Genomic DNA, 53,808 nt, shown 5'->3' on the forward strand with positions numbered 1-53,808 from the left:
CGAAGAGGCGTTCCCGGACGCGGCGGTCGCGGCGCAATTCGCGGACCCGCGGGCGCTCGTCGTGCCGGAGGCGCGGGCGGCGATTCCGCCGGAGGTGCTGACGAGCGCGACGACGGCGCTGGCCGGCTCGATCTCGTTCCTGTTCTGGATTTCGATTCTCATTCCGCTCGTCGGTTTGATCTTCGTCTTTATGCTCGGCAAGGCGAGGATGGAAATTCCGGCGAAGGGGCAGGGCGAGGAATCGCCGGCGCCGGTGCCGGTCGGACATTGATGATGTAGATGCGCAGGGGCCCCGACGACGCTTTCCGCGCGCAGAACGGGCGAACGGAGGGGGGACAGACATACAAGCCGGACAAGGGCTGTTGTCGTATGCTATGGGTGTAAACCATCACCTGAAGGAGCGTGGGATTCATGGCATACCGAAACAACTGCTACGGTTGCCCTCCGGTTAGCCCGACGATGACGGCGCCGGCGCAGCAAGTCGTTCAGAACGTCTATCATCCGACGGTGGTGCCGGTCGTGCACCCGGTCAACATCGTGAAGAAGCATCATTGCGTCCCGGTGTATCAACACTGCACGGTCGTGACGGTCACGGACGAAATGGCGAACGTCAGCAACTACAAAAGCAGAAAAAATCGCCGCCGCGCGCGCTCGAAGTAACGGGCGGCGTCTGTCGAAGGGAACGCCTGCGGGCGTTCTTTTTTTTGCAATAAGGGAGACACGTCCCGATCAATGCCGTATACAAAATATCGAGTGAGCAATACATAGTAACGTGTAATATGTACTTTGAAGGGAGGGAAATGAATGCTGCGAGAATTCAATCTTGTAATGGATTACATCGAAACCCGTCTAACGGAGGGAATTTCTGGAAAGGATATATCGAAAATCGTTGGATTATCTGATTATCATTTTAAAAGAATGTTTTCGTATATGGCCGGAATGTCTTTGAACGAGTATATCAAAAATAGGAGATTATCGGTTGCGAACGTCGAATTAATAAACGGAGCGAAAGTGACGGATATCGCGTATAAATATGGCTATCAATCTATGGATGGGTTTTCAAGAGCCTTTCGGGAATGGAGCGGTTTTCTACCTTCGGAAGTAACGAAAAACAAAATTCAGAAATCATTTCCCAAATTTACATTCTTTATAGATGTAAGAGGAGGAGTATCTATGGAATTCAAAATCGAAAAGAAAGAGAAGTTTAATATCGTAGGCGTATCGAAAAGAGTACCGATTCAATTCGAAGGCGAAAATAATGCGATCATCGAACTAGCCCGATCCATTACGGAACAACAACGGAATAGAATGCATCGATTGGCTGATTTATATCCTCATCAAGTCTTGAATGTATCTTATGATTTTGATGATGGTTTCTTGGAAGAGAAGGGTCACTTAACGCATATGATCGGTTTCGCGACTACAAAAGAAAATCCATTCGACGATTTAGAGCAAATTTCTATTGAAGAAAGCCTATGGGCCATTTTCCCTAATCAAGGACCATTCCCTGCTACGCTTCAAGAAACTACCGCAAAAATTTATACCGAATGGTTGCCTTCTTCGGATTATGAAGCAGCGGATTTACCTGGGTTTTCTTTCACAAAGTACAACGGAACATCGGAAAACGTATACAGCGAAATTTGGATGCCGGTAAAGGAAAGAAGGCAGCGATAAACTTGAATGAATGAACGAATGAAGACCAGTCGGAAGAAGTCGACTGGTCTTATTGAATTTATGAATTGAGGGACGAGCCGTCTGTGTTATGATGGGGCTAATCCAAGGAGGAAGGTGGCTTCGGATAATGTGGAAAGCGCTAGGGTGGTTGGTTTCGGTCGCGATCGCGGCCGCCGCCGGCATGCTCGTCGCGTTCGCGCTCGCCTTCGCGCTGGCGGCGGCATTGCTGCATGTCGCGTTCTACGTCGCGATCGGCTTCATCGTCATCGGATTGCTCGCGTTGGGGCGAGGAAGCGGCGGCGGGTATCGGATGTCGCTCGAGGACGCGGGCGCCCCGGAGGAGGCGGCGCACGACGCCGCCGAGCTGGAGAGGGAGATGCATACGATCCGTACCGAGGGAGCCCTCGAGTCCGTTCGGCGTTACCGGACCGCGCGGCTGTCGTTCGCGTCGTCGACGTGGATCGGCGCCGGCGCGGCGCTGCTGCTCGCATGCGTGTTGTTCGGTACATAAGTAGAGGAAGCAATATAATTATTGGAACGAAACGTAAAGGATGCGAAACATGAACCGACTAAAGCAAATCGAATTCGTATTCCCGGCGGCAACCGAAGAGGAGCGGCGATGGAACCGGACGTTCCGCAGCGTGATGGCGGGGTCGGCGGCTTCGCCGAACGAAGCGGTGTTTCTGCCGAAGCCGGAGGGGGCCCTGCCGACGACGGCGTTCCGCGAAGGCGGTTATGTCGCGCCGGCGATCGCGTTGGACGTCGAAGCGACGATCGACCTGCGCGTCGGCGCCGTCGCGCTCGCCGACCGGCGGACGCTCGAAGCGAGAGGATCGGCGATGCCCGCATCGTCGGCGTCGATTTCGACGCCGGCAGGGCTGCCTATCGAGGCGCTGCAGCGTCTATTGTCCGGCCGCGTCGTCGCCGTCGATCATACCGGTTTCAACGTGCCGACGTCTTCAATCGCGCGGGAGGCGTGGGATCGGCTGCTCCGGACGCTTGCGTCCGCGGCGAATTTGTACCGGTACCCGGGCGAAGATTGGCCGTTCCTCTTCCCGTCGACGTCGGACGAGTTCGCCGGAGAGATCGCTTCGTTCGACGCGTATCGCACGGCGAAATTCGAGCTCGTCTACGATGGCTGGACGAAGCTCCCGCTGCTGCAATTCGCGCTCTCGACGACGCTGACGCGCGAGGAGGCGGAGGCCGCGCTCCCGGGGCCGCACGGGTTCGGCATTCCCGGCTTGGACGGCATCTTCCGGTCGGCGTTCGTCGATTCCCCTTGGCGCGACGCGGTCGCGATCCGCTTCGACCTGTATTACGCGAGGAGCGACGCCGCGTTGACCGACTGGGAAACCGGCGAATGGCTCGTCCGCGAAGGCGGGCGCATTCGGGCGGCGGACGCGACGGAGGTATGAGGGACAACGACGAATAACGCTATCCATTACGCTTGCGCCAAGCGTAGGGATAGCGTTTTTTTTGGCATTGGCGAGGGTGAACTGCAATGGCGCAGGCATTCTCGGCAATCGAGCGGCGAATCGGCCGAACCCTGCGATATTACTGGTAATCGCGCTCTACACGATATATCTGCGCTAAATAGCTGCGCTTTTGCAAGTTGGGAGCCGGTTGCCATGGAGATGGGCGCCTATTACCTGCGCTTTTGCAGGAGGAGGCGCAGCCTCAGGTTTGCTTCCCCTTGAAATGTACTACGGCGCTGTACAGCATCTTATTGTGTAGCGGATGGAACGTGGTCGTGTGCGAGATCGCATGCACGTCCAACAGCAGGGCGCGGTTGTTTTCGATCTGCTCCGCGATTTTCTTCTCTAACGTCAACAAGTCGTACGCCTCGAAAAACTCGATCTTCGATTCGATTCTTTCCAACATGAATCCCATACGATGCGAACCCCTCCGAGCGAAATCTATCAAGCTTAAGTATACCATAGCGCGGGCAGCAATAAATATTTTCGGAAATGGGTTCAAAAGAAAACAAAGGCGTGTTAGTATAAAACAAACACATTCAAAAACAAAACAACATATTCGGAGGTACTCAGACATGCCGCAAAACTTATGGCAACAAAGCGAAGCCCAGCAGCTCAAACCGGGTCTCGACGAACTCGTGTATCGTTCTAACCTGCTCGGCACGGACCGCTCGGTCGCGAACTGGGGCGGCGGCAACACGTCGATGAAGACGGTCGTACAGGATTTCCGCGGCCGCGACGTCGAAGTCATGTACGTGAAAGGGAGCGGCTCGGACCTCGGGACGATGCAAGCGAAGCACTTCACCGGACTGCGGCTTGACGACATTCGTCCGCTGGAAGGGCGCGACGGGATGACGGACGAGGAGATGGTCGCATACCTCGCGCACACGATGATCGACGCGAAGCATCCGCGGGCGTCGATCGAGACGCTGCTGCACGCGTTCCTGCCGTTCAAGCATGTCGACCACACGCATCCGGACGCGATCATCTCGCTCTGCTGCGCGGACAACGGCCGGCAAATCGCGGAAGAAATCTACGGCAACCGATTCGTATGGGTTCCGTACGTGCGCCCGGGCTTCACGCTGTCGAAGATGATCGCCGAGGGCGTCCGGGGCAACCCGAACGCGGAGCTTGTGCTTATGGAGAAACACGGCCTCGTCACGTGGGGCGAAACATCCGAAGAGAGCTATCATAAAACCTTGCAAATTATCGGCGAAGCGGAAGCGTACATCGAAGCGCGCGTGAACGCCGATACGCTGTACGGCGGCAAGAAGTACGACGCCCTGCCGGAGGCGGAGCGCAAGAGCGTGCTCGCCCGCATCATGCCGATCGTGCGCGGCGCCGTCAGCGCGGAGCGCAAGATGCTGCTCACGTACGACGACGCGGACGACGTGCTGACGTTCGTCGGCAGCCGCGACGCGGCGTCGCTGTCCCAGGTCGGCGCGGCTTGCCCGGACCACCTCGTGCACACGAAGATGACGCCTTGCTTCATCGAATGGGATCCGGCGACGAACGACGTCGACGCGCTCATCGAGAAGGTGAAAGCCGGCATCGCGGCGTACCAAGCGGAATACGCGGCGTACTTCGAGCGTAACAAGAACGAAGGCGACAAGATGTCGGAGACGTCCCCGCGCGTCATCCTCATCCCGGGCGTCGGCATGATCAACACGGGCAAGAGCTGGGCGATGGCGCAAATCAGCGGCGCGCTGTACCACAGAGCGATCGCGGTCATGCGCGGCGCGACGGCGCTCGGCAACTTCGTGTCCTTAAGCGAAAACGAATCGTTCAACGTCGAGTACTGGCCCCTCGAGCTGTATAAGCTGACGCTCGCTCCGCCGGAAGCGGAGTTCAGCCGCAAGGTCGCCTACATCACGGGCGGCGCGGGCGGCATCGGCAGCGAGTCGGCTCGCCGCCTCGTGTCCGAGGGCGCGCACGTCGTGTTAGCCGACTTGAACCTCGAGGGCGCGCAGAAGGTCGCCGACGAGATCAACGCGAAGTACGGCGAGCATCGCGCGATCGCGGTGAAGGTGGACGTGACGAACGAAGAGCTGGTGGCGGCGTCCTACGACTTCACGGCGCTGAATTACGGCGGCGTGGACATTATCGTCAACAACGCCGGCCTCGCGACGTCGAGCCCGTTCGACCAGACGTCGCTGAAGGAATGGAACCTGAACATGAACGTGCTGGGCACGGGGTACTTCCTCGTGGCGCGCGAAGCGTTCAAGCTCATGAAGGCGCAGGCGATCGGCGGCTCGATGGTGTTCATCGGCTCGAAGAACTCGGTCTACGCCGGCAAGAACGCGAGCGCGTACAGCGCGGCGAAGGCGCTCGAAGCGCATCTGGCGCGCTGCATCGCGGCGGAAGGCGGCGAATTCGGCATCCGCGTGAACACGATTCTTCCGGATGCGATTCTGCAAGGCTCGGCGATCTGGAACTCGAACTGGCGCAACGAGCGGGCGGCGGCGTACGGCATCGAGCCGGACCAGCTCGAAGAGTACTACCGCAAGCGCACGACGCTGCTCGTGAACATCTTCCCGAGAGACATCGCCGAAGGCGTTGCGTTCTTCGCATCCTCGAAGTCGGAGAAGACGACGGGCTGCATGCTGACGATCGACGGCGGCGTGCCGGCGGCGTTCACGCGATAATCCAATCCTAAGGAGGGTATCATCTATGTCCATCCAACCATCCATCGAAAAGGGGTACGCCGCGGCGAAAGAGCTGTACGCGGCGCACGGCATCGATACGGACCAAGTGTTGAAGCGATTGGCCGACGTCAAGATCTCCATGCACTGCTGGCAAGGCGACGACGTGCGCGGCTTCTTGTTTCAAGATCAGGAGCTGTCCGGAGGCATTCAGGCGACCGGCAACTACCCGGGCGCGGCGCGCACGCCGGCGGAGCTGCGGTCGGATCTGGAGAAGGCGTATTCGCTCATCCCGGGCAAGCATAAGCTGAACCTCCACGCGATCTACGCCGACACGAACGAGAAGGTGGATCTCGATCAGCTCGAGCCGAAGCATTTCGCGTCGTGGGTCGAGTGGGCGAAGGCGAACGGCCTCGGCCTCGACTTCAACCCGACGTGCTTCTCGCATCCGAAGTCGGAAGACGGCTTCACGCTGAGCCATCCGGACCCGGCGATCCGGCAGTTCTGGATCGACCATTGCAAGGCGTCCCGGAAGATCGGCGCATACTTCGGCGAGCAGCTCGGACAGACGTGCGTCACGAACGTCTGGGTGCCGGACGGTTACAAGGACGTTCCGGCGGATCGGATGGCTCCGCGCCAGCGGCTAAAGGCGGCGCTCGACGAGGTGTTCGCGGAGCCGCTGAACCCGGCGCATAACTTAGACGCGGTCGAGAGCAAGCTGTTCGGCATCGGCTCCGAGGCGTACGTCGTCGGCTCGCACGAGTTCTACATGGGCTACGGCCTGCAAAACAACAAGCTGATTTGTCTCGATGCGGGCCACTTCCACCCGACGGAGACGATCTCGAACAAGCTGAGCTCGCTCGCGTTGTTCGCGGACGGCATTCTGCTGCACGTCAGCCGCCCGATGCGGTGGGACAGCGACCATGTCGTCACGATGGACGACGAGCTGCTGGACATCGCGCGGGAGCTGGTGCGCGGCGATCTGCTCGGCAAGACGCACATCGGTCTCGACTTCTTCGATGCGTCGATCAACCGCGTCGCGGCGTGGGTCATCGGCACGCGCAACACGATCAAGGCGGTGCTGCGGGCGATGCTCGAGCCGATCGAAGCGCTGAAAGCCGCCGAGCTCGAAGGCGACTACACGACGCGCCTGGCGCTGACGGAAGAGTTCAAGTCGTACCCGTTCGGCGCGGTGTGGGACTACTACTGCGCGACGCAGGGCGTTCCGGTGCGCGAAGCGTGGCTCGCGGAAGTAAAGAGATACGAGGCGGACGTGCTGTCTGCGCGCGGGCAAGAGGCGCTGTCGAAGGCGTAACTTACGGGACGTGAAGGTTCGCGGGGGAGGATTGACCTGAGCATGAGCGTATTGGCATTCGATCTCGGCGCGAGCAGCGGACGCGCGGTCGTCGGGCGGCTGACGGAGGGCCGCCTCGTCGTCGAGGAGGTTCACCGGTTCCCGAACGACCCGGTCGAGGTTGGCGGAAGGTTGTATTGGGACATCCTGCGGTTGTATCATGAAATCAAGCAAGGCATCGTGAAGGCGCGGCAGCAGGGGATCGACGTGCGCAGCATCGGCATCGATTCGTGGGCCGTCGACTTCGGGCTGATCGGCGCGAACGGGGAGTTGATCGCGAATCCGTACCATTACCGCGACCGTCATACCGACGGCGTCATGGACGAGGTGTTCGCGAAGCTGGGCAAAGCGTCGATCTACGCGAAGACGGGGCTGCAGTTCCTGCAATTCAATACGATGTATCAGCTCGCGGCGCTCGCGAAGGCGGATTCTCCGGCTCTCTCGGCAGCCGACAAGCTGCTGATGATCCCGGATTTGCTCCGATATTTCCTTACGGGCATTATGAAAGGCGAGTACACGAACGCGTCGACGACGCAGCTGCTCGGCGCCGTCGACCGCGCGTGGGACGAGGAACTCGTCGCGGGCGTCGGCGTCCGCCGGTCGCTGCTGCCGGACGTCGTGCAGCCGGGGACGGTCGTCGGCCCGCTCGCGCCGCGCGTGCAGGAGGAGCTGCTCGTCGGGCCGATCCCGGTCGTGGCGGTCGCCGAGCACGACACCGCCTCGGCGGTCGTCGCCGTGCCGGCGCTCGAAGCGGACTTCGCGTACCTCTCCTGCGGCACATGGTCGCTGCTCGGCACGGAGCTCGACGAGCCGGTGTTGACGGAGCGGGCGCTGGCGTGGAACTTCACGAACGAAGGCGGTTACGGCGGGACGTATCGGCTGCTGAAGAACATCATGGGCCTGTGGCTCGTGCAGGAGTGCAAGCGCGCATGGGATAAGGCGGGCGGCTCGCGGTCGTTCGCCGAGCTGGCGGAGCGCGCGGCGGAAGCGAAGGCGCATGTCTCGTACATCGACCCGGACGACGATCGATTCCTGAGCCCGGCCGACATGCCGGCGGAAATTCGCGCCTATTGCCGCGAGACGGGGCAACCCGTGCCGGCCACGGAAGCGGAGACGATCCGCTGCGTGCTGGAGAGCCTCGCGCTGAAATACCGTTATGTGCTGGAACGGACGGAGGCGCTGGCCGGGAAGACGTTCGGCGGCCTCCACATCGTCGGCGGCGGCATTCAGAACGAGCTGCTGTGCCGCCTGACGGCCGATGCGATTCGCCGCCCCGTCTGGGCGGGGCCGGCCGAAGGGAGCGCCATCGGCAACGTCCTCGTGCAGCTCATCGCCGCGGGCGACATCTCGTCGCTCGCCGAGGGGCGCCGCATCGTGCGCGATTCGTTCGGCGTCGCGACGTACGAGCCGACCGACGGAGAGCGGTGGTCGGCGGAGTACGAACGTTTCCTCGACATTACGAAATTAAGAGCTTAAGAAAGGGGGTCCGCTAGATGCTGGTTGCGGAACGGCTGCAACGGATCGTCGATCTCGTCAACGAACGGAAGAGCATACGCGTATCCGAGCTGAGCGAGCTGTGCGACGTCACCGAAGAGACGATCCGCCGCGATCTGGATAAGCTCGAAGCGGAGGGCAAGCTCGCCCGTACGCACGGCGGCGCGATCAGCCTCGCGGAAACCCGAACGGAAGTGCCGTATTACGAACGGGAGATCGTCCGCAGCGAAGAGAAGCGGCGCATCGCGGAGGAAGCGGTCAAGCTGATCCGGCCGAAGGACCGGATTTTGCTCGACGCGAGCTCGACGGCCTGGTACATGGCGAGGCTCATCCCCGACATGCCGCTCACCGTCCTGACGAACTCGATCAAGGCGGCGGTGGAGCTCGCGGGCAAGGAGAAGATCCAGGTCATCTCCACCGGGGGCATTCTGTCGCCGGGATCGCTCTCCTACGTCGGACCGCTCGCGGAACGCGCCTTGGAGTTATATCACGTCGATCGATTGTTCCTCTCGTGCAAGGGCGCCCGGCTCGACCGAGGGCTCAGCGAGTCGAACGAGCTGCAAGCGCTCGTGAAGCAGCGAATGATCGCGGCGGCCGACGAGGTCGTGCTGCTCGCCGATCATTCGAAGTTCGAGGTGCAGGCGTTCACGCACGTCGCCGGCTGGGACCGCGTGACGCGCGTCGTGACGGATGCGGGCACCGCGGCCGGCGACGTCGCCCGCTTACGCGAGATGGGCATCGACGTCACGCAATTGACGGCTTCGTCGTCGTAAAGTCACCGCATTCGCCGAAACGGCGGGTGCGGTTTTTTCATGCGATAAGCGCCGGGATGAATCGGAACATAGGGTGACAATCGACGGGGTTCAGGATAATATTGGGAAAAAGGGCTGCGGAGGTTGAGAGGATGAAGCTTCAGCGAACGGGGGCGTTGTTCCTGGCGACGGCAGCCCTATGGCTGACGTTGCAAGGCTGCGAACGGAACGAGGGCGGGCCGCCCGACGGGGCGGCTTCGGAGGAGCGGTCTCCGTTCCCGGCTCCTTCCGAGATCAACTCGATTCGAGTCGCGAACGAGGCGGACGGCGCCTTGATTGCAGCGATCGATAACGCGTTCATCGCCGGGAGGCTGGCAGAAGGCCTTAGAGAAGCGAAGCCGTCGTACATCGACGATCCGGAGCCGTTCGGGCGGACGTATCGGGTGGATCTGAACGGTAAGGACAAAGCGGGGCAGCCGTTTACGTACACGTTTACGTTGAACGACATGACCGAAACGGATGCGCTGCGAGACGCCGGGAAGGTGTACATCACCGGGGAGGACGGGACGACGAAAGCGTGGACGGTGCCGAGCGGGTGGATTCGCGCCTTGTTCGGGTATGACGCGGCGGCAGATCCGCTGCTGTACATTACGACCGTCGACGCAAGCGCCAGCGTCGTCGTGCAAGCGAACCGGCGCATTCGAACGGCGTCCGCGACCGCGGCCGTCGCAGACACGCTGCAGGTCGCCGGCTTGAAACCGGGAGCGAAGGCGCCCGGGTATAGGATTCATTGGTCGGACCCGCAGCGGTTCGTCGTTCGATTCGATGCGCTGCCGGAGGGCGTATCCGTGCGGTTTCGCTTGGACGGCTTAGCGTCGGCGGACGGCGAGACGTTCGCGGTCGCGGAGCAGCCGGAGCGGAACGCCGCCGTGCTGAGCGGCGCCGACGCATGGAGCGGCGTAGGCTGGGCGGGCGCGGACGGGCGAATCGAGCGGACGCGCGAGGTCGGCGAAGCGGTCATGCTCGGACCGATCGGCGGAGACGCGGGCGATTTCGTCGCAGCCTACGGTGCGGACGGGACGGTGACGTTGATCGAACTGGAAACCGGAGCAGCGCGAATTCTTCCGGACATCGCATGGCCGGAGCCCGGAACGCCGTTCGGCAACGACTACGGCTCCGCCGTGATGTTTTCCGATCGGCTGCACGGCAGTATCCTCTACGCGGTACACGGGAACCGAACGCTGTATCGGGTCGAGATCGACACGGGCGAAGCGGCGAAGCTGTACGAGTCGGATCGGCCGGTGAAGTCGATCGCGACCTCTCCCGACGGACGGCGCGTCGCCTTGCTCGTCAACTTGGAAGATTCGCTGACGGCCGAAGGCGACCTATACGTGCTGAACGAAGCCGGCGAGCGCGTGACGATCGTACAGAAGGCGACATTCGGCGGACATAGCGACGGCTTCCTGTTTCCGATACCGATCCGATGGGTCGACGATCGAACGGTATCGGTCGGGCGGTACGACGCTGACCGCGGGGCGACGGCGCGGATCGATGCGGAAGACGGTTCGATTCGGATCGTTCCCGGCGCGGCGCTGCCGGAGCGGGCGCAACGTCTCTTAGACGAGCAGGTCGGTTGGCCGACGGAGGCGTTTCGCGTGCTGCCGCACCCGGACGGAGCGCGATACGCGGTGCAGACGGCCGAAGGGAGCTGGCTCGTCGACGAGGCTTCGGCACGCGCGATCTGGCTCGGACCGGGTACGACGCTGCAGTGGGCGGACGACGATCGGATCGCGGTGTGGGAGCAGCCGGCGTCGTCGAACGTTCGGCCGTACCCTCTCGGCTGACGGGTCTTCGGCAGCTCCGCCTCCCCGGGGATAAAGTTAATAAAGTTATATGGAAGTTGATACCTTCTTCTGTCTCCCCTTTGAGAAATCGCTTACAATTCGATTGTAGAAGTCATTAACTCATTGGGGGGCTAGCTACAATGGCAAGAACCTTTTCGAAATCGTTCGCATGTCTACTGGCTTTGACGCTCACAATTACCGCGTGTTCCGGCGGCGGCTCGTCCGGCGGTTCGTCGAACGGCCCGGCGGAGACGCCGCCCGCGGCGGAGAAGCCCGCCGAGGGAGGGGGCGCCTCGGCTCCGGCGGAAAGCGAAGGCTTGCCCGCGAAATTCGATCCGCCCGTCACGTTGACCGTCGTTCGCGGCGTCGGCTCCGACGTGAAGTTCAAGGACGGCGAGTCGATCGAGGACAACGTGCATACCCGGTGGGCGAAAGAGAAGCTCGGCATCGAAATTAAATATTTGTGGACCGTCGTCGATACGAACGACGCGTTCAAGACGAAGGTACGCTTGGCGCTGTCCGCCAACCAGCAATTCCCGGACGTGCTGCCCAACCGTCTGTCCTCCGACGTCATCAACGACTTGATCGATTCCGGCAAGTTCATGGAAGTCGGCGACGCGTTCGAGAAATACGCCTCCCAGACGTGGAAGGACGCGATGAACGAAGACCCGACCGTCTGGTATCCGCATACGCGGGACGGCAAAAAATACGGCATTCCGATTTTGGATTACGCGTACAACGGAGACCCGGTTCTCTTCATCCGCGAGGATTGGCTGAAGAAGCTGAATCTGGAAGCGCCGAAGACGCTCGACGACTTGGAGAAGGTGTTGGACGCGTTCACGAACGGAGACCCGGACGGCAACGGCGCGAAGGATACGTTCGGCCTCACGATCGGCTTCAAGAACTGGCTCAATACGTGGATGGCGGACGCCGGCTGGGTGTTCGGCGCGTACGGCACGATGCCGAACCAGTGGAATAAAGACGGCCAAGGCGGCATCGAGTACGGCTCCGTCAACCCGGCGATGAAGGACGGTCTCGGACGAATCAAGAGCTGGATGGAAAAGGGCTACATCTCCAAAGAATCGGCGCTGTGGGACGAAGTGAAAGCGACGGAGGCGTTCACGGCCGGCAAGGCGGGCATCGTCGCGGGGCCGCACTGGATGCCGTATTGGCCGCTCGAGGACGTGAAGAAGAACGTGCCGGGCGCCGAATACAAGGCGTATCCGATCCCGACCGGACCGGACGGCAAGGCGGGGCGCCACGGCACGACGAACGCCAACGGCGTCGTGCTGCTCAACAAAGACATCGGCGAGGAGCAGTTGAAGGCGTTCTTCGTGTACCAGAACTACCTGTTCGACAACTACGCGAACCCGACCGCGGGGAGCGAGCATGAATTAGGCCTGCACCAAGGCTACGATTGGGATATCGTGGACGGCAAGCCGACCGTATTGACCGAAGGCCAAGGCGGCTTCGCAAGCAACAAGTACACGCTCACCTTCGACGGCGCGCGCATTCCTTCGCTGTCGCTGACGACGCTCGCGAAGATCGCCCGCGGCGAGGAGGCGGTGACGCCGTACGAGAAGCTGCAGAAGGAGATGGCGCCGGCGACGGTGCTGGAAGCGGCTAAGATCGTAATGGATCAGAAGGATATCGTCATGCCGAGCATGTTCACCGGCACGCCGACCCCGACGATGTCCAGCAAGCGCGAATTCCTGGAGAAGCTGGAGAAGGAGACGTTCTCCAAAATCATCTACGGCGAAGTCCCGTTGGAGGAGTTCGATAAGTTCGTCCAGGATTACTTGAAAAACGGCGGCGAACAAATCAAGCAAGAGGCCAACGAGTGGTATAAGTCGGTAGGCGGAAACTAATCCTTAAGCACCTAAGAAGGCCCGGCCGACGCTGTCGGCCGGGTTTTGTTCTACGCTCGCGGAAGGGGAGATGGCGATGGGTTGGAATCCGAAAGACTGATACGTTCGCAGCGAGGGAGCCGACATCGCGTGGGAGGGCGCGGCGCTGCGGGTTACGACCGAGCCGGGCGGGGGACACGCGTACTTTCGCGTGGACGCGTCGGACGAGGACGCGCTTCGGGAGGCCCGCTTTCTCGTGATGGACGTCTATCACGAGAAGGACGAGGTGCTAGGCGTAGCGCTCCAGTTTTTCAGAGACGGCGAGGCGCGGGGCGAACGTTCGCTGGCCGCGTTGATGGGCGCGCTGCCGGGCGTGCGGACGCGCCTCGCGTTCCCCCTTGCGGCGCTCGACTCGGAGCGGGTATTTCTGCCGAGAACGCCGGGACGGCTGAAGACCGTTATTTTCGGCGAGGGACTGCGGCAGCGGGACATTCGCTCGTTCGCGATCGGAACGCCGGAATCGCTGGACGGCTGGCGGTTCGAGCTGGAGAACGTGCATTTCGCGGCGGAGGAACCGGACTATCCGGTGCCGCCGACGCCGATCGTCGACGAGCTCGGTCAATATAAGCGTAAGACGTGGCCCGGCAAGACGAGCTCGCGCCAGGAGATGATCCGAGCGCTGAGGGAGGAGTACGATGCGGGGGGAGCGGCGGCGATGCCGAACCGGTCGACATACGGGGGAAGCGCCGAGCGTCGATACGAGGCTACCGGCTACTTCCGCACGGAGCGGGACGGCGCGCGCTGGTGGCTCGTCGATCCGGACGGATACGCGTTCTTCAGCCTCGGAATGGACTGCGTACAGCCGGGAGAGGCGGGGAAGGTCGACGGCATCGAAGCGTTGTTCGACAGTCTGCCTCCCGGGAGCGGAACCTTCAAGGACGCCTGGCGGACCGGAGAGGACGGCGGACCGCTGCATCGCGGACGGTACTTCAACTTCGCGGTCGCGAACTTGATCCATGCGTTCGGGGACGATTGGTTTCCGCGGTGGGCGGAGCTCACGGCCCGGCGGCTGAAGCGGTGGGGCTTCAATACGGTCGGCAATTGGTCGAATCCGGTGTTTATTGAAAGCCAGGACATCCCGTACGTCTACCCGCTCCAAGATTTCCCGGCGACGGAACGGACGGTGTTCCGGGATTTCCCGGACGTGTTCAGCGACGAATTCCGGGCCGCGTCCGAGACGTTCGCGGAGCAGCTGAAGGCGTTCGCGGGGGACCGGCGCCTCATCGGGTACTTCCTGCGCAACGAGCCGCTCTGGGCGTTCGCCGACGGGGTGAATCTGGCGGAGAAGCTGTTGGAGAAGGACGAAGGGTTCGAGAGCAAGCGGGAGCTGATCCGGTTCTTACAGGAGCGGTACGCCGAAGACGTGGACGGCTTCAACGCGGCTTGGGCGTCGAGCTTCGCGTCGTTCGACGCGCTGCTTGCGCCGATCGAGAAGGCGGCGGAGCGGTCGGAGCGGGCGAGGGACGACCTGGAAGCCTTCACGCGGCGCATGATCGAAGCGTATACGGCCATTCCTTCGGAGGCGTGCAAGCGGGTCGATCCGCATCACCTGAACTTGGGGATGCGCTACGCATGGATATCGTCTCCCGCGCTGTACGAAGGCAGTCAGCATTTCGACGTGTTCTCGATCAACTGCTATAAGATGAAGCCGGACGCGGAAGACATTCGCGAGATCGCCGAACGGACGGGGAAGCCGGTTCTGATCGGCGAATTCCACTTCGGCGCGCCGGACGCCGGCCTGTTGGCCACGGGGCTGCGCGGGGTCGCCACGCAAGCGGAGCGGGGGAAGGCGTATCGGTATTATACGGAGCAAGCGGCGGCGCTGCCGGCGTTGGTCGGCGTGCACTACTTCATCTTGAACGATCAAGCGCTGCTCGGGCGGTTCGACGGCGAAAATTTCCAAATCGGGGCGGTCGACGTCTGCCATCGCCCGTACGAGGACTTCATCCAAGGCGTGACCGAAGCGCATGCGCGCATCTACGACGTCGCTTCGGGCGTCGTTCCGCCGTACGAAGAAGAGGCGAAGGAAATTCCGCGCGTCGGCTTCTAGCGGTCGCAGGAATAGGGAACGCGAAAGTTCCCTATATCCGCTGCGAACAGCCGAAAGGGGCGAATAGGGAACATGAAAGTTCCCTATCGGCCGCGGAAACGGGGCGGAACGCCCGATTCGATAGAAATAGAGAAATTTTCTGTTCCCTAATCATCCTGATTCCGGAGATGGGTCACAAATAGGGAAACTTGCCGTTCTCTATTTCGATGCTGCATACGCGTGCTGGCGAGAAAAAATAAAGTTCGGCACAAAGGAAATCTCCGAAATCTACCGAGGTTGTTTATCGCGTCAAGGTTCGCTTCATAATAATTGGCGATCTTGCAATTCTAAAACAGCGGCCCCTGCGCGTTCCCCAAAAGCCTCACTCTCTCCTGAAGGCCTTCTACAACTTCCTTCGGTATTTCCCTGACTTTGATATCTCCCCCCAAGAAAAGCAGCCAATTTGTCATTTCGGCCAATTCGTCTGGACGGTTAACGTGGACGAAAGTCTTTAAAATAGCCGTAGTTTGATAAGGATTCGTATACGAAATGGATATTTTTAATGGATGGTACTTTTTGAACTGGGCAATCGCCTTGGGACCAAGTTCGAGGACCAGGTTGACGGCTTCCTCTTGCTTGCTCAGTTGTTCGGCAATCTTCTTCTTGCTTATTCTCTTTTTCCCGGGATACGGCTTGACATCGGTGAGATAGTCGACGGGTATAATCCGCCTCTTTTCCTCCTCCAGGTCGAAGCCTTCAATTTGCCAAGCGCTTTTTTCGCGATACAGGTGCATGAGATAGATGGTATAAGAATTTATTTCCCTTCCTTCTTCAACGGAAACCACTAAATAGCTGTCCTTCAGAAGGATTTGGATGAGTTGCTCTAACATGGGATGGGGCAGATCCGACAGATCGAGCAGGTCGGGATTGTGGGGGTTGGTACCTTCGAAGAGCAGGGTCCGATTTAACAGAACAAGATCGTCCTGCTGGTTTTCGGAGATGAGGCCGAGCAATTTTTCCGCTAAAGAGTGGCGACTCTTGAGATAAGGGAGTTGCAAATTTCGCGTGGCCATGAAGGCGATAAACAGCGCTTTGATCTCATTGTCGCTAAAGCGGACAGTGGGCAGGACGGAGTTGCTCATCACGAAATACCCCCCGTCCCTCCCGACTTCGGCGACCAGAGGCATTCCCATCGCTTCAATTTCCCGGATATCTCGAATCGCCGTCGAGCGGGAGACGTTAAATTCATGCATGATTTCCGAAATCGTAAAATGGGCGCGGTTGTTGATGTACCGCATGATGACGTTAATCCGTTCTACTTTTTTCATGGGGACCTCTAAACAGTATCATATTTTGACATGATTAATCGTTATTATAAACCTATCAAGTAAAAAAACAATCCATTCAAAAAAGGAGTTGGCAAAATGGCGACGTACATGCTTGAGGAGAAAGACAGCTTTATCGTTGCAGGCATTGGAACGGAACTGAAGAGCGATTACACGGACTACGCCGGCATGAACAAGGAGAAGGAAACGTTTTGGCAAACCGTGAGGCAGGATGGAAGGCTGGATGCATTGAAGGTTGTCGCTGCGAACGACTACATTTTTGCAGTGAACGAATTGGTGAACCGCAAGAGGATGTATTATGCCGGCGTCCTGGCGGGAGCATCGGTAGCGGAAGAATACAGGTCGATTACATTCCCCAAGGGACCATGCCTCGTCATTAAAGGCGAAGGGAAGACGGCGGAAGAAATGAGTAGTACCCTTACCGGCATTGCCTTTGGTCAAGTTTTGCCGGAAGCCGATAGCTTTGCTTATGTCGGCGGGCCCAATGCAACGGTGGAGATGGGGCGGCGAGACGGACTTGTCTATGGCGAAACGTGGATTCCGGTTGTGAAGAAATAAACGAGAATAATGGAGGAATGGAAATGAGTACGATGATCGGTAATGATAAAACAATGAAGGTTGGATCCCGCTCTATGGGAAGGACGGCCGCTTTTTGGACCGTCACCCTTATTCTCGGATTCTCGATTGCTTTAAGCGGTATCGGGCAATTGATGCGATATGGGGGCAATGTCGATTTAGTGACGGAGATTGGTTTTCCGTTATATATCACGACCATTCTCGGCGTCTGGAAATTGCTTGGAGTCATTGCGATCGTAATGCCGGGTTTCCCCCGGCTTAAGGAATGGGCTTACAGCGGGTTGTTTTTTCTAATGACGGGTGCGGCCTTGTCTCATGCGTTCGCTAACGATTACGGCGATGGCGGATTCCATGTGATTCTTCCGCTTTTCTACGCCGCGCTCGGCATCGCCTCCTGGGCGCTGCGTCCGAAAAACCGCAGGCTTTAATAGGTAGACATCTTTTTCCTATCGCACTACTATTAGGTAGGAGCGCCGTGAACGAACAATCGGTTGTATTAAGAACCATTCAAAAGAGGAGTTGGGATGGTGGCAACGTATACGTTTGAAGAAAAAGACAGCTTTATCGTGCTTGGCATTGGGACGGAGCTGAAGAGCGACTATACGGATTATGCAGGCATGAACAAGGAGAAGGAAAACTTTTGGCGGGCCGTGGAGCAGAATGGAACGTTGGACAAGTTAAAGGCTGTCGCTGCGAACGATTATATTTTTGCCGTAAACGAAGCGGTAAATCACAAAATGATGTATTATGCCGGCGTTATGACAGATGCATCGATACCGGAAGAACACAGAGTGATCCAATTCCCCAAGGGACCGTACCTCGTCGTGAAAGGGGAAGGGAAGTCGGCCGATGAGTTGAGCGGTATGCTCACTGGTATCGCCTTTGGTCAAGTTTTGCCGGCAACCGATCATTACGCCTATGTCGGCGGGCCCAATGCAACGGTTGAAATGGGGCACCGGGACGGCCTCGTATATGGTGAAATGTGGATTCCGGTTGTGGAAAAGTAAAAGAGATCAGCAGGAGGAATGAAGATGTCTCATATCGTTGATTTTAAACAAGTGTCTACGGTCGGTTTGGAATCTTCCCCAGTAGCGGAAGCGCTTGCCGGTTTGCGTGCGAATGAAGCCCGTTACTTCATGAACAAATACAAGCACGAGTTTACGGTCGTTCCGGCCGGCGAAAGCCAGGAGACGCTTGATTACGTGAACCGGATTTTGAAAGAAGAACGCGGGATCGCGTTTGCGGCCAGACCTCTGGAAACCGCGCGTTTCCAAGTCGAGAATATCAAATGGGCCTTCGTCTTTTATGAGGACGGTCTGGCGATCAACGTCATGTATACGGTGGATGATCCCAAGAAGCGGGCCGTTGGATTTAAGCTGTCCGAGGGGATGGAAGTACCCAAAGAGTTGGAAGAGAAGAAGTTCAAATTTGCAAGACAAAAATCCAAGCTGGCGGGAACCATTCGAGGCTCGTTCTTCGTTATCAAAGGCGAATATTGATGCGATTGGAAGGCACCCGTTCGGGTGTCTTTTATTTTGCACATCAAAAATACCGTCAGGCGCGATGGCCTGACGGTATTTTTGCGACATTTTCCGAATCGCCTTACTCCTTCACCGCGCCGAGCACGATGCCCTTCACGAAATACCGCTGAAGGAACGGATACACCAACAAAATCGGCAGGGCGCCGATGAAAATTTGAGCGGCCTTCACGGTTCGCTGCGCGATGTTCTCGAGATCTTCCGGCCGCACGTTCACCTTGCTGAAATCCTGCTGCACGATGATCGTCTGCAGGAACGTAGCGAGCGGATACCGGTCGTATTCCGTCATGTACAGCAGCCCGTCGAACCATGAATTCCAATGGAACACCATGTTGAACAGCGACAGCGTGGCGATGGCCGGCAGGGAGATGGGCAGGAAGACGCTGACCATCGTACGGAAGTGGCTTGCGCCGTCGATCAGGGCCGCCTCCTCCAGCTCCTTCGGCACCGTCCGGAAGAAATTCAGCATGAGGATCAGCAGCCATACGTTGATCGCCGTTGGCAGCACGAGCGCCCAGATCGTATTCATCAGGTGCAGCTTCTGAACCAAAATGTAGAGCGGAACCATCCCCCCGCTGAACAACATCGTAAACACGAAAAACCAAGCGTACGCGGTCCGGCCCTTGAACGTATAATCTTCTTTCGAGAGCGGGTACGCGGTCAGGAAAATGAGCGCCATGGAGATGACGGTGCCGAGCGCGGTCCGCTCGACGGCGATCCATAAGGCGCTTAAGAAGTTATTGTTGCCGAGCGTCTTCGCGTAGGCGTCGACGGTGAAGTCGATCGGCCACAGCCCGACGAGATTGGCGCTGGCGGGCGCCTTGCCGCTGAAGGAAACGGCCAAAATATGAACCATCGGCAGGATGCATAACAAGCTCGTGACGCCGAGGAACGTATAATTAAACCACGAGAACAGCCGGTACGATATGGAGATCCGACGCATCGGACATGCCCCCTCTTCGTTAGAATATTTTATAGTTGGCGAATTTGTAAGCGAGACGGTACGAGATGACGATCAGCACCAACGCGACGAAGGATTTGAACAGGCCGACGGCCGTCCCGAAGCTCATCTCGCCGTTCAGAATCGCCATGCGGTACACGAACGTGTCGATAATGTCGCCCTTCGAATAAACGAGCGGATTGTACAGGTTGAAAATTTGGTCGAAGCCCGCGTTCAAGATGTTGCCGAGCGATAATGTGCCGAGCACGATCGTAATCGGTATGAGGGCGGGTATCGTAATGTGCACCGTCTGCTTCCACCGGTTCGCGCCGTCGACTTCCGCGGCTTCATAGAGGGAAGGATTGATGCCGGCGAGCGAAGCGAGGAAGACGATCGTGCCGAAGCCGAATTCCTTCCAGACGTCGCTGAGCACGACCGTGACGCGGAACCAGTCGCCGTTGCCGAGGAAGAAGATCGGCTCGATGCCGACCGCCGTCAGCGCCTTGTTCACCAAGCCGGCTTCGGGAGAGAGCATATCGAGCAAGATCCCGCCGAGGATGACCCAAGACAGGAAGTGCGGCAAATACACGAGCGTCTGCACGGCGCGCTTGAACCCGAGGACGCGGATTTCGTTCAGCAGCAGCGCGAACAGGAACGGAGCGAACAGCTGGAAGACGATCTTCAAGGAAGCGATGATCAGCGTGTTCCAGATGACTTGAATGCTGTCCGGTCGCTCGAACATGTACCGGAAGTGGTCCCAGCCGACCCAAGGAGAACCCGTGAAGCCGAGCCAAGGCTTAAAGTCCTGGAACGCCATGACGATCCCGGCCATCGGCAAGTAGGCGAAGACGATCGTAAAGACGATGCCGGGAACCAGCATCAGATGCAGCGGCCACGTTTTGCGGAAGTTCCAACGCAGCTTGGGGCCTCTCGTTCGAATGTGCATAGCGGTATCGACTCCTCGCGAAGAATGACCGGTCCTTTTTTCCGCGCGAACCGGCGGTTGTATCCTGGATCGGTTACAGTTATATTGTAGAGGGAAACCGCTTTCATTTCGACGTGAAAATGTAAAGACCGATATAACTTTGTTAACCGATTGATCGCGGAAGGGGAGAATGGCCGTGGTTCGAAACCGATTGACCACGTACGCGAAGCTCGTCATCTTGATCTTTGCCTTGTTGGTCCCGATCTCCGTTCTGTACACGTACTCCAACGATACGACGTCGGGGGTCGTGAGGGAGGAAATTTTCGAATCGAATCGGAAGCAGCTCGTCTTCCTCGCCAGCCAAATGGACGAGCGGGCGGAGGAGTTGGCGACGCTGGCCGTGCTGCTCGTGCAGGACAACATCGTCAACGACTTCCAGTACGTGAAAGATTACGGACGGTACACGGAAGTGATTCGAACGCGCACCGACGTCGTCGATCGGCTCATGCTGCAGCTGACCGCCAATAGCTGGATCAAGCAAATTTCCGTATTCGCGCCTCGCGCGGGCGAGCTGGAATCGACCGATCGCGGGCGCATCTTCGACGCGGCCGCGCTCACGACGAACGTCGAGCACGGCTGGCGGTACGACCGCGCCTCCGGAGAGTTCGGTTGGTTCGCGGTCGAGCCGGCGAGCATGTACAACGAACCGCTGAAGGCGAAGCTGGTCACGGAAATTCGGTTCTCCCGAAGCAATATCGAGGAGATGCTCGACAATTACGACGCCGGAGGCTCGCGGAAGCCGTTCCTCTATCGCGCGGGAGACGGCATGATCGCCTTGCGGGAGGACGACCGGGAAATCCGGGAGCGCGTGACCTCCTTGATCGACGAAGGCGGGGGGGCGTTCTTCAATCGGACGCTTACGTACGACGGGAAGGAATTTCTGGCGAGCGCCGTCTATTTGCCGAATCTCGATTGGTACGTAGTGGACTACGTGCCGCTCGAGGAGGTGCTGGCGCCGATCGTCCGCAGCCGGAACCTGTTTTATTCCGTGCTGGTTTCTCTCCTCTTGTTCGGCTTGGTCGCCTCCTTCATCTTATACCGCAACGTGCAGCTGCCGCTTCGCGAGCTGATTCGAAACATGCAGCGGCTCAAGATGGGCGATTTCGGAACGCGGATCGACGACGCGCCGCGCAACGAGTTCCGATTCGTCTTCGAACGGTTCAACAGCATGGCCCGGCAAATCCAGGACTTGGTCGAAAAGGTGTACACCGAGAAGCTGCGCTCTCGGGAAGCGACGTTAAAGCAGCTGCAATCGCAAATCAACCCGCATTTCTTGTACAACTGCTTGTTCTTCATCCAAAATCGAGCGAGGCTCGGCGACGAGCAGGCGGTGGAAGCGATGGCGCTCAACCTCGGCGAATATTACCGGTACACGACCCGTCACGAGAAACAAACCCCTCTGCTCGAGGAAGAGATCCGTCTTCTTGAAAACTATTTGGTCATCCAGCAGCTTCGCTTGAAGCGGATCCGATACGAGATCGACGTTCCGGAGTCGATGCGCAAGCTCTCGATCCCGAGGCTGCTCGTGCAGCCGATCGTCGAAAACGCGATCGTGCACGGTCTCGAGCCGAAGGACGGCGAAGGGCGCATTCGGATTTCGGGGGCGACGGAGGACGGGCGCTGCCGGTTCACGATCGAGGACGACGGCGTCGGGATGACGCCGGAGCGGCTCGCGGAGCTGCGCCGCAAGCTGGACGAACCGCTGCAGGAGGAGACGGGCTGCGGGATGTGGAACGTCAACCAACGGTTGATCTATTTATTCGGCGCCGATTCGGGGCTGACGTTGTCGGCCTCCGAAGGGGGCGGGTGCCGGGTCACGCTGCAATGGCCGGCAGAGCCGTCGTCGTCCGGGGAACACCATCGAGAAGAGAAGGCAGGATGAGAGCGTATGTACCAACTGTTGATCGTGGACGATGAAGAAACGGTCGTGGACGGCCTAGCCGATACGGTCCCTTGGGAGACGATCGGCATCGAAACGGTGCACCGGGCTTATTCCGGACACCAAGCGTTAGAGCTTGTAGACGCCTATGCGATCGATATCGTCATCACCGACATCCGGATGCCGGGCATCTCGGGCGTGGAGTTGATCGGCCGTATCCGGGAGCGGTCTCCGAGGACGAAGACGATCCTGCTCTCCGGTCACTCGGAGTTCGAATACGCGCAAGAAGGGCTCCGCCAGCATGCATCGGATTATTTACTAAAGCCGATTCGCTTCGACGATCTGTTGGCCTCCGTCGCCCGGGCGATCGATCGCATCCGGGAGGAGTGGGAGGACGTCGTCTCGCATCGGAGAGCGTTGGACGCGCTCCGGCAGCATCTCCCGCTGCTCCGGGCGGATTTGCTGAACGAGCTGCTGCAAGGGCGAAGATTCGCGGCGGAGTCGCTGACGGAGAAGCTGCGGATGCTGGAGGTGGAACTGGCCGCCGGGGACGCCGTGTCGCTCTTGCTCGTCCGTCTCGAAGAACCGTTCGCCGGGTCCGATCCCGGCAGCTTGTCCCTGTTCCAGTACGCGATCGTGAATATGGCGGAGGAAATTTTCGCGGGGGAATTCATGCTGTGGGCGGCGAAGGAGCGGCACGATTATTTGGTGTTTCTGGCGAAGGGCGTAGCGCCTTGCGGGCAGCCTGGCGAATCGCTTCGCGAGCGCGAGCGGCTCGAGAACCTGGCGGCGCAGCTGCAGAAAAGCGTGAATTCCTACTTGAAAGGAACGATCTCGATCGTCGCGAGCCCATGGGGCGCGTTCCCGGACGACGTCGCGACGCTGTACGAGTCGTCCGTCGCCGCGCTGCGGCGTCGTCTAGGCGCGGAGAGCGAGCTGTTCGCCACATGGAAGGAGCAGCACGGCGCGGACGAGGGCGTCCATTCGCTGCGGCTGTTGTACGAGCCGCCGCTGCTGCAGCATCTGTTGGAAGCCGGGCGTTGGTCGACGGCGGAGGAGAAGCTGGAGGCGATCTTCGAGGAGCTCGAAGCGCGGTTCTCCGACTCGCTGGAGCATCTGCTCGAGGCCTACTACTCGATCGCCTCCGTCTTATCTTATATCGCCCATAAGAACGGCCGGCGGCTCGAGACCGTCATCGCCCGGGAGTTCGACTTGTTCGCGGAGAGCGGCGGGCTGCGTTCGATCGGGCGGCTGAGGGAGTGGACGCGTACGTCGATCGAGCGGATCCGCGCCGATATGGAACACGAGGTGAAGGAGACGCGCACGTCCGTCGTGCAGCAGGTCCACGAGTACATCGAGCGGCACTTGACGGGGGATGTCTCGCTGCAAGCGATCGCGGGTCACGTCCATCTGCACCCCGTCTATTTGTCCAGGGTGTACAAGCTGGAAACCGGGGAGTCGCTCAGCGACTACTTGTATCGATTCCGCATGAACACGGCGGCGCACTTGTTGAAGGGAACCGACGATAAAATATACGAAATCGCCGAACGTCTCGGGTATGCGCATCCGCCGTATTTCATTAAAGTGTTCAAGAAAGAGTTCGGCATGACGCCGCAGGAGTACCGGGACGGCAAATGACGGAGGTCGGGACGACGGAGCGGCGCGGTTAACGCGAAGGCTCCCCTCGCGGCGACAGGCGAATGTTGCGTACGCCTGCGCCGGAGGGGAGCCTCGTTTCGTTGCGGGTCCGCCCGCTTATTCGGTCATTTCGGATCGACCCGGAGGAGTGCGGACGATCCAAGGCGACAGGCTGTACAGCTCGCCGTCGAGATAAGCTTTGAACTGTACCTGCCGCGCGTCCTGCGGAATGTCCTTCGGCTTGAAGGAGAAGCGATACTCCGCTTGGCCGTTCTCCGCAAGGCCGTACGTCGCGCCGGTCACCGTCTCGGACGCAAGGAGAGCGCCTCCGCCGTGCACCTCGATCGTCACCGATTCGCCGGCCGGCGCGTCCGCGTACAGCGCCCCGTCCGTCTTGCCGCCCGGATTGAACCGGAGGTCGCCGAACCGGTTCGGCATGACGCGCACTCGAACCGGCGCGGTAACGACGGTTCGGCCGTCGAGCGTAACGACGGCATGGACCGACGCCTCGCCTGCGGCTGCGGCGGCGATGCCTTGCGCCGTCGCCGCGACGACGTTCGGATCGCTCGAGACGTACTGTACCGCCGCTCCGCCGAGCGAGGCTTGCCGTCCGTTCGCCAAATTCACGGCGACAGAAGCGTTCGCTTCTTCGCCGACGTACAGCGGACCGGAGGAAGACAGAGCGATGTCCGCCGAGTCGATTTTCACCGGAATCTTAAACAGCTTGGAGCCGTTCATATAATAGATGCTGCCGTCCGAGCCGAGCGTCATCAAGTTGACCGTGCCGTTGATCATCTGTTTCGTCCGGAGATCCGCGGGGTCGACGGCGAACAAGCTTCTTCCGATATTCGTGTAGAGCAGTCCGTCCGGGCCGAAGCGGAGATAGTACGGACGATATTTGCTCGTGTTGAACGGCGACCGCGTCACGATCTTGCTCTTCACGACGTCCAGCGTCTCCGGGTTCATGGCGAACAGCGCGGCGTCGTAGGCGTCCACGGTGCCGTCCGCCTTGTATACGGCGCCGTCCGCGATGCCCCACAGCAGCCCGTCGGGACCGATCGCAAGCTCGCCGATCAAGTTGATCGGGCCCTCGAGACCGGGGATGCGCGGCGTGAACGGCTGGACGGACAGCTGCCTCGACGCGACGTCGAAGACGAACATCTTGGCTTCCGGCTCGGTAGGATCCACGCCGAGGCCGCCGGCCCGGGACGTTCCGCCGTATACTTTCCCGTTGGCGTAAGCCAAGCCGAACAAGCTCTGGTTCGGAACGAGGCCCTGGTACGTCTCGAATTCGATGCGCGGCCGGTCGCCGTCGCCGTCCGCGATCTCGCGGAGAACCGTCAAGGCGCCGCCGAGACGTCCGTACGTCGGGAACGTGCCGATGAACAGCTGGCCGTCGCCGCTCGTCATCGTGAACGGTCGGTCCTGATCCGCTTCGAGATCGGCCGCGAGGCCCGGATTCGCCCAGCCTAGCTCGCTGTATTCCAGCGGCTTCGACATATCCAATCGGTACATCCTCGCTCCGCTGTACGTGCCGAAGTATACCTTGCCGTCGAGGAAGCCGATGCCCTCCGGCTGGTGGAACGCTTGGTTATTATAGATGAACCGTCCGCTGGCCGTGTCGTAGATGCTCATCCCGCGCTGATAGCCGCCGATGAACAAGTAGTCGCCTTGGCCCTCCAGCGCGTTCGCCGCCGCGGGCGAAGGGGGAACCTGCGCGAGATGTTCCTCGTAGGCGTTCGTCGTCGGATCGTAGAGGAACGTCTCTCCGAAGGCCGCCATGCCCGCGAGCACCGTCTTCCCCGCGAAGGCGCCGCTCGACGGCGTCAGCCATGCGTGCGACTTCACGGCGGTATCGTCCGGCAGTTCGGGAATGCCCTCGACCTTCGCGACGGTATCGGAAGCGAGGTTGTAGGCATATAGGTCGCCGTTTTGTTTATAGTACACCAGGTTCGGATCGTATGGGGAAGGCGGAGACACCTTCGTCTGGAAGTCGATCGTTCGTATGTACGCATGGGTCGCTTCGTCGAGGACGTTCAGCTTGAGCCCGGAGTACACCAGCAGCTTGCCGCCGTAGACGTCGACCTCCGACAGCGTGCCGGATTGCCCGGAGATGCCCGGAATGTCGATCTCGGTCACCTCGCCGCTGCGCCGGTCGTAGCGCATGAGGTGAGCGGTCGTGCCGATCCCGACGTACACGTAGTCGTCCGTCACGCCGAGCCCGCGGGCGTATTGCTGGCCTTCCTTCATGACGCCGAGATCGCGGAAGACGCCGGAGGCGATGTCGTATTCGAACACGCGGCCGAGATTCGTGCTGGAATACGTCGCGCCGTACAGCTTCCCGTCGGCGCTCGCCTTCAGATCGAATACTTGCTTGTTGGACGGATTTTGCCCCAACGCTTCGATGCGGCGCTCCCCGGGCGAGTAACGGTACAATTCGCCGTTCGTGCTGAAGTACACGTTGCCGTCCGGCGCCTTCGTCAGTCCCCAGATCGTGTCGGAGCCGGACAACCTCTGCGAAAAGAGGAGTTCTCCCGTAAGCGCATCCACGGTATGAAACGCTACAGGGGTGCCGACCGTCGTCACGTATTGCTCCGCTCGTCCGTCCGGTCCGACGCCGAACGCCGCCGATTGGGACAAGGCGATCTTCACCGCGTCGCCGATTTCGACCGGCTCGTCATAGACGAGCTCCAGCGGATTCTCGACGGTAACTTGCTTATGGTCGAGCTTGACGTCGTCGATATACGCCGAAGTGCCGGTTCCGCTGCCGCCCATGTAGAAGTAGAAGTCCGCATACACGGTGCCCGCGGGCGCCGTGCCTTCGATCGTCATCGTCTGCCAGCCGTTGTTCGAGGAGAGGATGCTGACGAGCTGCGTTTCGCTCCCGAGGACCGGGGCGTTGGTGCCGCCTTTAAATCGCAAGTACCCGCGCACGCTCTTCGCCGCGACGTACACCTTCGCCGTCAACCGGTACGTCTCTCCCGGCTGAACCGGGACGTTAGCGCTGTAGACGCCGATCTGGTTCGTCGCGTTGTCGTCGACGATCTTCAAGCTGTTCGCGCCGGAATACGACTTGTCCTGTGCGATCGTCGCGCTGACGCCCGCCGAGGTCGGCGAAGCGACGACCCGCCAACCGGTCGGCGCCGTCGGCGAGCTTTCGAAATCCCCGTTGACGACCGGCAGCGGGACGTATTCGACGATTTCGTCCGCCAAGGCGGCGGGGGCGAGGGACGGAACGGCGAGCGCGGCGCTAAGCAGCAAAGCGAGGGGGCGTTTCCTGTTCATCATGATCTTCCTCCTTGTTCGTTGGTAAGACAGTGCACATCCCGTAGACTCGTCCTAGAATGCTTACAAGGCGATATCTAGGCTACATAGTTTCAGGCTACAGGGGGACGGCTAGGTTGTCAATCGGAGAAACGGTCGAATCTCGTCTATTTATAGTCTAGAAATCGCCTATCGTTTCGTTCGGACGACATGCTATAATAATCCGAAACGAACGGATACGAAGGAAGGTAGGGGACGCCATGGCCAGGCCGAGCCGAAGCGAATTTACGGCCCGCATCCGCGCGCTCGCGGATCGGGTGCGCGAGGACATCGCCTCCGGCGCGCTGCAGCCGGGAGACTTCTTGCCCTCCGAGGTGGAGCTGGGAGGTACATTCGGGCTGAGCAAGGAATCGGTCCGGAAGGCGCTGGACGCGCTGGTGGAAGAGGGCTTGATCGTGAAAATGAAACGCGTCGGCAATCGAGTCGTCCGGCCGCCCGAGCGAAAGCCGGATCGCGTCGTCGCCGCGGCGGGCGAGGAGCGGACGACGCTTCGCTTCGCCTATTACCCGTCGCTGGAGACGGAAGCGCGGATCGCGTCGTCGATCGCCACCTTCGAGCGGGCGTACCCGTCCGTCGCGGTGCGGGCGATTCCGACGCCGTTCCCCGCCGAGTATGCTGAGCACGGCATCGCGGACGTCATCGCGCTGACGAATTGGGACGCGCTCAAGTGGAAGGAGCGGGATCCGTCGTTCGCGAGGCTCGGGGCCGCGCCGCGGACGGAAGCCGCGCACGCGTCGTTGTTCGCTCCGTTCCTGCGCGCGGACGGACGGGCGGCGGCCGCGCCGTTCGTCTATTCGCCGATCGTGCTTTGCTACAACCGCGAGCATCTCGCCGCTTGCTCGCTGGAGGAGCCTCAGCCGGACTGGACGTGGTACACGCTGCTGAAGGCCGCCCGCGTCTTGGGCGGCGAGCTCGGCGTCACGGGGTTCGCCTCCCATATGCAGTCCGTGAACCGATGGACGGTGTTCCTGCTGCAGAACGGTTTCCGCTTCCAAGAAGGGGAAGGGGCGCGAGCGGCGGACCACCCCGCGCTGTGGGACAGTCTGCGGGTCGCGCGCGAGCTCGTCCATCAGCAGGAGGGCGGGCGCCGGTTCTGGACGGAGAACGACGCGGACGCGGAGCGATGGTTCCAGGAGGGACGGGTCTCGATGATCATGACCTCTTACTTCGGGCTGAACCGGCTGCTGCATGCCGGCATCGATTACGGCGTGTCGCGGCTGCCGAGGCTTCGGTACGACGCTACGCTGCTGCTCGTCACGGGACTCGCCGTCGCGGCGGACGCGAAGCATGCCGAAGCGGCGGAAGCGTTCGTTCGCTTCCTGTGTGGCCGGGAGGCGCAGCTCGGCATTCGCCGCGACACGCTGACGCTCCCCGCGCATCCGGAGGCGCTGGCCGTTCAGGGCGGGCTTACCGGAAACCGGCCGTCGCGCGAGCCCGACCCGGCGGAGCTGTGGGACGCTTGCCGGGACTACGAGGATCTCCGCCTCGGGACGTCGGCGCTCGAGGCGATTCGCGAGGAGCTGAAGGGGTACTGGTCGAAGCTCGAGGACGAAACCGAGGCCAGCCTTCGGTTGGAATCGCTGCTGCTCGGCAAGTAGCGGGAGGCGAACGAACGGGGTTCCAACCGCGAACCCCGGACGGGAAATCCTCCCGCTTATTGTCTCGATCGGACGCCTTTCCGTTCCTTGAACGGGAAAATCTCCTGCTTATTCGCGGGTAATGCCCGAAAACCGAAGGTTTCGGCGGCTTAAGAGGGAGGATTTCCGGTCCGACGGTCGTTTCGCCTGTCTTCGGCGGGTGTAGGCGGGAGGATTTCCCGTCCACAGGCAGGCTCGAGGGGCGTCCGACGATTGGAGCGCTATGGATAGGACGGCGAATCTCGTCTGTACCGAATGGGTGAGGCAAAAGGGTATTTACGCCACTCAACATGTCTGATAAGCTGATAAGTAAATCACACCAATTCCTCCGAGAGGACGGTTCGGCGCATGAAGGTTTCTTTATTTATTACGTGTTTGAGCGACGCGATCTATCCGCGCGTGGGCGAAGCGATGGTGCGGCTGCTCGCGAAGTACGGCGTGGCGGTCGACTTCCCCGCGTCGCAGACGTGCTGCGGCCAGCCCGCGTTCAACAGCGGTTATTGGGACGAGGCGCGCGCCTCGGCGAAGACGCTCGTCGAAGCGTTCGACGACAGCGACTTCGTCGTATCCCCGTCGGGCTCTTGCACCGGCATGATCCATCATTATTTTCCGAAGCTGTTCCAAGACGACCCCGCGATGCTCGCGAAAGCGAACGCGCTCGCGGCGAAGACGTACGAGTTCACGCAGTTTCTCGTGCAGGTGCTCGGCGTCGAGGACGTCGGCGCGTCGTTCCCGCACAAGGTGACGTATCACCCGTCGTGCCACGGCAGCCGCCTGCTCGGCATCAAGAACGAGCCGGCGACGCTGATGGCGAACGTGCGCGGGATGGAGCTGGTGCCGCTGCCGTTCGCGGAGGATTGCTGCGGCTTCGGCGGCACGTTCGCGATCAAGATGTGCGACATCTCCGGCGCGATGGTGTCGGAGAAGGCGGACCATGTGCTCGAGACCGAAGCGGAAGTGCTCGTCGGCCTCGACATGGGCTGTTTGATGAACATCGCGGGCAACTTGCGCTACCGCGGCAAGCCGGTGCGCGTCATGCATCTGGCGGAGCTGCTCTACGAGGGGGTGTCGGCCGTTGAGTCACGCTAACGCACATGGGTCGACCGTCAAGGAACGCGCGGACGTCGCGCTGAACGACGAGTTTTTGCGCAAGGCGGTCAAGTTTACGACGGAGCGGCTGCGCAACGGGAAGAAGGCGGCGTCCGAGGAGCACGGCAATTGGGACGAATGGCGCGAGCGCGGCCGGCAAATCCGTCTGCATACGATCGCTCATTTGGATTACTATTTGAATACGTTCATCGAAAATGCCCGCGCCAACGGCGTCCATATCCACTTCGCGGATACGGCGGCGGAGGCGGTCGAGATTTCGCTCGCCATCGCGAAGAACGTCGGCGCGCGCTCCGTCGTCAAGTCGAAGTCGATGGTGAGCGAGGAGCTTCACTTGAATGCGGCGTTAGAGGGGATCGGCGTCGAGTCGATCGAGACGGACCTCGGCGAGTATATCATTCAGCTTGCCAACGAGACGCCGTCGCACATTATCATTCCTGCGATTCATAAGAACCGCTATCAGATCGCGGAGCTGCTGTCGAAGGACGCGGGCGAGACGCTGGAGCCGGAGACGAAAATATTGGCGGGCTTCGTGCGCAAGAAGCTGCGGGAGAAGTTCCTCGAGGCGGACATCGGCATGACGGGCTGCAACTTCGCGATCGCGGAGAGCGGGTCGATGGTCCTGTTCGAAAACGAAGGCAACGCCCGCATGGTCACCACGGTGCCGAAAACCCAAATTACGCTGATGGGCATGGAGCGCATCATCCCGACGTGGGACGATCTCGAGGTGATGGCGACGCTGCTGCCGCGTTCGGCGACGGGGCAGCGATTGACCGTCTACATGTCCGGCATTACCGGACCGCGGCGTACGGACGACGGCGACGGGCCGGAAGAGATGCACATCGTCATCGTCGACAACGGCCGTTCGCTGCAGCTCGGCGACCCGGAGTTCCAGGAGCTGCTCAATTGCATTCGCTGCGGCGCCTGCCTCAACGCTTGCCCGGTGTACCGCCACATCGGCGGACACGCGTACGGCGGCACGTACAGCGGCCCGATCGGCGCGGTGCTGACGCCGGCGCTGCAGAAGAACGTCGCCGAATGGGACGACATCGCGAACGCGTCGAGCCTTTGCGGAGCGTGTTACGAGGCGTGCCCGGTCAAAATTCCGCTGCACGACATGCTCGTCTACTTGCGGCGACGCAAGGTGCAGGCAGGGGCCGGCGACCCGCTCGAGAAGGCGGGGATGAAAGGGTTCCAGATCGTCATGACGAACGCCTCCCGGTTCCGCGGCGTGCTGAAGCTCGCGAAGCTCGGGCAGCCGCTCGTCGCGCGGGACGGGTACATTAAGGCGAAGATCGGCCCTCTGGCGGGCTGGAATTCGTACCGGCATCTGCCGGCGCTGCCGAGCGATTCGTTCCGCGACCGCTGGACGACGTTGTACGGCGAGCTGCAAGCGGAGGCGGGATCGAAAAGCGAAGATGCGCGTCGCCGGATGGAAGCGGCGCTCGCCAAGCGGAAACGGGAAGGAGGGCACGGCCATGACTGACGATGTATTGAAGCGGCTCGAGGCGCGGTCGATCGCCAAGCAATCGGAGTTTATCGGCAATATCGCGAGCCGGCTCGGCCGCGTCGGGAAAACCGCTTCGCCGCCGAAGCATCCGTTCAAGGGCGCGCCGGCGTTCTGGAACGAGTTCGACCTGCCGCTCGAGGAGCGGGTCTCGTTGTTCTCGGACAATTGGGGCAAGGCCGGCGGCCATGTCGTGCGCCACGGCTCCATGGAGGACGCGAAGGCGTGGATCGCGGCGAAGGCGAACGAGCTCGGGGCGAAGCTGGTGCTCCGGCAAAACCAGCCGGAGCTGAACGCGCTCGCCATCGAAGCGGAGCTGCCGGACGCGCGCGTCGTCGTCTGGGACGAAGCGCCGAAGGCGGACCGGCTCGCGGTCGCGGCCGGCGCCGACATCGGCCTCGTCGTCGTCGACCATGCGGTCGCTTACACCGGCTCGCTCGTCGCGAAGTCGTCGGCGCGGAAGGGCCGCTCCGTCAGCCTGCTGCCGACGGTGCTGTTCGCGATCGTTCCGCTGGATCGTATGGTAACGCGCCTCGGCGAAGTGCTGCGACCGCTCGACGCGACGCCGCGCGAGGCGCTCCCGGCCGGCGTGCATTTCATCTCCGGTCCGAGCCGCTCGGCCGACATCGAGAACGACCTGACGATCGGCGTCCACGGCCCCGGCGTCGTGTACGCGATTCTGGTAGGATAGGCGGGCCGCGGGGGATGGACATCGCGAAGCTGTCGAAGCGGAACCACTACGAGCATATCACGGAGCAGCTGAAGCGGCTGATCGTGGACGGGGAGCTGAAGCCCGGCGACAAGCTGCCGTCGACGAAGGAGCTGTCGGAGCGGTTCGGCGTCGGACGGTCCACGATGCGAGAGGCGCTCAGCGCGCTGAAGGCGATGGGGCTGATCGACGTCCGGCAGGGCGGGGCGAGCACGGTGCTCGCCCCGCCGGCGCCGGGGCTCGAGAGCCTCGAAAGCCTGGTTCTCAATAAGCGCACGATTCTCGATTTGCTGGAGGCGCGGCAGTCGTTCGAAATCGCCAACGCGGGGCTCGCCGCGCGCAAGCGAACGGAGGACGATCTCGCCGCCTTCCGGGTCATCTTGGACGACATGCGCGTCTCTCTCGGCGACGAAGAAGCCGGCGAGCGCACCGACCTCGCGTTCCACCGCCAGCTGGCGGCGGCGACGCGCAACTCGGTGCTGCCGACGCTGTTCGAGGCGGTCTCCTCGCAGATGGAGCTGGCGATCCGCGAGACGCGGCGGGCGGAGCTGTACGCGAACCGTTCCGTGTCGGATCGGCTGTACCTCGAGCACGTCGCCATCTTCGAAGCGGTCGAGCGCGGCGATCCGCCGGGCGCGGAAAGCCGCATGCGAGAGCATCTCGAGCACGTCGAGAGCATCTTAATGAAACATCTGCAACTCCTACGAAAGTATGGGGAAAAATAGGTCTGGCAATGCCATGTCCGCAATGCTATACTCCCGGTGTATACGTTTAACAACATGAAATACACCAAGTTGCCGGGGTGAGCGAGTATGAAAGTTTTTAAATACATCGTGCTGCCGGTCATCGCGGCCGCGGCCGTCTGGTTCGGGGCGCCGTACGCGGCCGAATTCCTGCAGCCGGATACGTCCGCGCAGGCGCCGTCCGAGGCGCCGACGGACGAGCCCGCCGAACAACCGTCGGAGGCCGAAGGCGAGACGCCGTCCGAGCCGGGAGACGTTCCGGCGTCGGGAACGCCGGAGGAGGCTCCGCCGTCGGACGAGCCTGCCGAGGAAGCGCCCGCGGCGGAGGAGCCGCAAGAGCCGGCTTCGCCGTTCACCGAAGAAGCGAAGGCCGCGATCTTGTTCGTCAATAAGGAGCACCCGCTCGACGCGAAGTATAAGCCGGACGATCTCGTCGTGCCGGACGTGAAGTTTTCGTTCGACGGCGACAACCCGAAGAAGCAGCTGCAACGGGTCGCCGCGGAGGCGCTCGAGGCGCTGTTCGCGCAGGCGGAGGAGGACGGCATCGAGCTGCGGGCGGTATCCGGCTATCGGTCGTACGCCACGCAGAAGGCGATCTTCGAGCGCAACGCGAGCATTAAGGGCGAGGAAGAAGCGAACCGAACGAGCGCGTATCCCGGGCAGAGCGAGCATCAGACCGGCCTGGCCATGGACGTGTCCGCGGCCAGCGTGAACTATGCGCTCGAAGAAGCGTTCGGCGAGACGGTCGAAGGCATCTGGCTGGCGGAGAACGCGGCGAGCCACGGCTTCATCATCCGCTACCCGAAGGATAAAGAGGACGTCACCGGCTATAAATACGAGCCGTGGCATCTGCGCTACGTCGGCGTCGACATCGCCGAGTTCGTGACGGAGCAGGGACTTACGCTGGAAGAGTTTCTAGAAGAATAACGGCGCCTAAGGGCCGCCGCGGGAGCAGCACGGATGCTTTCGCGGCGGTTTTTTTTACGTTTGGGGAGGGTCGGGGGTGTTCCGCTTGCTCAGGAATATGGGAGTCGGCAAGGCCCTATGCGCCTATCCTTTCCTGAGCCGGGGGAATCAGCTAAGAAAGAAGCCGCAGGAGTAGGTCGAGCACAGACAAAAAAACTGCCTCAGGGTCCGTCGGACCCCGAGGCAGCCTTCGGGCTAATGCTATACCGCCGTCGAGCTGTAATCGCCGCCTTGCTGCGCGTAGCTCGGTTGTTCCTGCGGCTTCTCCGCTTCCTTGGCGGCCGCCTTGCCTTCCATCTTGCACATGCCTTGGAACACGGCGCCTTCGGCTACGACGAGCGAGTCGGCCGACGCGTCGCCGTACAGCCGGCCGGTGCCGGTCAGCGTCAAGGTGCCTCGGGCGAGAACGTTGCCGTGCACGACGCCCGCGATCACGACGTTGCGCGCGTCGATGTTCGACGTCGCCTTGCCGTCCTCGCCGATCGCGACGTCGCCGCCGCACTCGATGTCGCCGATCATCCGGCCCTCGACCCGGAGGCTTGTATCGGATGCAATCTTTCCTTCGAACGTGCTGCCTTCGCCGATCAACGTATCGGTCGCGCTCACGTCGACGCGTTTGGACTTAAACATGCTTAGGTCATCCTTCCTTACTGGAGAAATATCGTTTCGGATTGATCGGTTCGCCGTTCTTATGTACCTCGTAATGCAGATGCGGGCCGGTGCTGCGGCCGGTCGAGCCGAGCTTGCCGATGCGGTCGCCCTTCTTCACGCGCTGCCCCTTCGCGACGAGCGACTTCGACAGGTGCATGTAGACCGTCTCGAAGCCGTTGCCGTGTTTCACATAAATATAGTTACCCATGGCGCGATCGTACCCGGTGCGGGTCACTTGGCCGTCCGCCGTCGCGAAGATCGGATCGCCGACGTCGCCGCCGAAGTCGATGCCCTTGTGGTACGCGCTGCGGCGGGTGAACGGGTCCTTGCGGTATCCGAACGAGGACGTCACCGTCGTCGAGGTCGTCGGGAAGATCGAAGGGGTGCCGCGGCGCAGGAGCGCGAGCTTCTCGGCCTCCTGCAGCGCTTCTTGCAGCGCGCCTTCGAGCCGTTCGGCTTCGACGGACATCGCCTCGAATTCGCCGTGCGTCGTCTGCGACAGTCGAAGCGCCTCCTCGGTGTCGACGGGGTCGTATTGACCGCCGACGGCCGACCCGGCGGGGACGGAAAGTCCGGCGGCGGTTTCGTTCGCACGGTTCGCTTGCGCGGCGGGCGTCCCGGCGTCCGCTTCGGTCAAGGATAAAATTTCGCGTTCGAGCGATTGCAGCTCCGCCATCTTCGCGGAGAACGTCTCCGCTTCTTGCGACAATCGGACGACTTCGTCCTGAAGCTTCGCGATCTCCGTATTTTTCGCTTCCAAGGTTCGTCCGAGCGCGGCCCGTTCGGCCGACCATTCCGCCTTCATGTCGCCGTTCGCCTGAAGCGCCGCAGACTGGGTCTGAACCAATACCGCCGCGGATGCGCTCAACAGGAGCGCGGCGGGGGGCAAGATATAGAGCCAGACGGCGGAAAATTGCAGCCGCCGCACCTGCCGGTTCGCTTCGGGAATGATCAAAAACGTTAGCTTCTTGGTCCATCGGTGGGGAATCATAACGTCTCCTTCGAATGCCTGTGTTGGGTAACGCTTCTAAGCACAACGGGTCTTAGTATGGACGATTTTGGGAATCGAACGCTTGGAAATTTACTCCAACGGATGTCGGCCGCGGCCGACGCTCGGCGCGAATGTTCCCCCGGGCCAGCGGGCATACTATTCGGTACGCCCCGGAGGTGACTTTATCGCACATGATCTGGTTGACGTCGATCTTGCTTCTGTTCATTTTCCAAATCGGTACCGTTCTGTTCGTAGAGTTCAGGCGCCCGTCCAAAGCGATCGCCTGGTTGTCCATTATGTTCATGCTCCCGATCGTCGGCCTATTCGTGTATTATTTCATAGCTCGGGAGTATCGGCAGCGTACGAAGGTGAAGCGCAGGGAGCGGGAGACGGTAGAGGAAGCGAATCGTCACCGGCTGCCGCCGAACGCTCGCGCGCTGGAACGGATTACGGACTTCCCGAATCCGTCCATGCATGAGGAGAAACGGCTGTACGGCTTGCTGCGCAGCTTTCCCGACGCGACGCTGACGATGCGCAACGACACGACGGTGTTCGCGTCCGCGCAGGAGACGTACCGCCTCATGCTCGAGGACATCGAGCGGGCGAAAGATCACATACATATGCTGTATTACATATGGAACGACGACGGGTACGGACGGAAATTTCACGACGCGTTGATCCGCAAGGCGCTGGAGGGCGTCGAGGTGCGCATTATTTACGACGGGATCGGCGCGTATTCGACCCCGAAAGGGTTTTGGAACAGCTTGCGGGCGGCGGGGGGACATGTCCATTGCTTCCTGCCCGCGGTGATCGCCTTGTTCGACAAGCGGTTGAATTACCGAAACCACCGGAAAATTACCGTGGTGGACGGTTTGATCGGCTACGTGGGCGGCATCAATATCGGGGACGAATATACGGGTAAGGACAAGAAGCTCGGGTACTGGCGGGATACCTCCGTACGAATTATGGGGGATGCCGTGTACGAGCTGCAGCGCGTGTTCGCGAAAGATTGGCAGTTCGTGTGCGGCGAGAGGCTGCCGTATGCGGAGCGGTTCTTTCCGAAGCATCCGGTCACGGCGAAGGATACGGTGCAGATCGTGCCGAGCGGCCCGGATTCGAATTGGAACACGATTTTGGAGATGTACTTCACGGCGATTTGCAGCGCCAAGGAAAGGATCTTCGTGACGTCGCCGTATCTGATCCCCGACCGCAGCTTGCTGATGGCGCTGAAGACGGCGGCGCTCGCGGGCGTCGACGTGCGCATCGTCATTCCGGGCGTCGCCGATTCGAAGGTGACGTTATGGGCTTCGTTGTCGTTCGTCGAAGAGCTGCTGCAGACCGGCGTCCGCATCTACCGGTACTGCAAGGGGTTCATGCACGCGAAGATTATCGTCGTGGACGACCACTTCGCTACGACGGGGACGGCGAATATGGACTTGAGAAGTTTCTATGATAATTTCGAAATTAACGCCGCGTTCTTCGACGAGAGGATCGTCGCGCGGTTCGCGAGCGACGTGCTGACCGACATCTCCGAGAGCGAGGAGATTCGGCTCGATGCGTTCGCGAAGCGGGGGAAGCTGCAGATCGCCAAGGAGGCGCTCGGCCGGCTGATTTCGCCGCTGTTGTAGGCGGCGACGCCGGGGGGCGCCCGGCGGGCCACGCCCAGGCGTTACCTCGAGCCCGGAGCGCGCAGGCCGGCAAGAATTCGGTCGAGCGACTGCGGCGGCACGCGGCGGATGAGATCCCCGTGCGCGGACAAGCGGGCTTCGATGTTGCGCAGGTGGAAGTCGGACGGCTTCACCCGGGGGTGGAGCTCGTCGTAAAACAACGGCGTCGACACGCTGCCGCCCTTCTTCGCTCGAGGCGTATAGGGCGCGGACAACGTTTTCCCGTACCAATGCTGTAAATAGTCGAAATAGATGAGCGTGCCGCGATCCTTCTTCAGCCGCTCGATCGTGAACAGCTTCGGATGCGCCTGCACGAGGTAGTCGCCTAGGAATTTGCCGATGGAGCGAAGCTGCTCGAACGTATATCCGCGCCGAATCGGCACGTACACCTGCACGCCGGTCGCCCCGGACGTCTTCGCGACGCTCTGGACGCCGAGCGAGGCCAACAGGTCGACGACGATCTTCGCCGCTTCCATGATACGGGGCTCCTCCTCGAGCGTCGGATCGATGTCGATGAGCCATTCCGCGGGCAATTCGTCGTTCAGGTAATGCAGCGACGGATGGAATTCGAGGCAGGCCAAATTGCCGAGCCAAACGAGCGTCGGCAGCGAATCCAGCACGATGTAGTTGATGTCGCCGAGCGGCGCCGTCTTGACGAAGTCGGGCGCGCCCTTGGGGCAATTTTTCTGATAGAAAAACTCGTCGCCTACGCCGTGCGGCCAGCGAATCGTCGTAAGGTACCGGTTCGAGGTGTAGGAGAGCAAATAAGGCGACAGGGCGATGAGCCGATCGAGGAATTCCAGCTTCGTGATGCCGACGTCGGGCCAGAGCGGCTTGTTCGGATTCGTGACGGTCAGCTCGTGTCCGTCGATGGTGACGACGCCTTTTTGCGTTTTCGAAGGGGCGTACGCGGGGCTCATCGGGAAAACCTCCTTGGCTTGGCGCGGCGATTTTCCCTAGTATGAGCCAATCGAGGCGAGCGCACTCGCCTTAGTGGATGTCCTTTTTCTTGAACCGGCCGCCCTTCACGTCATGGATGTTGCCGACGGCCAGGAACGCCGCGGGATCGAGCTCGTCGACGATCGTCTTCAGCTTCGCTTCCTCCAGACGGGTGACGACGCAGAAGATGACCTTCTTCGCGCCGCCGGTGAACGCGCCTTCGCCGTTCAAATACGTGACGCCGCGGCCGAGGCGCTGCATGATCGAGCTGCCGATCAGATCGTGGTTTTCGCTGATGATCCACACCGCCCGGGACTCGTCGAAGCCCTCGATCGTAATGTCGATCATCTTGAAGGCGATGAAATACGCGATCAGCGAGTACATGGCGCGATCCCAGCCGAAGACGAAGCCGGCGCTGCCGAGGATGAACAGGTTCAGGAACATGACGATTTCGCCGACGGAGAAGGCCGTCTTCTTGCTGAACAAGATGGCGACGATTTCCGTGCCGTCGAGCGAGCCGCCCGAGCGGATGACGAGGCCGACGCCGATGCCGAGAATAATGCCGCCGAAGACGGCCGCCAGCAGCGGATCGATCGTGATCGGGGGGATCGGGTGCAGATAGTAGGTGCCGATGGACATAATCGCGACGGCGTACAGCGTGGAGACGGCGAACGTCTTGCCGATCTGTTTGTAACCGACGAATAAGAACGGAAGGTTGAGCAGCATCAAGAAGACGCCGAGCGGAATTTGCGATATGTGGGAGGCGATGATCGAGATGCCGACGATGCCTCCGTCGATGATGTTGTTCGGGACGAGGAAAATTTCGAGGCCGACGGCCATGAAAGCTGCGCCCAGCGTAAGAAACAACGCTCTCCGAAGCACCTTCGCCTTGGAAAGCTTGTTATGCTGCGCGGCAGCTTGCGGCTGTACGGCCGCTTTCACCTCTGTGCTCATAAGTCATTACTCCTCTCCATGGGGTTTCGATTTCGGATGCGAAAGGTCGAGGGCGAATTCCGAGGCGATCTCGTTCACGATCAGGTCGATCGCGGACAGCTGCCCTTGCAAATATTCGCGTTGGCCGTCGAATTCGGCCCGTTCGAGCTGCTGCTTCAACGTATCGCGGCGAAGCGTCAGCAGCGAGATATAATGTTCCACCTTGGATTTGCGGAACGTTTCCGCCATGATCGGGGACACCCTTTCGCGCTTGTTAATTAATACAATTGTATACCAATGTATACAATCCTGCAAGAAAAAAGCCTCTTGCACGGTGGCAGGAGGCTTTGCCTTACGATTCCGCAGGCGCGGCGACGGCGGCGGATCGCTCCGCGGCAAGCTTGATTTCGACCTTGCGTACGCGGTGCTTCTCTTTCTCCAACACGACGATGTCCAAGCCGCCGAACGAGAGGCTTTCGCCTTTCTCGATGTCGGGCGACGCGCTGTACACCCAACCCCCGATCGTATCGACGTCTTCGCTGTCGAGGTCGGTGCCGAGCAGCGCATTGACCTCGGACAGCAGCACCGTACCGTCCACGATATAATGCTGCGATTCCGCGATCATTTCGATTTCCTTGCGTTCGTCCGCGTCGAATTCGTCGCGGATTTCGCCGACGATCTCCTCAAGAATGTCTTCGATCGTAATGAGCCCGGACGTCCCGCCGTATTCGTCGACGAGAATCGCGATATGCACGCGCGCCGCTTGCATCGTCTTGAGCAGCGACTTCACCGGCGTCGCGTCGGACACGGTGAGCGCCGGCTGGATGACGGACTTCCAATCGAAGTCCGGGTTGCCCCGGTACTGCATGAACAGCTTCTTCGTATTGATGAAGCCGACGATGTTGTCCTTGCTTCCTTGCGCGACCGGGAAGCGGGTATATTGTTCTTTCCAAATAATTTCGATGTTTTCTTGGAGAGAGTTCTCCATATATAAGCAGGCCATGTCGGTTCGAGGCACCATGATCTCCCGAGCGGACAGTTCGTCGAAAGTGAAGATGCGGCTGACGTACCCGTATTCCGTATTGTTGATTTTCCCGCTCTCGAAGCTGTCGTTCAGGATGATCCGAATTTCCTCTTCGGAGTGAGCTTCTTCGTTCTCGCTTGCCGGCTTTAAGCCGAACAGCCGGATGAGACGATTCGCGGAGCCGTTCAGCAGCCAGATGAACGGGTACATGACGCGGTGAAACCAGATGATCGGGAGCGCGAACCAAAACGACACTTGTTCGGCCTTCTGTATCGCAAGCGACTTCGGCGCCAACTCGCCGACGACGACGTGCAGGAACGTAATGAGGACGAACGCGAGCACGAACGACACCGGCGTCGAGACGCTCTCGGGAACGCCGAAGTCATGGAAGAGCGGGTGAAGCATCTTCTCGACCGTCGGCTCGCCCAACCAACCGAGACCGAGCGCTGTAATCGTGATGCCCAACTGACATGCCGAAAGATAAGCGTCTAGATTGCTTGTAACCTTGCGGACGGCGAGCGCGTTCTTGCGGCCTTCCAGGACCAACTGATCGACCCGGCTCGACCGGAGCCGGATAATGGCGAATTCCGTCGCGACGAAAAACGCGGTCAAACCGATAAGCAAAGCTACCAAAAACAAATTTAGCGCCATGAGTACCTCTCTTTTCTGAGATCAATAAACGTTGAACCATATAAATAAGTTCTTATGAACTCATTTTATGACCTCGAGCGGGTTTCAGGCAATGTCCTTATAAGGCGGTACTGGCGTGTTTCGGTTCGTTTCGGGGGAATAGGCGGAAGGAACCCGCCATTTCGAACGTTGACAACCGATTGCGACGGTTCTATGATGGTTCACGTGAACTTGAAATTATCGAATGGCCGGGGAGGGGACCGGATGGAATCCTTTACGCTGACGCGCCGCGAGGCGGCTTCGCTGCTGTTGTCGCTGCAAGGACGCATCGATCGCACGCCGCTGGCAGTGATGCAGGAGGCCTGGCGCCGCACGCATCCGACCGCGCTGCCGCCCGTGTTCGAGAAACTATTGAAGTCGCAGAAGCCGGACGGACTGTCGTTAACGGATATTGTGTCCCTCGGCAATCGAATCGAATATACCAATATTTCGATTACCGGCGCCCAGAATTGGGTGAAGCGGGACTTCAAGGAGTTTCTCGGCTCGCCGCGGTGCGGGAAGAAATATTCGTTCGAGCAGGCGGCGCTGCTGTTCATCATCGAAGACTTGAAGACCTGCCTCGACTTCGAGTCGATCCGCAGCTTGTTTCATATCCTGTTCGGCAAGCCGGACGACGACGCCGACGACGTCATCCATCCGACGGACTTGTTTCATACGTATTCCTCGCTGTTCGAAGAGCTGGATAAAAACAACGATCAGCTGCTCGACGTCAGCGGACACGAGACGAGTCTGCGCAATCGGGACGCGCTCATGGAAAACATGATCGTGCTCCGCACGTCGCAGTATGTAGAGAAGCACACGGCGCTGTCGAGCGGGGAGCGGGAGTCGCTGCGCAACGCGCTCATCATCGCGCTCGTGTCGGTGCAGGCGGCGTACTTCCACGCGCTGTCCCGGCGGTATATGAACGCGACGATGTTTCTGCACGGGAAGGAATAAAGCTTCGATTTTTCGGAAAATGAACCAGGCCGAGCGCCGACGCCATCGCGTCGAGCTCGGCCTGTTCGTTCAGGTGGGGGCGGCGAGGAACCGCTCCAGCGCCGGCGGGTCCGCCAGCTTCGGATGGCGGAGCAGCCCGTCCGCCGTCACCTCGAGGCCGGTGACGGCGACGAGGAAGGGACGGTCGAGCCAGACGACCGTCTCCCGCTTCAGGTCGGCGGGCGCGGCGCCGCCGGCGAAGGGGCTTTGCGCGGCGCGGTGCGCGGCCGCGTACGAGGCCAGGGCGGAACGGCTTCGCTCGTTCAGCCCGAGGGAGGCGCGCCCGAAGTAGGCGCCCTCGTACGCGAGCGCGAGGCTCGCCACGCGGCCCTCGCGGAACACGACGCCGATGCATCGGGCGTCGTAGCGTTGGATCGCGCGCTTCTTATACGCGTCGCGATGCTTCTTGCCCTCCGCGTACGGGGCGGACAGCCGCTTGCTGACGATGCCCTCCCAGCCGCGTTCCTCGACCCAGCGCCACAGCCCGGGGCCGTCGTCGAACAGATCCGTCACGAACAGCGACGGATCGCCGTCCGGCGGGAACGCCGCGCGCAGGCGGGCGTACCGTTCGGCGTACGGCAGGCTTCGCAGGTCCTCGCCGTTCGCGGCGAGCAGGTCGAACAGCACGTACGAAACCGGCTGCTCGGCGCTCGATCGGGCGAGCGCGGCGGCGGCGCGGGTGCGCTCGCGCTGCAGCACCTTCTGGAAGACGGGACGGCCGAGCGCCGCGTCGAAGTACACGATCTCGCCGTCGAGGACGTAGGAGCCCTCGACCTGTCGAAGTCGACGGACGACCTCCGGATACGTATCCTCTTTGCGAAGCAGCTTCCGCGAGTACAGCTCGACCCGACCGTCGTCGACGACGGCGAGCGCGCGGACGCCGTCCCATTTCAGCTGATACCCCCAGTCGGGGCCTTCCGGGATGTCGTCCCGCGAAATCGGACCCATCGGTTCGGCCGGCAGGACGAAGGGGACGGGAGGCGAAGACATGCGGTTGTCCTCCTATCGGCGGTGGCTTATGTTCTAAAACGCGGCGGCGGCTTGGACGAACCGATCTCTCGCGTCCAGCAATCGGCTCTCGATGCTCGTCGCCTGCCGCCGGATGAGCAGACTCTCCTCTAAACTCCAGGCTTTCGGCTGCCGCGAAAATAAATTCGCATGTCCGATGATGCGACCGTTATGCAAGAGCGGCACGGTACAGAACGATCGGAGATCGGCCTTCAGCAAGTCGTTCCGATGATTCAGCGAGACGAGGTGCTCGCTGGAGTCGACGTCGCGAATCGGCACGACGCGCTTCACGTACTCGGGGGTTTCTCCGTCGACGATATCGCCGATCACGGAGAGGCCGTTGGCGTATTCGGAATAATGCTTCGGCACGCTCGGATCGGCTCCGACCCAGAGCCGCTTCTCGGCCGAGTCGAAAAAATAGACGCCCATCGTCACGTCCCGTTCGGGGAACAACCGCTCCGTCGCGAGACAGAACCGATTCAAAAGGAGCTTCGTCTCCATGTAAATATATTGCTCCGGCCCGATCCATTCCTCTCGATACAGCTTCAGGAGATGATTGGAAACGTTGGACTCCTGCAGGAGCCGCCGGTCTAACGTCGCGAGCGCCCGGCGAATGTCCTTCGTCAGCTTGAAGGTTCGCAGGGACGTAATCATGCGGTCCATCGGCGGTCACCTCATTCTATTGGGGTACGGACGCCGCGTCGTTCCGTCCGCGCTTCGCCGCTTGCGCCTTCTTGAGAAGGCCGAGCACCAACTCCAACTCTTCCTCCGTTAGAGGTTCGCCGTTCCAATGCAACGCCGTCATCCCGTCCGTCACTTTCCAGGCGGCGGTCGACGGCACCGGTTCGACGCCAAGCGCATGCGGCCGGTCGGTCAGTCCGAGCAAATAGTCCGAGGTTACGTCGTACAATCGCGCGATCGCGGCCACGGTGTCGAGGGACGGCTCCCGTTCGCCCCCTTCGTAACCGGCGACCGTGCTCTTCGCGACGCCGATGCGCCGGCCGAATTCCGCCATCGACAACCCGTTCTTCTTTCTTAGTTCTCTCAGCCGAACGCCGAATAAGGTCATATAATTCGCTCGCTCCCGAATTGATAATAAGATAAAGTTCGCGGATCGCGAACGATTTTTAAGGGCGTGTCAGTATTATAGCATGAAGCCTGCGGAACTACATGCGGCTGCGCCGAAACGCGGCAAAACAAGAGGCTGTCCCCGGTCCGAATCGGACGGGGACAGCCTCTTCGCCATTATCGCGTGCCGATCGGCGCTTTCGGGCGCCCGCGGGGCGCGGGTCCTTCGGGCGCCGGCGCGCCTTGCGGCCCGGCGCCCGCGGCTCCGGCTGCCGCGCCGGCTCCGGCGGCCCGGCGCTTCCGCTTCGGCGGGGCGCCGGGCGGGATGACGGCGCCCTCCTCCGTCACCGGGATCGGCGGCGCGCCCCGATCCGCGGCCGCGGGCGGCGGTCCGCCCTGCACGGCTTGCAGCGACGCCTGCAGCGCGGACATGAGGTCGACCACGTTCGTCCGGCGCGGCTCCGGCGCCACCTCGACGTCTTGCCCCGCGATCTTCGCTTGGATGAGCCCCATCACCTGCTCGCGGTAATCGTCGCGATACTTCGTCGGATCGAACGGAACGGACAGCTGATCGATCAGCATCTTGGCCATCGTCAGCTCGCGTTCGCTTACGACGCCCCGGGTCAGATGCACGTTCGGAACGTTTTGCGCCGAACGGACCTCGTCCGGGTAAAAGATCGTCTCCATGCTGATGCACCCGTCCACGATGCGGATCGCCGCCAGCGACGACTTATTGCGGATCGTCACCTTGGCGATGCCGATCTTGCCGGTGTCCGCGAGCGCCGCGAGCAGCAGGCCGTAGGCGTTCGCCCCGGTGTCGCCGGGACCGAGATAATACGTTTTCTGAAAATAGATCGGGTCGATTTCGTGTAAATTCACGAAGTCGACGATTTTGATTTCCCGGCTCGCGTCGGCGGCGAGAGCGTCGAGCTCGTCTTTGTCGAAGCGGACGAAACGCCCCTTTTCGTACTCATAGCCCTTCATGATCGCTTCGTTCTCGACCGCCACCTCGCAGTGCGGGCATCGGCGGCTGTACGAAATCGGCGTGCCGCACACCCGGTGCAGCATGCGCATGGAGATGTCTTTGTCCTCCGTCGCCGCGTACATCTTCACCGGAATGTTGACGAGGCCGAAGCTGATCGCGCCTTTCCAAATCGTATGCATGCAAAGAAGCCTCCCGTTTCTCGTTTCGGTTAGTATAACCAAAACGCGGGAGGCTACCGCGCGGCCGTCAGTTGACGATCTTTTCGATTTCCACGTCGACGCGCGACAGATCGAGAAACTCGGATCCGATGCGGACGAGCGGCTGAAACAGCTCCGTCGTGTGGTTCATGACGATTTCCCCGACCTGGCCGTTCGACAGCATCGCTTCCTTGCCGATGAAGTTCGGAATCATGCGCCGGATGAACGTCTGCGCGATCTTCGGGTCGAGCTCGCTGAAGCTTAAAGCGTACAACTCTTTCAACACGACGAACAGGTCCTGCTTTTGTTGATACACCCGCGACGAAATCATCGCGCTGTAGATGTCCGCGACCGCGACGATCTTCGACGCCGGCTGCACCCAATCGTACGTGATGCCGAACGGATAACCCTTGCCGTTGGCGCGCTCGTGGTGCTGCAGCGCCGCGTAGGCGGCCATGCGGTCGTTCAAGCTTTTCATAATGATTTCATAGCCGTATTCGGTGTGCTTCTTGATTTGCTCGTATTCCTCGTCGGTCAGGCGCGAGGGCTTGAGCAGAATCGTCCGGTGAATCTTGCTCTTCCCGATGTCGTGCAGGAAGCCGGCCTTGCCGATGTCGTAAGCTTCTTCCTCCGCGTGGCCGAGCCACTTGGCGATAAAGTAGGAGAGCATGCCGACTTGAATGCAATGCTCGTATGTATAGTCGTCCTTGGAATTGAGGGTTAAGAGAAGGCCGACGATATCGGTTTCCTGCTGCATCGATTCGATCAACGGGTCATACGACTTATCGATTTCCTCGGGCGTTACGAAGCCGACATGGTACGCTTGATCGAACATCGTCTTCATCTGGCCGACCGCCTTATCGTATTGCGCCTGGAACGGCGGCTCGGGAACGTGCCCCGACGACGCGTCGTTCGCCCGAGCGTCCATAATTTCGACGTATTCGATTTGATGTCTCAGCAGCAGGGCGATATGAACGTCCGTGATAACCGTGCCCGGCGCCATAATATGGAGTCCGGTCGGCGCGAAGACATGCTGCCGGAGCATGTCGCCCGCATGGAGTTTCGTTACGTGCAGCCGCATAGGAAGCACCTCTGATTGTAAGTTGCCCATCTATGATATAGCACTTTCGGCTTATTGTCGACATAAACTAATGCGTAAGTCATAGGGACAAAGCATCTTGTCAGAAAAAATAATGATTGTATCGCAGCTCAGAATTATTGTATTGTTATTTAGCAAATTTTAGCACGTACATAAGGGAGTTATAGCAGATGAAAAGATGGACGATCATCGCGGCGGCCGCGATGCTGGCGACGACGACCGGCTGCGGCTTCGGGGGCGCGAAGGAAGAGACGAGAGAGCTGTCGCTTCCGGCCGACGGGGTTACGAAGTTCGCGGTGCGGACAGGGAGCGGAGACGTTACGCTGGAAGGCGCGGACGGGCTCGAGGCGATCGAAGCGACGGCGACCGTCCGACTCGGGTCGACCGGTTCCTTCGACGAGGACGTCGAGTTTACGCTAACGCGAGACGGCGACGGCGCGACGCTGACGACCGGCTTCGAGACGAACGGCTGGATTCCGTCCTTGCTCGCGCCGCGGTCGATGGATGTGACGGTGCGCATTCCGCGGGCGATGGCGGTTACGATCGAAGACGGCTCCGGCGATCTGGTCGTTCGCAACGTCGGAGGGACGCTCGTCGTGCTGGACGGCTCGGGAGACGCCGACATCGCGGAGATCGGCGGCGCGACGACCGTCACGGACGGTTCCGGCTCGCTGCGCATCGAGCGCGTCGACGGAAATCTCGTCGTCACGGACGGCTCGGGCGACGCGACGGTCAAGGACGTGACCGGTTCGCTTACGATCACGGACGGCAGCGGCGACATCGACGTCGACGGCGTGGGCGGCGATCTGATCGTAACCGACGACGGCTCCGGCGACCTGCGGTCGGTCGGGGTCCAAGGACGAACGATAACGGAATAACTCCGAAAAAGAAATCCCTCGGACGTTTCGTCCGAGGGATTGCGAATGCGATTGGGGTTAGCCGACGAAGGCGCCGCGGGTAGGCGTCTTGCCGCGGCCGTCGTTCTTCGGCTTGCGGCCGAACAGGTTGCCGACGGCGGCCTTGAAGTACGGGAGCACCCAACGGTCCGCGCCGTAGCGGCCTGCGTTGGCGCCGGCGACGAGGACGAAGAGGCCCATGATCGCCATTTGCGGGTTCGTCGACGTCGTGCCCGAGAGCAGGAACGCGAAGTTCATGGCCAGGGCGCCGAGAGCGGCGACGGTAGTGAAGCAGCCGAGCATGAGACCGAGACCGGCGAGAATTTCGCCCCAGAGGACGAGGAACGAGAAGACGTCGGCGTTCGGAATGGCGAAGGCGGTCAAGAAGTCCGCCCACCAGCCTTGGACGGCCGGATGATCGCCGGTCGCTTTTCCGACGGCGCCGGCGAGGAAGCCCGCCGCGTTGAACGGCTCGGGCGCGTTCAGCTTCTCGAGACCGTGCGTGAACCATTGATAGCCGAGGTAGAATCTAAGGAAGAAGAGCGCTGCGGCTGCGTAGCGGTTTGTTCTAAGGAACGTGTTGAACATGTGGAATCCCTCCAATTTGTTACTGTGCGAGGAGCGAATCGTCGTCGATGTCGTCTTCCTCTTGACTTCATCTTACCTCCGGAGGGGCCGCATCGATGTGCGGATTATCACATGTTTTCAAATTCCGTTGCGTTACCATAAATTCGAATCCACATTGGAAACGGAGGAGTGGTATACGTATGACGAACACGCTGGTTATCGTAGCGCATCCCCGCTTGGCGGAAGGCTCCCGCATCAATAAGAAGCTGGTCGAAGCGGTCGCGTCGATCGAGGGCGTAACCGTACGCGATTTATACCGGACGTATCCGGACGAGCGGATCGACCCCGAGGCGGAGCAACGGCTGTTAGAGGCGCATGAGCGCATCGTGCTGCAGTTCCCGTTCTGGTGGTACAGCTCGCCCCATCTCTTGAAGAAGTGGACGGACGAAGTGCTTACTTACGGCTGGGCGTACGGCCCCGGCGGCGACAAGCTGCGCGGGAAGTCGCTCGGGCTCGCCGTCTCGACCGGCGGCGCCGAGAGCGCCTTCCAGGCCGGCGGGTACAACCAGTACACGATGAGCGAGTTGACGAGACCGTTCCAAGCGACGGCGTCGCTCGTCGGCATGACGTTCCGGCCGATCTTCTCGGTGCACGGCTCGATGCTGTGCGACGACGAGACGCTGTCGCGGCGGGCGGCAGAATACGCCGCTTACGTGACGGCCGAACGCGAGACGGCGATTCATGCGTAACAACGACGAAGGGGCGCTCCCGATCGGGAGAACGTCCCTTCGTTCTGTTCGTGCGCCGGGTTACTTCAGCGCGTATTTGTCGGACGTCAGCCGGAACGAATCGCGAAGTCCGCTGGACAAGTACACCTCGCGCGATGCGGTGATAAACACCGCTTCCGTCTTCTCCGTCGACTCTACGAACGCCATGCCGTCCGCAAGGCCGAGCGCGAACGCCGCCGTCGACAGCGCGTCCGCGTCCGCCGACCGTTCCGTCAAAATCGTAACGCTCAATAACTCGTTATCGACCGGGTACCCGGTCGCCGGATCGAGGATGTGATGGTAGCGAACGCCGTCCTCGATAAAGAACCGCTCGTACACGCCGGAGCTGACGATCGTCTGATCGACGGCTTTCAGCGAGCCGATCGAAGCGCCGCGCGCGTCCTCCGGGTCTTGAACGCCGATCGTCCACGGCTTGCCGGCGGCCTTCTCGCCGACCGCCACGATGTTGCCGCCGAGGTCCACGATGGCGCTGTTCAAGCCTTCCGCCCGCAGGTAGTCGGCGACCACGTCGCCGGCGTACCCTTTGGCGATGGCGCCGAGGTCGAGCGACATGCCCGGCTCGGTCAAGTAGATCGAGGTCGCCGTGTCGTCCAGAACGACGTTGTCGGCGTCGACGAGCGCCGAGGCGGACTGGATTTCCTCCACGGACGGCTTCCGGGGCGCATCCGATCCGATGTCCCACACATCGACCAACGGCCCGATCGCCGGGTCGAATTTGCCGCCGGAGTCTTTCCAATATCGGATCCCTTTCTCGACGAGCCGGAACGTCTCCTCCGAGACGCGAACGGGCTCGACGCCCGCCATCCGGTTCACGCCCGAAATCTCGCTCGTCTCTACCTGTCGGCTCATCGTCGCGTCGATGCGCTCCAGCAGCTCCCGAATGTGCTCGAACGTGGCGTCGTCCGCCCGCTCGTCGAACACCTTCACGGTAACGACCGTATCGAAAATGAAATACGTCTCCGCCCTCGCCTCCGAGCCGCCGCCCGCCGCCGCTTCGCCCGAACAGCCGGCGAGCGCGGCGGACGCGAACAGCGCGGAAGCCAATGCGAGGTTTCGTAAGAGGTTCCCTTTCATAAACCCACCTTCTTTCTCGCTCTTTCGCAGAGCATATCAGATTCGAAGGGGCGTTCCTGTGACATCGGTCATAGGAGCGGCCTTGGGGAGATTTTATAATAAGTACAAAAATCGGAGAGGCGTGGGGACACTATGAAACGAGGCGACTTTTGGCTGATCGGGATCATCGTGCTCGCGGCCGCGTACTTCATGGTCGCTTACATTCGGCAAGACCATGCCGCCGATCGTTACGACGGGAAAGCCTACGCGGTCGTGACGGTCGACGGGAAGCCGTTCCGAACGATCGAGCTGACCGAGTCGGCCGAGCGATACGAAATTCAGACCGAATTCGGGTACAACTTACTAGAAGTGAAGGATGGGGGCATCCGCATGCTGGAAGCGGATTGCCCCGATGACATTTGTATCGAGATCGGGGAAGTTCGCAAGCTCGGCGAGACGATCGTCTGCTTGCCTAACCGGGTCATGGTCGAGATCGTCGGAGACGCCGAGGAAGGGGGAGAGACGGATGCGGTCGCAACATAACGAAGCGGATGCGGCGCTGCGTCGCTCCGTCGTCATCGCGATGTTCGCAGCGGCGGCCGTCGTGCTTGGGTTGATCGAAGCCGCCATTCCGTTCCAAGCCGCCGTGCCCGGCGCCAAGCTCGGTCTGGGCAATATCATGGTGCTTGCCTGCCTGCACTTCTTGCGAGGGCGTGACGCGATTTCCCTCATCGTATTAAAGACGGTAATAACGTCGTTATTGCTCGGAACATTTTCCAGCTTTTTGTTTAGCATCGCCGGCGGGCTGCTCAGCTTCGCCGTCATGTACGCCCTGCTCCGTCTCGGCCGCGACCGCTTCAGCCTTATCGGGGTGAGCGTCGCCGGCGGCATCGCCCATAACATCGGGCAGTTGACCGCCGCGACGTTCGTACTCGGCACGTCTAAGATTTTCTACTATTTGCCTTTCTTGATGGTAGCGGGCATCGCGACGGGCATCTTCGTCGGGTTCGCCGCGAAGACGTTAATTCGCGCCTTGGGCCGCTTGCCCTTATTCGAGTCGTTGGAGAACCCGCGGTGAACGCGGGAGGGAGGAGGATCGACGCTATGATCGCATACGACAACGTAACGGCCGCGCCGCGCGCCGCGGGAGCGCGTCCCGTCCTCGACGGCGTCACCCTCCGCATTCCCGAGGGACAATGGGTCAGCGTCGTCGGGCCGAACGGCAGCGGCAAGTCGACGCTGCTGCGGCTGATGAACGGATTGGCGGCGGCGCAAGAAGGCTCGATCGTCGTGGACGGCGTCGAGCTGACGCAGGAAACGGTCTGGACCGTTCGATCGAAGATCGGCTTCGTCTTTCAAAACCCCGACAGTCAGAGCATCGGACAGACGGTCGCCGAAGACATCGTGTTCGGGTTGGAAAACGCCGGCCTCGACCGAGAGACGATGCGGCATCGCCTGTACGCGCATGCCGAACGTCTCGGCGTATCCGCGTTGCTGGACCGACACCCGAGCCGGCTGTCGGGCGGGCAGAAGCAGCGAGCCGCGTTGGCGGCGGCGCTCGCGACAGAGCCGAAGATCGTGCTGCTCGACGAGGCGACCTCGATGATCGACGATGCGGGGAAGCGCGATCTGCTTTCGCTGCTCCGAGAGCTGAGGGACAGCGGACAGTATACGATCGTATCCGTCACGCACGATACCGAAGAGTTGCTTGCCTCCGATCGGGTCGTCGCCCTGAACGCGGGCCGGATCGCGGCGGACGGCTCGCCTAGAGACGTGCTCGCCAGAGCGGACGTGTTGGACGGTTGCCGTCAGCGCGCGCCGTTCGTTCGGGAGCTCGCCGCCGCGCTCGGCGAGCGGGGCATCGACGTCGGCGACGTGTGGGACGACGAAGGGATGGTGAACGCGTTATGGTCATTCGCTTCGAACGCGTAACGTATCGATACGCTGGCGCTCCTCGGAACGCAGCGCCGGCCTTGCGAGACGTCGCGCTCTCGATCGACGGTCCTCGCTTCGTCGCCGTTCTCGGCTCCCCGGGGTCGGGCAAGTCGACGCTGCTTCAGCACTTCAACGGGATCGAACGCCCGACCGAAGGCGTCGTTCGCGTGCTCGACTATTCGATTGCGCACGGCGAAAAGCTGAAGTCCGCGAACGAGCTCCGCCGCCGGGTCGGGCTCGTCTTTCAATATCCGGAACGGCAGCTGTTCGAATCGACCGTCGAAGAGGACATCTGCTTCGGTCCCCGCAACTTCGGCATGTCCCAGGGCGAGGCGAAAGCGGCGGCTCGGGCGGTATGCGAATGGATCGGACTCGATCCGGCGCTGCTTCCGTTCAGTCCGTTCGCACTCAGCGGGGGAGAGCAGCGTCTGGCGGCGGTCGCCGCCGTGCTCGCGGTCGACCCCGACATCGTCGCGCTCGACGAGCCCACCGCGTCGCTCGATCCCGCGAGCCGGGAAGAGCTGCTCCGACGGCTCCGTTCCCTCGTGGACGAGCGCGGCAAGACTATCGTCGTCGTCTCCCACAGACTCGAGGAGGTCATCCGCGTCGCGGACGATTTCGTCGTGATGGAAGGCGGGGCGATCGTCTTCCACGGCGGGGCCGCCGAGCTGCTGGAGCGGGAAGAGCTCATCGAACGCGCGGGCGCGTCGCTCCCGGCCGCCGTGCGGCTCATGCGCCGCTTCGCCGCCGCGTTCGACGTCGAGCCGCCGGCCGGCGCGCCGTCCGCCGAAGAAGCCGCCGAGTTCGTCCGGCGAACGTTAGAGGCTCGCGGCTTCCGCTCTAAGGAAGGAGTCGGTGCGCATGCGTGACACGTTACGAATCGGCAGGTTTGTCGAAGCCGGATCTTGGGCTCATCGACTTGATCCCCGCTCGAAGCTGACGGCGATGTTCCTGTACTTGGCCGCGGTGCTGTTCATCGACAGCTGGTACGGACTCGCGGCGTTAAGCGTCGTCTCGTTCGCCGGACTGCTGTCGACGCGAATCCCTCTCTCCAAATACCTAAAGACATTGAAGCCGCTCCGGTTCTTGATCGCGTTCGTCTTCGCCGTGCCGCTGCTGTTCGAACAAGACGGCTTCCTGCACGGCTCGGTCGCGGCCGGACGCATGATTTGGTTCGTGTCGTTCACGGCCACGCTCACGTTCACGACGGAGACGCCGCGTCTCGTGTTAGGCATGGAATCGATGCTTCGCCCGATGCGGCGCCTCGGATGGAACCCGGACCGGTGGACGTTCATGCTCGCGGTGGCGCTGCGCTTCATCCCTTCTATCATGGAAGAAGCGGACATCGTCCTGAAGGCCCAGGCGTCGCGTGGGGTGGACTTCCGCGAACTGCCGTGGAAGTCTAAGGCGAAGGCGCTCGTGACCTTGCTCATTCCGATCGCCTCCGGCGCGTTCCGGCGGGCGTCGGAGCTGATCGACGCTTATGCCTCGCGGGGGTATCGCCCGGGCATGGAACGTACGCGGTACGAGGTGCTTGCGTGGGGGCGGGCCGATACTTGGTTTTTGTTAGGGTTCGCGGGAGCTATGGCGGCCGTCGTCTGGACCAACGCGTGGGCCGGGTGAGTCGGGGGCGCGCTCCTTTCTAAGGTGATGTCGTCTGCTCAGGCTGCGAGGGGGCAGGTTGTATTGTTTGCGCACCTTTCTAAGGTGATGTCGTCTGCTCAGGTAGAAGAGTAGGGGCATCACTTTACTTCGTTGTGGAGTGTTTTGTCGCAACATGGAGTAGGGCTGGATAGCGACTGACGACAACGCTAAGCACGGAGTGCGAATTGCGTAGTGCGTAGCGCGAAGTACTAACTCAGTTCATGCACACCTTACGCAACGTCTTAAGCCGTTCGGAAGCAAAGCTTGCCCCACGCCTCGCGTAAGGAGGTTCCTTGGGCGGCGGCGTTCCAACGGAAACAGAACTCGTCGAGATAGCTCTGAAGGTACTTCGTGCCGACGCCGTTGAACAGCCGGTTCATCCAACCGCGGGCCTCTAGCAGGCAATCCCGCAGCGGGCTAAGGTGCATCTGGTTGTCGCTCAGCCATAACGCGTTCGCGTTCGGATCGACGTGTTCCTCCAGAATGCGCGCCTTCCCGTGCGCGGTTGGTTCCTTATATCCGCGGACGAGACGGTCGCGAGGCACGAACCCGAGCTTCAACGCGGTCGGCTTGCCGTCTCTCCCGACGGAAGCCGAGACGGACACGACGCGTTCGCACCGGTAGTGCCGGTG

The 53,808-nt window shown here is 60.9% G+C and carries 50 protein-coding genes and 2 pseudogenes; 33 read left to right on the forward strand and 19 right to left on the reverse strand.

Features of this window, described 5'->3' with window-relative positions; translation table 11 throughout:
• The 5 genes and pseudogenes from FE782_RS32480 to FE782_RS29920 form a co-directional block, all read left to right on the forward strand.
• Positions 1-271 (forward strand): annotated as a pseudogene (locus tag FE782_RS32480) (hypothetical protein); the annotation flags it as partial.
• A 140-nt stretch (positions 272-411) separates the two neighbouring features.
• Positions 412-660, forward strand: coding sequence for a hypothetical protein (locus FE782_RS29905; RefSeq protein WP_138198021.1), 249 nt, complete (start codon positions 412-414; stop codon positions 658-660).
• 144 nt (positions 661-804) lie between these two features.
• Complete coding sequence (locus tag FE782_RS29910) at positions 805-1,674, forward strand: AraC family transcriptional regulator (protein WP_138198022.1); 870 nt, start codon at positions 805-807, stop codon at positions 1,672-1,674.
• A 127-nt stretch (positions 1,675-1,801) separates the two neighbouring features.
• Positions 1,802-2,185 (forward strand): hypothetical protein, encoded by a 384-nt coding sequence (locus FE782_RS29915; protein ID WP_138198023.1) that lies wholly within the window; start codon positions 1,802-1,804, stop codon positions 2,183-2,185.
• 49 nt (positions 2,186-2,234) lie between these two features.
• On the forward strand, positions 2,235-3,089 hold the full coding sequence (locus FE782_RS29920) for a hypothetical protein (protein WP_138198024.1): 855 nt from the start codon (positions 2,235-2,237) through the stop codon (positions 3,087-3,089).
• A 262-nt stretch (positions 3,090-3,351) separates the two neighbouring features.
• On the opposite strand, the gene FE782_RS29925 is transcribed toward FE782_RS29920, so the two are convergent.
• Positions 3,352-3,564, reverse strand: coding sequence for a DUF2536 family protein (locus FE782_RS29925; RefSeq protein WP_138198025.1), 213 nt, complete (start codon positions 3,562-3,564; stop codon positions 3,352-3,354).
• 160 nt (positions 3,565-3,724) lie between these two features.
• Between FE782_RS29925 and FE782_RS29930 the strand changes: the two genes are divergently transcribed.
• The 7 genes from FE782_RS29930 to FE782_RS29960 all read left to right on the forward strand — a co-directional run bounded on the left by FE782_RS29930 (position 3,725) and on the right by FE782_RS29960 (position 15,192).
• Positions 3,725-5,794, forward strand: a complete 2,070-nt coding sequence (locus FE782_RS29930) for a bifunctional aldolase/short-chain dehydrogenase (RefSeq protein WP_138198026.1) — start codon at positions 3,725-3,727, stop codon at positions 5,792-5,794.
• A gap of 25 nt (positions 5,795-5,819) precedes the next feature.
• Entirely contained in the window at positions 5,820-7,106 is a 1,287-nt protein-coding gene (gene rhaA, locus FE782_RS29935) for an L-rhamnose isomerase (RefSeq protein ID WP_138198027.1), read from the forward strand.
• Positions 7,107-7,148: 42 nt separating this feature from the next.
• On the forward strand, positions 7,149-8,621 hold the full coding sequence (rhaB, locus tag FE782_RS29940; protein WP_138198028.1) for a rhamnulokinase: 1,473 nt from the start codon (positions 7,149-7,151) through the stop codon (positions 8,619-8,621).
• Positions 8,622-8,638: 17 nt separating this feature from the next.
• Positions 8,639-9,412, forward strand: a complete 774-nt coding sequence (locus FE782_RS29945) for a DeoR/GlpR family DNA-binding transcription regulator (RefSeq protein WP_138198029.1) — start codon at positions 8,639-8,641, stop codon at positions 9,410-9,412.
• 131 nt (positions 9,413-9,543) lie between these two features.
• Positions 9,544-11,235, forward strand: coding sequence for a TolB-like translocation protein (locus FE782_RS29950; protein WP_138198030.1), 1,692 nt, complete (start codon positions 9,544-9,546; stop codon positions 11,233-11,235).
• 140 nt (positions 11,236-11,375) lie between these two features.
• A complete protein-coding gene (locus FE782_RS29955) occupies positions 11,376-13,103 on the forward strand; it encodes an extracellular solute-binding protein (RefSeq protein ID WP_138198031.1) in 1,728 nt (575 codons plus the stop codon).
• 235 nt (positions 13,104-13,338) lie between these two features.
• A complete protein-coding gene (locus FE782_RS29960; protein ID WP_138198032.1) occupies positions 13,339-15,192 on the forward strand; it encodes a glycoside hydrolase 5 family protein in 1,854 nt (617 codons plus the stop codon).
• A 326-nt stretch (positions 15,193-15,518) separates the two neighbouring features.
• Here FE782_RS29960 and FE782_RS29965 read toward each other — a convergent pair whose 3' ends face one another.
• Entirely contained in the window at positions 15,519-16,499 is a 981-nt protein-coding gene (locus FE782_RS29965; protein WP_138198033.1) for a helix-turn-helix transcriptional regulator, read from the reverse strand.
• A gap of 96 nt (positions 16,500-16,595) precedes the next feature.
• Between FE782_RS29965 and FE782_RS29970 the strand changes: the two genes are divergently transcribed.
• From FE782_RS29970 to FE782_RS29985, 4 genes are all read left to right on the forward strand, one after another.
• A complete protein-coding gene (locus FE782_RS29970; RefSeq protein WP_138198034.1) occupies positions 16,596-17,075 on the forward strand; it encodes a GyrI-like domain-containing protein in 480 nt (159 codons plus the stop codon).
• Between the two features lie 23 nt (positions 17,076-17,098).
• Positions 17,099-17,521, forward strand: a complete 423-nt coding sequence (locus FE782_RS29975) for a DoxX family protein (protein ID WP_138198035.1) — start codon at positions 17,099-17,101, stop codon at positions 17,519-17,521.
• A 96-nt stretch (positions 17,522-17,617) separates the two neighbouring features.
• Positions 17,618-18,100, forward strand: coding sequence for a GyrI-like domain-containing protein (locus tag FE782_RS29980; protein WP_202914640.1), 483 nt, complete (start codon positions 17,618-17,620; stop codon positions 18,098-18,100).
• 24 nt (positions 18,101-18,124) lie between these two features.
• A complete protein-coding gene (locus FE782_RS29985) occupies positions 18,125-18,592 on the forward strand; it encodes a DUF8821 family protein (protein ID WP_138198037.1) in 468 nt (155 codons plus the stop codon).
• Between the two features lie 103 nt (positions 18,593-18,695).
• Here the strand turns inward: FE782_RS29985 and FE782_RS29990 are convergent, their stop codons facing one another.
• On the reverse strand, positions 18,696-19,574 hold the full coding sequence (locus FE782_RS29990; RefSeq protein ID WP_138198038.1) for a carbohydrate ABC transporter permease: 879 nt from the start codon (positions 19,572-19,574) through the stop codon (positions 18,696-18,698).
• A 19-nt stretch (positions 19,575-19,593) separates the two neighbouring features.
• Entirely contained in the window at positions 19,594-20,517 is a 924-nt protein-coding gene (locus FE782_RS29995) for an ABC transporter permease (RefSeq protein WP_138198039.1), read from the reverse strand.
• A gap of 175 nt (positions 20,518-20,692) precedes the next feature.
• On the opposite strand from FE782_RS29995, the gene FE782_RS30000 reads away from it, so the two are divergent.
• Together FE782_RS30000 and FE782_RS30005 are read left to right on the forward strand one after the other, a co-directional pair.
• Positions 20,693-22,438, forward strand: coding sequence for a sensor histidine kinase (locus FE782_RS30000; RefSeq protein WP_158299615.1), 1,746 nt, complete (start codon positions 20,693-20,695; stop codon positions 22,436-22,438).
• A 6-nt stretch (positions 22,439-22,444) separates the two neighbouring features.
• Positions 22,445-24,073 carry a response regulator gene (locus tag FE782_RS30005; protein ID WP_138198041.1) on the forward strand — a complete coding sequence of 543 codons (1,629 nt, stop codon included), beginning with the start codon at positions 22,445-22,447 and terminating at the stop codon, positions 24,071-24,073.
• Positions 24,074-24,190: 117 nt separating this feature from the next.
• On the opposite strand, the gene FE782_RS30010 is transcribed toward FE782_RS30005, so the two are convergent.
• A complete protein-coding gene (locus tag FE782_RS30010; protein WP_138198042.1) occupies positions 24,191-27,361 on the reverse strand; it encodes a carbohydrate binding domain-containing protein in 3,171 nt (1,056 codons plus the stop codon).
• A 236-nt stretch (positions 27,362-27,597) separates the two neighbouring features.
• Between FE782_RS30010 and FE782_RS30015 the strand changes: the two genes are divergently transcribed.
• The 6 genes from FE782_RS30015 (at position 27,598) to FE782_RS32680 (ending at position 34,027) form a co-directional block, all read left to right on the forward strand.
• A complete protein-coding gene (locus FE782_RS30015; RefSeq protein WP_138198043.1) occupies positions 27,598-28,995 on the forward strand; it encodes an extracellular solute-binding protein in 1,398 nt (465 codons plus the stop codon).
• Positions 28,996-29,382: 387 nt separating this feature from the next.
• The gene (locus FE782_RS30020; RefSeq protein ID WP_138198044.1) at positions 29,383-30,123 is read left to right on the forward strand and encodes a (Fe-S)-binding protein; all 741 of its coding nucleotides are present in this window, start codon (positions 29,383-29,385) and stop codon (positions 30,121-30,123) included.
• Positions 30,110-31,627, forward strand: coding sequence for a LutB/LldF family L-lactate oxidation iron-sulfur protein (locus FE782_RS30025; RefSeq protein ID WP_138198045.1), 1,518 nt, complete (start codon positions 30,110-30,112; stop codon positions 31,625-31,627). Before FE782_RS30020 ends, FE782_RS30025 begins: the two co-directional genes overlap by 14 nt.
• Positions 31,620-32,339: a LutC/YkgG family protein gene (locus FE782_RS30030; RefSeq protein ID WP_138198046.1), complete on the forward strand. Its 720-nt coding sequence runs from the start codon at positions 31,620-31,622 to the stop codon at positions 32,337-32,339. The genes FE782_RS30025 and FE782_RS30030 overlap by 8 nt, the downstream gene beginning before the upstream one ends.
• A gap of 14 nt (positions 32,340-32,353) precedes the next feature.
• The gene (locus FE782_RS30035) at positions 32,354-33,082 is read left to right on the forward strand and encodes a FadR/GntR family transcriptional regulator (protein WP_138198047.1); all 729 of its coding nucleotides are present in this window, start codon (positions 32,354-32,356) and stop codon (positions 33,080-33,082) included.
• Between the two features lie 87 nt (positions 33,083-33,169).
• The gene (locus FE782_RS32680) at positions 33,170-34,027 is read left to right on the forward strand and encodes a M15 family metallopeptidase (protein WP_202914641.1); all 858 of its coding nucleotides are present in this window, start codon (positions 33,170-33,172) and stop codon (positions 34,025-34,027) included.
• Positions 34,028-34,267: 240 nt separating this feature from the next.
• On the opposite strand, the gene FE782_RS30045 is transcribed toward FE782_RS32680, so the two are convergent.
• Both FE782_RS30045 and FE782_RS33165 read right to left on the reverse strand, forming a co-directional pair.
• Complete coding sequence (locus FE782_RS30045) at positions 34,268-34,696, reverse strand: bactofilin family protein (RefSeq protein ID WP_138198048.1); 429 nt, start codon at positions 34,694-34,696, stop codon at positions 34,268-34,270.
• Positions 34,697-34,703: 7 nt separating this feature from the next.
• Complete coding sequence (locus FE782_RS33165) at positions 34,704-35,708, reverse strand: M23 family metallopeptidase (RefSeq protein ID WP_138198049.1); 1,005 nt, start codon at positions 35,706-35,708, stop codon at positions 34,704-34,706.
• A gap of 191 nt (positions 35,709-35,899) precedes the next feature.
• On the opposite strand from FE782_RS33165, the gene cls reads away from it, so the two are divergent.
• Positions 35,900-37,336, forward strand: coding sequence for a cardiolipin synthase (gene cls, locus FE782_RS30055; RefSeq protein ID WP_138198050.1), 1,437 nt, complete (start codon positions 35,900-35,902; stop codon positions 37,334-37,336).
• A gap of 41 nt (positions 37,337-37,377) precedes the next feature.
• Here the strand turns inward: cls and FE782_RS30060 are convergent, their stop codons facing one another.
• The 4 genes from FE782_RS30060 to FE782_RS30075 form a co-directional block, all read right to left on the reverse strand.
• Positions 37,378-38,295, reverse strand: coding sequence for a DNA polymerase domain-containing protein (locus FE782_RS30060; protein WP_138198051.1), 918 nt, complete (start codon positions 38,293-38,295; stop codon positions 37,378-37,380).
• Positions 38,296-38,365: 70 nt separating this feature from the next.
• Positions 38,366-39,268: a YitT family protein gene (locus tag FE782_RS30065; RefSeq protein WP_138198052.1), complete on the reverse strand. Its 903-nt coding sequence runs from the start codon at positions 39,266-39,268 to the stop codon at positions 38,366-38,368.
• 6 nt (positions 39,269-39,274) lie between these two features.
• A complete protein-coding gene (locus FE782_RS30070) occupies positions 39,275-39,496 on the reverse strand; it encodes a hypothetical protein (protein WP_138198053.1) in 222 nt (73 codons plus the stop codon).
• 103 nt (positions 39,497-39,599) lie between these two features.
• Positions 39,600-40,922 carry a hemolysin family protein gene (locus FE782_RS30075; RefSeq protein WP_138198054.1) on the reverse strand — a complete coding sequence of 441 codons (1,323 nt, stop codon included), beginning with the start codon at positions 40,920-40,922 and terminating at the stop codon, positions 39,600-39,602.
• Between the two features lie 243 nt (positions 40,923-41,165).
• Here FE782_RS30075 and FE782_RS30080 point away from each other — a divergent pair, with 243 nt between their 5' ends.
• Positions 41,166-41,897: a DUF1836 domain-containing protein gene (locus FE782_RS30080; RefSeq protein ID WP_138198055.1), complete on the forward strand. Its 732-nt coding sequence runs from the start codon at positions 41,166-41,168 to the stop codon at positions 41,895-41,897.
• A gap of 69 nt (positions 41,898-41,966) precedes the next feature.
• Here the strand turns inward: FE782_RS30080 and FE782_RS30085 are convergent, their stop codons facing one another.
• The 5 genes from FE782_RS30085 to FE782_RS30105 form a co-directional block, all read right to left on the reverse strand.
• The gene (locus tag FE782_RS30085; RefSeq protein WP_138198056.1) at positions 41,967-42,926 is read right to left on the reverse strand and encodes an ATP-dependent DNA ligase; all 960 of its coding nucleotides are present in this window, start codon (positions 42,924-42,926) and stop codon (positions 41,967-41,969) included.
• A gap of 33 nt (positions 42,927-42,959) precedes the next feature.
• On the reverse strand, positions 42,960-43,607 hold the full coding sequence (locus FE782_RS30090; protein WP_138198057.1) for a GAF domain-containing protein: 648 nt from the start codon (positions 43,605-43,607) through the stop codon (positions 42,960-42,962).
• A 16-nt stretch (positions 43,608-43,623) separates the two neighbouring features.
• Complete coding sequence (locus tag FE782_RS30095; RefSeq protein ID WP_138198058.1) at positions 43,624-44,013, reverse strand: helix-turn-helix domain-containing protein; 390 nt, start codon at positions 44,011-44,013, stop codon at positions 43,624-43,626.
• A gap of 176 nt (positions 44,014-44,189) precedes the next feature.
• Complete coding sequence (ku, locus tag FE782_RS30100; RefSeq protein ID WP_138198059.1) at positions 44,190-45,176, reverse strand: non-homologous end joining protein Ku; 987 nt, start codon at positions 45,174-45,176, stop codon at positions 44,190-44,192.
• 67 nt (positions 45,177-45,243) lie between these two features.
• Positions 45,244-46,275: an HD-GYP domain-containing protein gene (locus tag FE782_RS30105; protein WP_138198060.1), complete on the reverse strand. Its 1,032-nt coding sequence runs from the start codon at positions 46,273-46,275 to the stop codon at positions 45,244-45,246.
• 188 nt (positions 46,276-46,463) lie between these two features.
• Between FE782_RS30105 and FE782_RS30110 the strand changes: the two genes are divergently transcribed.
• Entirely contained in the window at positions 46,464-47,171 is a 708-nt protein-coding gene (locus tag FE782_RS30110) for a DUF4097 family beta strand repeat-containing protein (RefSeq protein ID WP_138198061.1), read from the forward strand.
• A gap of 57 nt (positions 47,172-47,228) precedes the next feature.
• On the opposite strand, the gene FE782_RS30115 is transcribed toward FE782_RS30110, so the two are convergent.
• A complete protein-coding gene (locus FE782_RS30115) occupies positions 47,229-47,777 on the reverse strand; it encodes a DoxX family protein (RefSeq protein ID WP_138198062.1) in 549 nt (182 codons plus the stop codon).
• Between the two features lie 179 nt (positions 47,778-47,956).
• Here FE782_RS30115 and FE782_RS30120 point away from each other — a divergent pair, with 179 nt between their 5' ends.
• The gene (locus FE782_RS30120) at positions 47,957-48,505 is read left to right on the forward strand and encodes an NAD(P)H-dependent oxidoreductase (RefSeq protein ID WP_138198063.1); all 549 of its coding nucleotides are present in this window, start codon (positions 47,957-47,959) and stop codon (positions 48,503-48,505) included.
• A gap of 60 nt (positions 48,506-48,565) precedes the next feature.
• Here FE782_RS30120 and FE782_RS30125 read toward each other — a convergent pair whose 3' ends face one another.
• Positions 48,566-49,618, reverse strand: coding sequence for an FAD:protein FMN transferase (locus tag FE782_RS30125; RefSeq protein WP_138198064.1), 1,053 nt, complete (start codon positions 49,616-49,618; stop codon positions 48,566-48,568).
• Between the two features lie 132 nt (positions 49,619-49,750).
• On the opposite strand from FE782_RS30125, the gene FE782_RS30130 reads away from it, so the two are divergent.
• Genes FE782_RS30130 through FE782_RS30150 form a run of 5 tightly spaced genes read left to right on the forward strand, consistent with a single transcriptional unit; the run spans position 49,751 to position 53,155 of the window.
• On the forward strand, positions 49,751-50,140 hold the full coding sequence (locus tag FE782_RS30130) for a NusG domain II-containing protein (RefSeq protein ID WP_138198065.1): 390 nt from the start codon (positions 49,751-49,753) through the stop codon (positions 50,138-50,140).
• Positions 50,124-50,675 (forward strand): Gx transporter family protein, encoded by a 552-nt coding sequence (locus FE782_RS30135; RefSeq protein WP_138198066.1) that lies wholly within the window; start codon positions 50,124-50,126, stop codon positions 50,673-50,675. The genes FE782_RS30130 and FE782_RS30135 overlap by 17 nt, the downstream gene beginning before the upstream one ends.
• A 26-nt stretch (positions 50,676-50,701) precedes the next feature.
• On the forward strand, positions 50,702-51,529 hold the full coding sequence (locus FE782_RS30140) for an ATP-binding cassette domain-containing protein (RefSeq protein ID WP_138198067.1): 828 nt from the start codon (positions 50,702-50,704) through the stop codon (positions 51,527-51,529).
• A complete protein-coding gene (locus tag FE782_RS30145; protein WP_138198068.1) occupies positions 51,505-52,401 on the forward strand; it encodes an ATP-binding cassette domain-containing protein in 897 nt (298 codons plus the stop codon). The genes FE782_RS30140 and FE782_RS30145 overlap by 25 nt, the downstream gene beginning before the upstream one ends.
• Positions 52,394-53,155, forward strand: a complete 762-nt coding sequence (locus FE782_RS30150) for an energy-coupling factor transporter transmembrane component T family protein (protein ID WP_138198069.1) — start codon at positions 52,394-52,396, stop codon at positions 53,153-53,155. The genes FE782_RS30145 and FE782_RS30150 overlap by 8 nt, the downstream gene beginning before the upstream one ends.
• A gap of 263 nt (positions 53,156-53,418) precedes the next feature.
• Here the strand turns inward: FE782_RS30150 and FE782_RS32685 are convergent.
• Positions 53,419-53,808 (reverse strand): annotated as a pseudogene (locus tag FE782_RS32685) (hypothetical protein); the annotation flags it as partial.

Origin of the sequence: Paenibacillus antri (assembly GCF_005765165.1) — a bacterium.
GTDB classification, from domain to species: Bacteria; Bacillota; Bacilli; order Paenibacillales; family YIM-B00363; genus Paenibacillus_AE; species Paenibacillus_AE antri.

Bases quoted from the DNA above. Each gene is read 5' to 3' on its own strand.
- FE782_RS29905 (WP_138198021.1), top strand. From the start codon at position 412: ATGGCATACCGAAACAACTGCTACGGTTGCCCTCCGGTTAGCCCGACG.
- FE782_RS29910 (WP_138198022.1), top strand. From the start codon at position 805: ATGCTGCGAGAATTCAATCTTGTAATGGATTACATCGAAACCCGTCTA.
- FE782_RS29915 (WP_138198023.1), top strand. From the start codon at position 1,802: ATGTGGAAAGCGCTAGGGTGGTTGGTTTCGGTCGCGATCGCGGCCGCC.
- FE782_RS29920 (WP_138198024.1), top strand. From the start codon at position 2,235: ATGAACCGACTAAAGCAAATCGAATTCGTATTCCCGGCGGCAACCGAA.
- FE782_RS29925 (WP_138198025.1), bottom strand. From the start codon at position 3,564: ATGGGATTCATGTTGGAAAGAATCGAATCGAAGATCGAGTTTTTCGAG.
- FE782_RS29930 (WP_138198026.1), top strand. From the start codon at position 3,725: ATGCCGCAAAACTTATGGCAACAAAGCGAAGCCCAGCAGCTCAAACCG.
- rhaA (WP_138198027.1), top strand. From the start codon at position 5,820: ATGTCCATCCAACCATCCATCGAAAAGGGGTACGCCGCGGCGAAAGAG.
- rhaB (WP_138198028.1), top strand. From the start codon at position 7,149: ATGAGCGTATTGGCATTCGATCTCGGCGCGAGCAGCGGACGCGCGGTC.
- FE782_RS29945 (WP_138198029.1), top strand. From the start codon at position 8,639: ATGCTGGTTGCGGAACGGCTGCAACGGATCGTCGATCTCGTCAACGAA.
- FE782_RS29950 (WP_138198030.1), top strand. From the start codon at position 9,544: ATGAAGCTTCAGCGAACGGGGGCGTTGTTCCTGGCGACGGCAGCCCTA.
- FE782_RS29955 (WP_138198031.1), top strand. From the start codon at position 11,376: ATGGCAAGAACCTTTTCGAAATCGTTCGCATGTCTACTGGCTTTGACG.
- FE782_RS29965 (WP_138198033.1), bottom strand. From the start codon at position 16,499: ATGAAAAAAGTAGAACGGATTAACGTCATCATGCGGTACATCAACAAC.
- FE782_RS29970 (WP_138198034.1), top strand. From the start codon at position 16,596: ATGGCGACGTACATGCTTGAGGAGAAAGACAGCTTTATCGTTGCAGGC.
- FE782_RS29975 (WP_138198035.1), top strand. From the start codon at position 17,099: ATGAGTACGATGATCGGTAATGATAAAACAATGAAGGTTGGATCCCGC.
- FE782_RS29980 (WP_202914640.1), top strand. From the start codon at position 17,618: ATGGTGGCAACGTATACGTTTGAAGAAAAAGACAGCTTTATCGTGCTT.
- FE782_RS29985 (WP_138198037.1), top strand. From the start codon at position 18,125: ATGTCTCATATCGTTGATTTTAAACAAGTGTCTACGGTCGGTTTGGAA.
- FE782_RS29990 (WP_138198038.1), bottom strand. From the start codon at position 19,574: ATGCGTCGGATCTCCATATCGTACCGGCTGTTCTCGTGGTTTAATTAT.
- FE782_RS29995 (WP_138198039.1), bottom strand. From the start codon at position 20,517: ATGCACATTCGAACGAGAGGCCCCAAGCTGCGTTGGAACTTCCGCAAA.
- FE782_RS30005 (WP_138198041.1), top strand. From the start codon at position 22,445: ATGTACCAACTGTTGATCGTGGACGATGAAGAAACGGTCGTGGACGGC.
- FE782_RS30010 (WP_138198042.1), bottom strand. From the start codon at position 27,361: ATGATGAACAGGAAACGCCCCCTCGCTTTGCTGCTTAGCGCCGCGCTC.
- FE782_RS30015 (WP_138198043.1), top strand. From the start codon at position 27,598: ATGGCCAGGCCGAGCCGAAGCGAATTTACGGCCCGCATCCGCGCGCTC.
- FE782_RS30020 (WP_138198044.1), top strand. From the start codon at position 29,383: ATGAAGGTTTCTTTATTTATTACGTGTTTGAGCGACGCGATCTATCCG.
- FE782_RS30030 (WP_138198046.1), top strand. From the start codon at position 31,620: ATGACTGACGATGTATTGAAGCGGCTCGAGGCGCGGTCGATCGCCAAG.
- FE782_RS30035 (WP_138198047.1), top strand. From the start codon at position 32,354: ATGGACATCGCGAAGCTGTCGAAGCGGAACCACTACGAGCATATCACG.
- FE782_RS32680 (WP_202914641.1), top strand. From the start codon at position 33,170: ATGAAAGTTTTTAAATACATCGTGCTGCCGGTCATCGCGGCCGCGGCC.
- FE782_RS30045 (WP_138198048.1), bottom strand. From the start codon at position 34,696: ATGTTTAAGTCCAAACGCGTCGACGTGAGCGCGACCGATACGTTGATC.
- FE782_RS33165 (WP_138198049.1), bottom strand. From the start codon at position 35,708: ATGATTCCCCACCGATGGACCAAGAAGCTAACGTTTTTGATCATTCCC.
- cls (WP_138198050.1), top strand. From the start codon at position 35,900: ATGATCTGGTTGACGTCGATCTTGCTTCTGTTCATTTTCCAAATCGGT.
- FE782_RS30060 (WP_138198051.1), bottom strand. From the start codon at position 38,295: ATGAGCCCCGCGTACGCCCCTTCGAAAACGCAAAAAGGCGTCGTCACC.
- FE782_RS30065 (WP_138198052.1), bottom strand. From the start codon at position 39,268: ATGAGCACAGAGGTGAAAGCGGCCGTACAGCCGCAAGCTGCCGCGCAG.
- FE782_RS30070 (WP_138198053.1), bottom strand. From the start codon at position 39,496: ATGGCGGAAACGTTCCGCAAATCCAAGGTGGAACATTATATCTCGCTG.
- FE782_RS30075 (WP_138198054.1), bottom strand. From the start codon at position 40,922: ATGGCGCTAAATTTGTTTTTGGTAGCTTTGCTTATCGGTTTGACCGCG.
- FE782_RS30080 (WP_138198055.1), top strand. From the start codon at position 41,166: ATGGAATCCTTTACGCTGACGCGCCGCGAGGCGGCTTCGCTGCTGTTG.
- FE782_RS30085 (WP_138198056.1), bottom strand. From the start codon at position 42,926: ATGTCTTCGCCTCCCGTCCCCTTCGTCCTGCCGGCCGAACCGATGGGT.
- FE782_RS30090 (WP_138198057.1), bottom strand. From the start codon at position 43,607: ATGGACCGCATGATTACGTCCCTGCGAACCTTCAAGCTGACGAAGGAC.
- FE782_RS30095 (WP_138198058.1), bottom strand. From the start codon at position 44,013: ATGACCTTATTCGGCGTTCGGCTGAGAGAACTAAGAAAGAAGAACGGG.
- ku (WP_138198059.1), bottom strand. From the start codon at position 45,176: ATGCATACGATTTGGAAAGGCGCGATCAGCTTCGGCCTCGTCAACATT.
- FE782_RS30105 (WP_138198060.1), bottom strand. From the start codon at position 46,275: ATGCGGCTGCACGTAACGAAACTCCATGCGGGCGACATGCTCCGGCAG.
- FE782_RS30110 (WP_138198061.1), top strand. From the start codon at position 46,464: ATGAAAAGATGGACGATCATCGCGGCGGCCGCGATGCTGGCGACGACG.
- FE782_RS30115 (WP_138198062.1), bottom strand. From the start codon at position 47,777: ATGTTCAACACGTTCCTTAGAACAAACCGCTACGCAGCCGCAGCGCTC.
- FE782_RS30120 (WP_138198063.1), top strand. From the start codon at position 47,957: ATGACGAACACGCTGGTTATCGTAGCGCATCCCCGCTTGGCGGAAGGC.
- FE782_RS30125 (WP_138198064.1), bottom strand. From the start codon at position 49,618: ATGAAAGGGAACCTCTTACGAAACCTCGCATTGGCTTCCGCGCTGTTC.
- FE782_RS30130 (WP_138198065.1), top strand. From the start codon at position 49,751: ATGAAACGAGGCGACTTTTGGCTGATCGGGATCATCGTGCTCGCGGCC.
- FE782_RS30135 (WP_138198066.1), top strand. From the start codon at position 50,124: ATGCGGTCGCAACATAACGAAGCGGATGCGGCGCTGCGTCGCTCCGTC.
- FE782_RS30140 (WP_138198067.1), top strand. From the start codon at position 50,702: ATGATCGCATACGACAACGTAACGGCCGCGCCGCGCGCCGCGGGAGCG.
- FE782_RS30145 (WP_138198068.1), top strand. From the start codon at position 51,505: ATGGTCATTCGCTTCGAACGCGTAACGTATCGATACGCTGGCGCTCCT.
- FE782_RS30150 (WP_138198069.1), top strand. From the start codon at position 52,394: ATGCGTGACACGTTACGAATCGGCAGGTTTGTCGAAGCCGGATCTTGG.